The organism is Synechococcus sp. A15-62 (assembly GCF_014280075.1).
Taxonomy (GTDB): Bacteria; Cyanobacteriota; Cyanobacteriia; order PCC-6307; family Cyanobiaceae; genus Parasynechococcus.
Map to the genome: position 1 here is coordinate 2,125,954 of NZ_CP047950.1, position 56,601 is coordinate 2,182,554.

The window sequence follows — 56,601 nt, forward strand, 5'->3', positions numbered from 1 at the left end:
GAATAAAATGTAGAACTGCTCTTCAACCCCAAGAGACCATGTGTGAGTGAAGACGTTGAGTTCTGTAGATTGTGCAAAGTAATCTGTTGATTGCTTGAGAAGGTAAAGATTGGAAAGTCCAAACAGTGATGTCAGACCAGTCCGCAACGACAAATCTGGGGATGGATTGAACAGACAGATCGCGATACTCGTGATCAGCACAAAAACTGATAGTGCGGGGACTAGTCGCTTGATCCTGCGTTCATAAAACCCACTGATGAAGTCCTTAAAATCTTTGCTGGGTCTCCCGAACAAAGATGACGTGATGACATATCCAGATATCACGAAGAAAATATCAACACCAAGATATCCTCCTGGCAGGATATCTTTGTTGAAATGATTGATGATGACCGCAACCACTGCAAATGCTCTCAGACCATCAATCTCTGGTCTGTATCGACTTGTCTTTGATGCATTATTTGCATTAACGCTTCCTTGACTTGCTATCTCCCTTGTTGGCATCAATCTTAAGGGGGGGATTACATTTTACCATGAACATAAATTAGCAATAGTTGCTTTGACCGTTTTGAGATCTGTCTTGGTTTCTTCAAATGCACTGGTTGTTACTAAAGTGTCCTATTTTTTGTATTGCTGCTCTTCTACTGAGAGGCACATCTATAAACATGGAGATGTGACCAGCAGGTGCCTGGTCTGCTTCGTCAATAAGTGGGTTATTTTCTGAGTCCGTCACTGCTATCTCTGTCATCCAATGATTTTGCTCTGCCTTGAGTCATTGCGCTTCCACTAAATGAGTGAGAAGAAAAGACACTCAAAAAATCAAAAGGTGACAAAGTAGAGGAAACCTCATTGCATAACTACATACACACTGATCGTTGATGATAAATACAAGATGTACAACACTGCCCAAAAACGAGTTTGTGCATATTGCTGCAAAGAAACAAACAAAGACCATATCTCGTTAGACATTTGGAATTCAAAACCGATTAGGAAATCACTATGCCATCAAAAACAAAACCACATCACACCATCTCTTATGGAAAGGATGACATGAACCTCTTTAATGAATTGAATAGGGAGTCGCAACTAGGGTTAATTCCAATTGCGACTCTAGTCAAGGACTATGTACGCAAAGGAATCAAAGCAAGTAATCCAGCATCCAATAAAGTGATTAAGGTCAGAGCATGAACCTGAGAATCGAACCAACAAGAGAAGCAAAGGAATTACTATGGAAACTAGAACGCAAAAAAGCATTTAAAGACCAGTTTGAAAGTGCTGCTGCATTCATCGAATTTTCATTAGAAGCAGCATGGGATTTTTACGACAAGCACCCATTCAAGGAAATCAAGAAATATGATTAGTTTCAACGAATACTGCCGTCGATTAGACGAAAAGAAGGATACCGAGAAACGAATGGAAGATGCATATAAGAAAAAACAAAGAGAGCGTAAGATACGAAAATTACTAGCGTTCGATTCTCATTGGAAGAATCTCTCTTAGGTTCTACATTTCTTTAACATCCATATACAGATCTAAACTATAAAGTGTTACCCAAGTTAGTGTTCCAATGATTCTGTATATAAAAAATTCACGCCAGAAGTACTGCTACCACTAGGTTTGACCTAATTCTCCGCATCCTGTGCATCCCCTGTGCCCAGAGACGGCGCAGGGGATTTTTATGTCAATTCATCGGAAGACAACTCTTCAGAGACATCTTATTCAATCTCCCATTCATATAATTCATGTGGAGGAAAGAGTTCTTCAATTGGGATCGACAATAATGACCTTCCTGCTTCGATCTTGTCTCTAAAACTTCTGTTCTGGTTAAGTACTTTCCATGTTTGCTTTCTTTCTGCTTCATGGTGATAGTAAACGTTTTCAATATACTTGACTCCAGTGCCAGCGTTACGTGACAGTTGAAGCATGGGTACTCCACGTACTACAGCAGATGAGATTCCTGTATGGCGAAAACTGTACCAAGTAATGTTCTTAGAATTCCAGTACTCACAACAAAGTTCTTTAATCTCTTTCCAACATCTGTCCCAAGTTCCTTGACCCAATGGTTGATCTGGATGTTTGTACTTACTGAAAACTGGATAATGCAAATATTCATCTGGTACACATGGAAATCTTGAACGTGCTGGTTTAGAAGGCAAATTAGAAATCTGTCTTACCTCTTCAAATCTTTGTGCAGTAGGTGATTGAACTGTACGTTTAGTCCCTGTTTTTGTATTTTCTTTACGTATACGAATCAAATGATCCGTTAACTGATCTGAGGCAGAAAGATTTTCATTAGGTTCAATATCTCTCCACTGCAAACCACGGAGTTCACCAATACGTAGGCAACTATTAGTCATCACCAATATTGCAAGGTGAAGCATTTTTCTGTTATGTGCCTGAGATGGGGTACATGAATGTGAGGATGCCCACAACTGCACAGCATTAATCGTTTTACGATACTGTGGAATGTTCAAGTAATCCCTTCTATTCTCTCTTGAACTTTCACTTGTCAACTTGTGGAATGTTGGCAACCTGCTGATGTACCCATCCCTTTCAAGGTACGAGAAGTAACTTTTGATGGTCGACAATTCACTTAAGATAGTGTGAGTTGTTTTCGGTGGAGAGATTCCAAGAACATCATCTTTTGTTTTTTGCCTCCATAACGGGTAATTATGCAGTTTTGGGTAGTCAAGATCCTCTAATTTGGTATTACGGTTGCCGTAGAATTTCTTGAGCAGGTTGAGATGGTGGGACTTAACCCGAAATGTTTCTTTTGTAATATTCCCCTTAATGTTGTGGTCAGCGATTCTTTTGCTCTCCTCTGCAAGAAAGTCATCAATGAAATCAAATAATTTTTTAACTCTTCTTGCTTTAAGTCCCTGCTGCTGACGTACCTGCACCTCTAGGTAACGCTGCCAGGCGACTTTCTTGGCATCCTCTAGATCTCTTTTTCCAGTGGACTTACGTTCAATACCCTCGCCATCAATAGAGAGGAAGTACTGGTAGATGCTGGAGTTGGGACGGAGATATACGTACAAACTCTCATCACCACTAGGCAAGACCAACTCTTTACCCGTTACCCACTTCCCTTCTGATGGACGTGCCACTGAGAGGCAGAAATCAACTCGTGTATCAATATCACACTATTATCACAGTCAGGCAACGTGTGTAGATGGCACAGGGTCAAACCGATTGCTATCATTGGTTTGTTGAGTTATCATATTCTTCATGTCGTGTAATCGGCGTTGATGCGCACGTACTGATCCGACAGGTCACATCCCCAGGCCTGACCACAGCCGGTTCCATCCCCCAGGCTGAGGCGAATCGGAACGTGCTCTTGCCTCAGAACGTTGCTGGCTGCAGCGCGATCAAAGGCCACGGGTTGACCAGCCGCCATCAGTTGATGCGGACCAATCCAAAGAGCAACCGCATCCGGATCGAAGGACACGCCCGAGCGGCCTGCTGCCGCCACGATCCGCCCCCAGTTCGGATCCCGGCCATGGACTGCGGTCTTCACCAGGGACGAACCACAGACCGTGCGCGCCACCTGCAACGCCGCGGCCTCGTCAACCGCACCCTCCACCTGCACCTCGATCAGACAGGTCGCCCCTTCGCCATCCCGGGCAATGGCCTGGGCGAGCTGTTGCATGGCCTGGGTGAGGCCCTGTTCCAGAACGGCATGGTGCTGTTGAGCCAGCGGTGGGCCTGCCGCGAAGGCCAGCACGGTGTCGTTGGTGCTGGTGTCTCCATCAACGGTGATGGCGTTGAAGGAACGCTGCACTGCACGCTGCACCATCCCCTGCCAAACGCCGGCATCGACGCCGGCATCACAACTGAAAAAGCCGAGCATCGTGGCCATGTCGGGGTGAATCATTCCCGAGCCTTTGGCCATCCCTCCAATACACACCCGGCGCCCGTCCAGTTCCAGTTCAAGCGCCACCTGCTTGTCCACCAGATCGGTGGTGAGGATGGCGTTGGCTGCAGCATCGCCACCCGCGTCATCCAAGGCCTCCACCAAAGGAGCCAACCCAGCCAGAAGGGTGGGCATCGGAATCGGCACACCGATCACGCCGGTGGAGCAAATCAACACCGTCTCCGCATCGACGCCGATCTGATCGGCAAGCACCTGGGTGGCGCGCTGGCTGTCGACCAAACCGCGATCTCCGGTGCAGGCATTGGCCTGACCGGAGTTGATCAACACGGCACGGGCCTGGCCGCCTTGGCTGACGAGGCGATCACGGCAGAGATCAACACAGGCCGCCCGCACTACGGACGTGGTGAAGGTGCCCGCACAAACGGCCTCCTGCGGGGCCAGAACCAGCGCCAGATCAGGCTTACCCGAGGGCTTCAGGCCGGCAACGATGCCAGCCGCCTGGAACCCATGCGGTGCCGTCACACCACCCGGGATCGGTTGCCAAGAAGAAGCGATCGCCACCGCTGATCCGCCGCGAGACACTGGGTGCATCCTGCTCCGACACCATGGCGCCTGGCGAGCCGTTCTCGCAACGACGCATCGGGCTCACGGGCGGGATTGCCAGCGGCAAGAGCAGCGTGGGCCATTGGTTGGCGCAGCAAGGGCTGCCGGTGCTGGATGCGGATCAATTCGCCCGCGAGGCCCTCACGCCCGGCCGCCCAGCCACGACCAGCGTGATGCAGCGGTACGGCGCCAAAGTCCAGGCTGAAGGGGGCGCAGCCGTCGACCGGGCGGCCCTTGGTCGCATCGTGTTCCACGACGCCGCTGAGCGGCGCTGGCTCGAGCAACTGATTCACCCGATCGTGCGGGAGCGCTTTGATCAAGCACTCAGCCTGCATGCCGATACGCCGGCCGTTGTGCTGATGATTCCGCTGTTGTTCGAAGCGGGTTTGGAGTCACTTTGCAGCGAAATCTGGCTGGTCGACTGCGATGAATCCCAGCAGCTCGAGCGCTTGATCGCGCGGGACGGCCTGAGCCCTGAAGCCGCTCAAGCCCGTATTGCCGCCCAATGGCCCCTGAGCCGCAAACGCGTCTTGGCGGATCACGTGATTGCCAATCGAGGCCAACCCGGCGCCTGGAAAACCCAGGCCATGGGTCTGCTCAACGCAACGGGGGCAGCAGATCCCTGTTAGCCGTTCCGCCCGAAGTCGGCACGGAACCACTTGGTGATCACCCATTTGTGGCCCGCCTCCACCGGCAAGGCCTCATGCAGCGTGAAGGGATTGGGGGTTCCATCGGCCTGAAGGTTGTTCCAGGCCAACGCCATACCAGGTACAGGGGTGAACGACCGCCCCAGGCGGCGGAACAGCGTCTCTCCACCCCGCTCCACAGCGTTGAGATAGACCATCACCGTCCAGGTGCGTTGGCCGCCCCTGTCGGTGTGGGTGACGTATTCCTGCGTCCCCGGCGAGAACCAATCCGTGTGTTCCTTGAAGTATTCGCCGGGGTCGTAGCGCTGCCCCTGAATCGGTTCCGAGAGGCGCGGATCCACGCCGAACAAGGCCGCAAAGCGCTTATCCAGGCTCGCCGCCAGCTGGGGATTGTTCTGGCGCAAGTGACAGGTGCGACTGGTGCGGTAATCGCTGCTGCCGCGGGTCACCGTTGACGGCTGCAGTGACCCGTTGATGGCGTCGATCACCTGCTCGCATTCCTCGTGGCTGAGCAGAGCCGGCAGCTCATAGACCTGGGCCAGAGAGGTATCCAGCCGCCAGGCGCGAGGCCGGTGCTCTGGCCGGGTGAGGGGTGCCTCGAACCAGGCGAGCCAATCGGGCGATGGTGAGTCCATGGTTGTGAGCCCTCGGAACGACGAATCGAGAACTGCCGCAATCGCCTCTCGCGCAAACCCCTCGTCAAGGGCCCGTCGCATTAACCCTTCAGGATCACAGCCGCGGTCCCGGTTCTGCAGCAGCCACTCCTTCCAGGCATAAGGAATAGCTGCCGCTCCGCTCATCAACCCTTGAGCTTCTTGCTCAGAATCTGATTGGCCAGCTTGGGATCCGCCTTGCCACCGGTCTTCTTCATCAACTGTCCGACGAAGAAGCCCTGCAGCTTGGTCTTGCCTCCGCGGAAGGCCTCCACCTCATCGGGATGGGCCCCCAGCAGCTCATCGACGATGGCTTCGATCGCCGCCGGATCGCTGATCATGCCGAGGCCGCGTTCATCGACAATGGCCTTAGGTGAGCCGCCTTTCTCGAGCAGCTCAGGAAGAATCTCCTTGGCGATCTTGCCGCTGATCTTGCCGCCATCGATCAGTTGCACCATCTCGGCCAACTGCTCAGGCCGGAAGGGCAGTTCGGCATAGCTGAGGCGGTTGCTGTTCACATGGGCAGCAATATCGCCGGTGATCCAGTTCGCCGCAAGCTTGGCGTCAGCGCCAGCTCCCACCACCGCCTCGAAATAGTCGGCCATCGGCCGCTCATCGGTGAGCACCCGCGCGTCGTACTGGGAGAGACCCAGCTCATCGGCGTAGCGATGCCGCTTGGCGGCCGGCAGCTCCGGCAATTCCGTGCGCCAGGACTCCCGCTGATCCGCACTCACCTCGATCGGGCCGAGGTCGGGATCCGGGAAATAGCGGTAATCGCTGGCCCCTTCCTTGCTGCGCATGCTCTTGGTGAGCTGCTTGCTCTCATCCCAGAGGCGGGTCTCCTGAACGATCGGCTCACCGGTCTCGTAGGCCTTGATCTGACGCTTGATCTCGTACTCGCAGGCCTTTTGGATGGCCGAGAACGAGTTCATGTTCTTGATTTCCACCTTCGTGCCGAAGGGCGCATCAGGCCCCCGACGCACGGAGATGTTGACGTCGCAACGCAGGGATCCCTCCTGCATGTTGCCGTCGCTCACCCCCAGATACCGCATGATCCGGCGGATCTCCGATGCGTATTCCGCCGCTTCACGGCCGGTGCGCAGGTCGGGCTTGCTGACGATCTCGGCCAGGGCCACACCGGCCCGGTTGTAATCCACGAGCGAATGGGTGGAACCCGCCAGGCGGTCGCTGCCGGCATGCACCAACTTGCCGGCGTCCTCCTCCATGTGCAGCCTCTCGATGCCGATGGTCTTCAGGTAGGTGTCCTTGCCTTTTTCAGCAACCTCCACCTCGATCCAGCCTTCCTCGGCGATCGGCTGGTCGTACTGGGAGATCTGATAGTTCTTCGGGAGATCGGGGTAGAAGTACTGCTTGCGGTCGAACTTGCTGTGTTCGGCGATGTTGAGGTTCAGGGCCATCGCAGCCTTCACCGCATACTCGAGCACTTTCTGGTTCAGCACCGGCAGGGTGCCGGGCAGACCGCACACCACCGGGTCGATGTGGGTGTTGGGGTCATCACCAAATGTGGTGGACGCCGCCGTGAAAATTTTGCTGTCGGTTCCCAGCTGCACGTGGGTCTCGAGACCGATCACGGCCTCCCAGGCCGGTTGGGTTGCTGCGTCGGCCATGCGCCCGTGATGTGAAGCAGATCCCGGGATCCTATGGAATCAGGCTGAAGCCCTCTCCTGACAGCATGAGAAGCAAGGGCCTTTCTCGCGCATGACTGCCGCCTCTGCCTCAGCCGTCTGTGTTTTGGGCGGGGGACTGATGGGCCTAGCCGTGGCCCATCAGCTGGCCCGTCGCGGAGAGAGCGTGACCGTGATCAGTCGCCGCCGCAGCGAAGCGGCAGGGTTTGTGGCTGCAGGGATGCTGGCGCCCCATGCCGAAGGCCTAAGCGGCGCGTTGTTGAAGCTGGGCCAAGCCAGCCTCGAGCGGATCCCTCGCTGGGTGGCGCAAATTGAAGGTGACAGCGGGCTGGGCTGCGGCCTGCGCACCAGCGGCATCGTGGTGCCGTTCCGAACGGCGACCGAGCGGGACGCTTACCCCACCGCCAGCCTCGGCCAAACCTTGGACCGCACCAGGCTGGAGCGGGAAATCCCAGGCTTGGGCCCGGAGTGGAGCACCGGGCTGCTGTTCGAGCAGGACGGCCAGATCGACAACCGCAGGCAATTGATGCGGGCCTTGGAGCGCGCCTGCGTGTCCCTGGGCGTGCAGTTCATGGAAGGGGCGGAGGTGCTTGATCTGGAGCAAGATTCCGCTCAACAGCTCAGCGGCATCCATCTGCGCAGCGCCGAAGGGGAACAGCAGCAACTGAGCTGCAAGCAGGCAGTGCTCTGCAGTGGCGCCTGGAGCCAACAACTGGTGCCGCAACTGCCCGTGTTCCCGGTGAAAGGCCAGATGCTGTCGCTGCAGGGTCCGCGGGAGGCGCTCAAGCGGGTGATCTTCGGCCCTGGCACCTATCTGGTGCCACGCGAGGACGGATTGATCGTGGTGGGGGCCACCAGCGAACGGGACGCCGGATTTGCTGAAGGCCTCACGCCAGATGGCCAGAAACAACTGCAGACGGGCATCGCCAGCCTGCTGCCAACAGCAGCCAACTGGCCTCCCATGGAGCGTTGGTGGGGGTTCCGCCCCTGCACGCCGGATGAAGGCCCCTTGCTCGGGCCTGGTCCTCTGCAAGGCCTGTGGCTGGCCTGCGGCCATCACCGCAATGGCGTTCTCCTTGCCGCCATCACGGCTGAGCTCACGGCCGGCGGAATCATGAAAAAAGCCCCCAACGCAGCCGAAGAGGCGTTGTTGGGGGCATTCCGATGGGATCGATTCGAAAACTGAGTGATCAGCCTTCGACGCGCCACTCCTGATCAGAAGGAGACCAGTCGTTCAGCTCCGAGGCTTCGAACCAGAGACCGATCTCGAAAGCAGCGGTTTCGGCAGCATCGGAACCGTGGATGACGTTGCGGCCGATGTTGACGGCCAGATCGCCACGGATGGTGCCGGGCTCAGCTTCGAGGGGCTTGGTGGCACCGATCAGTTTGCGGGCACTGGCAATGACGCCATCGCCTTCCCACACCATGGCCACCACAGGGCCGGAGGTGATGAAGTCGACCAGACCGGCAAAGAAGGGACGCTCCTTGTGGACGCCGTAGTGCTGCTCCGCCAGGGCGCGGCTGGGGGTGATCTGCTTCAGGCCCACCAGCTTGAATCCCTTGCGCTCAAAGCGGCCAAGGATCTCGCCCACCAGGCCGCGCTGGACGCCGTCGGGCTTGATGGCGATGAACGTGCGTTCGGCCATGGATTGGTGTGAATAAAAAGCGCCGCCATCGTCAATGCTGGCCACCCCGCTTGGCAAGCAAAGGCCTTGGGCAGCGCTGGGAATGTCCCTAGATTCCGGCCATCCACTTCATGCAGACGCAGGTGTCAGACAGCGAACACTGGTCGATTCAGGACAGTGCTGCGCTGTACGGCCTCGACCGCTGGGGCGATCCGTATTTCTCCATCAATGGGCGCGGACACATCAGCGTTCAACCCCAGGGGGATCGCGGTGGAAGCCTGGACCTGGTGGATCTGGTGTCGGAGCTGAAAAGCCGAAACCTGGCGCTGCCGCTGCTGATTCGCTTCGACGACATCCTCGAAGACCGCTTGGAGCGGCTCCACGCCGCCTTTGAGCGCGCCATCGCGCAATACAGCTACCCCGGCCGGTACCAAGGCGTTTTCCCGGTGAAGTGCAACCAACAACGCCACGTTGTGGAGGAGTTGGTGAGCTGCGGCAAGCGCTGGAACTTCGGGCTGGAAGCAGGAAGCAAAGCGGAACTGCTGATCGCTCTCTCGCTGCTGGACGACCCCGAAGCCCTGCTGATCTGCAACGGCTACAAGGATCGGCTTTACATCGAAACCGCAATCCTGGCGCGACGTCTGGGACGGCAGCCGGTGGTGGTGATCGAACAGCCGGACGAAGTTGATCGGATCATTGAAGCCAGCAAGAGCCTGGGGGCAGCGCCCTACATCGGTGTGCGGGCCAAGCTCTCCAGCCGCAGCACAGGGCGTTGGGGCAGTTCCGTTGGCGACAAGGCCAAATTCGGACTCTCGATTCCCGAGTTGCTGGCCACAGTGGAGCGGCTGCGGGAGAACAACCTGCTCCCCGATCTGCGCCTACTGCACTTCCACATTGGCAGCCAGATCAACGACATTGCCGTGCTCAAGGACGCTCTCCAGGAGGCGGGGCAGATCTATGTGGAGCTGACCCGACTCGGGGCCCCGATGGGGTTTCTGGATGTGGGCGGTGGCCTCGGCATCGACTACGACGGCAGCCGCACCGCGTCAGCAGCATCCACGAACTACTCACTGCAGAACTACGCCAACGACGTCGTCGCGACGGTGCGGGAATGCTGCGAACCCAATGGTGTGGCCGTGCCCACGCTGGTGAGTGAAAGCGGCCGCGCCATTGCCAGCCATTTCTCCCTGCTGGTGTTCGACGTGCTGGGCAGCAGCGCACTGCCCGCATCGATTCCCAACGCCAGCGGAGACGAACCACTCACCGTTCGCAACCTGCGAGACACCCTGGCCACGATTCAGGAGTTGTCGGCGACGGCGGATGCGCAGTTGGTGCGACTGCAGGAAGCCTGGAACGATGCCCTGAAGTTCAAACAGGATGCGCTGGCCGCATTCCGGCTGGGCTACATGGGACTGCCCGACCGCGCCACAGCGGAACAACTGACGTGGGCCTGCGCTGATGCCATCGCCCGACGGCTTCCCAAGGACCAAGCCATCCCGGAGGAGCTCGCAGCCCTCAACAAGGCTCTGGCGGGAACGTATTACGCCAACTTGTCGATCTTTCGCTCAGCTCCCGACACCTGGGCCATCGACCAGCTCTTTCCGGTGGTGCCCATCCAACAGCTGGATCAACGGCCAACCCGACTGGCCAACCTCGCCGACCTAACCTGTGATTCCGATGGACGCCTGGATCGCTTCATCGGAGATGGACAACCCAAACAGCTGCTGGAGCTGCATGAGCTCAACAGCGACAACCCCTATCTGATCGGCCTGTTCCTGAGCGGTGCATATCAGGAGGTGATGGGCAATCTGCACAACCTGTTCGGCACGACCAACGCCGTGCACATTCGCCTCAGCCCCGGCGGTAGCTATCGCATTGACCACGTCGTGCGGGGTGACACCAATGCCGATGTGCTGGAAGCCATGGAGCATGAACCCAGGGCCCTGCTGGAGCGGTTGCGGGTGGCGGCGGAAGCGGCCATCAACAACGGCCAGCTCCGCATCGACGAATCACGCCGGCTGCTGGATCACCTCGAAAGCAGCCTGCGCCAAACCACTTACTTACAAGACTGAGAACAACTTCTGAGCCTTGCCAACGGCAAAGCCGAATGGCGAAAAGGCCCTTAGGTTCAGGAAAACATCGCTTGACATATGAATCGCAAGGCACTGATCGAAATTCTTCAACAGGAAGGAAACCTGAAGCATTCCTTCAGCCACGATGAGATCGAAAGCCTCGCTGGGCATCTATCCATCGAGACGGTCCAAGCAGAAACCGTCTTGATGAAAAAAGGGGAGCCCTCCTGCAGCATGGTATTCATCCTGGATGGACTTGTTCAAATCGTTGATGGCGAACGACAACTCGCCATTGAAAAACCAGGCTCAATCATTGGAGAGAGCCTTTTTTCAGACGAGGCCACACGAATTGCAGATGTTCGAACCATCGAACCGACAACTGTTGGGCGATTTTCAGTTCACAACTTTGAAGACTTCCTCAGCGAGAACCAACCACTTGCCCTGAAATACAGAGAGTACTTCCGGGCCATCAGACGCGCTCGAGAAGAGCAATTCGCCACAGAAAATTATATCGACAAACGCAAATATCTGGCATTAATTGCTCACAACAACATGAAAGAAAGCCTGATGGAGTTTTGCGCAATCCACAGCACCAAACTTGAAAATTTCCACTCATCGCCACGGGCACAACCGGAAGCATGCTTTACAAAAAGACAGGTCTTGTCTTAAGCAAAAAGGTGGCTTCGGGGCCTCTCGGTGGCGACCAAGCCGTTGGAACACTCATTTCAACGCAAAACATTTGCGGGGTGATTTTCTTCAGAGACCCGCTCTCCGCACACCCCCACCATGCCGACATTGAAGCCTTGGGGCGCCTCTGCGACGTTTATCAGATTCCGTTTGCCACCAACCCGCAAAGCGGCGAAGCCATTCTCGACTATCTCCTCTCAGGAAAGTCTGAGCAGGAATTAATCCCCAACCATGTTCTTCAGACCTATGTTCAGGGTCAGAAAAAAGTGGTTGAAGCAGGGTAAATCGACCCTCAGTTCAATCAGCTTTCATAAGCCCGAAGCGCAATCAGGCCATAGACGGGGATGGGGTCCGGCCAACCTTTCACGGCATGGTTCCCAGATCCTCCACCAGAACATCCTCGGATCGACAAGCTCAACTGGCCAAGCTCACCATCAAATCAGTCGCACCGAACAGCCAAGACATGGTGGGCCGGATGAAAAAACTGTTCCAAACCCTGCTCTCCTAACAGCGAAGCCTGTGGTCAGACGGCAGCGAGAGCTGCCGCCAGCTCAGCTTGAGCTGCATCAAGAGCACCAGGCAGGGCAGCACCATCACGACCGCCGGCCTGGGCCAGGTTCGGGCGTCCACCACCGCCACCACCGCACTGTTTGGCGATGCCGCCGATGAACTTGCCGGCCTGCAGCTTGGCGGCGATCACCTGCTTGCCGAAGGCGGCCACCAGGATCACCTTGCCCATGTCGCCGGGATCCGGCAGACCGCCGATCACCACGGCCGCACCATCCCCCAGCTGATCCGCCAGGCTCTGAGCTGCGACCTGCAAACCGGCGCCATCCACGCCGTCGAGGCGTTCCACCAGCAGTTGGAAGTCGCCCACGGCCTCAGCCTTGGCTGCCAGAGCACCGGCCTTAACCACCGCGAGTTCCGCCTGAGCCGCGGCCAGCGCCTTGCCGCTTGCCTTGAGCTCCTCCTGAAGGGCCGCCACACGGTCAACAAGCTCGGCCGGCTGGGCCTTGAAGCGATCCCCCAGCTGCTTCACCACCGCATCGCGCTCGTTCAGATAGGCGAGCACGGCAGGACCAGCGACGGCTTCAATCCGACGGATGCCGGCCGCCACACCACTTTCCGCCACGATCTTGAACAGGCCAATCTCAGCGGTGTTGGCCACGTGGGTGCCACCGCAGAGCTCCATCGACACACCGGGCACGTCGACCACCCGCACCACATCGGCGTATTTCTCACCGAACATCGCCACGGCACCGGCCGCCTTGGCCTGGTCGATCGCCATCTCCTGCACCTGCAGCGCATGGGCTTCGTTGATCCAACCGTTAATCAGGGTTTCAACCTGCTGCAACTGATCCGCCGTCACCGCCGTGGGGCAATGGAAGTCGAAGCGCAGGCGATCGAAATCCACCAGTGATCCGGCCTGGCCGATGCCTGGATCCACCACCTGCTTGAGCGCTGCCTGCAGCAGGTGGGTGGCCGTGTGATTGGCCTGGGCCCGACGCCGGCAAGCGCGGTCCACCTGAGCTTTCACGGTGTCGCCCAGGGAGAGCTCACCCCGTTCCACCCGCCCGGCATGGACGAAGACGTCGCGGCTGCGGCTCACCGACTCAATCCGAACAATCAAATCACTGCCCGCCAGCACCCCGCGATCGCCCACCTGACCGCCGCCTTCTCCATAGAACGGCGTGGTGTCGAGCACCACCTGAACCGCATCGCCCGCCTTGGCGGTGGTGGCTGGTTCACCGTTCACCACCAATGCCTGCATGCAGGAGGCGTGATCGAGGGCTTCATAGCCCTCGAAACAGGTGGCCGCCTGATCCGCCACCACCTGGTCGATCGCATCCTGCAGGGTGAGATCGATGCTCACCGCGGCCGCCTTGGCGCGCTGACGCTGCTTCTCCATTGCCGCCTCGAAGCCATCGAGGTCGACGGCCAGGCCCTGCTCCTCGGCGATTTCCTGGGTGAGCTCAAGCGGGAAGCCATAGGTGTCATACAGCTCAAAGGCCTGGGCGCCGGTGATCTGGGTGGGCTTGGAGGCCAGCACCTCCGCCAGCAACTTCTCGCCGCGCTCGAGGGTCTCAAGGAAGCGGGCTTCCTCCCGCTGGAGCTCGGCCAGGATCACTTCCTGGCGCTCAACCACGCTGGGGTGGGCCCCCTTGAGCAGGGCAATCGCCGCCTCGCCCATGGTGACGAGGAAGGGTTTGTCGATGCCCAGCAGGCGGCCATGGCGCACCACCCGGCGCAGCAGGCGCCGCAGGATGTAGCCGCGGCCGAGGTTGCTGGCGGTGACGCCATCGCAGATCAACTGCGTCACCGCACGGCTGTGGTCGCCGATCACCTTCAACGACGTCTTGCCCTTGTCGTTGAGTTGGTGGTAATCGACCCCCGCCAGATCGGCAGCCGCTTGGATCAGCGGAAAGATCAGATCGGTTTCGTAGTTGTTGGGAACCTTCTGCAGGATCTGGGCCATCCGCTCAAGGCCCATGCCGGTGTCGATGTTGCGGTTGGCCAGCGGCGTGAGGGTGCCCTCCGCGTCGCGGTTGTACTGCATGAACACCAAGTTGTAGAACTCGATGAACCGGTCGTCGTCCTCGAGATCAATGCCCTCATCCCCAAGCTCGGGTTTGAAGTCGTAATAGATCTCCGAGCAGGGGCCACAGGGGCCGGTGGGGCCCGACGCCCAGAAGTTGTCGGCCTCATCCATGCGGATGATCCGCTTGGGGTTCACCCCAACCACATCACGCCAGATCTGCTCGGCTTCGTCGTCTTCCCGAAAGACGCTCACCACCAGGTGCTTGGGATCGATGCCATAGACGCCGGTGCTGAGCTCCCAGGCCCACTCAATCGCCTGCTGCTTGAAGTAATCCCCGAACGAGAAGTTGCCGAGCATCTCGAAGAAGGTGTGATGCCGGGCCGTGCGCCCCACGTTCTCGATGTCGTTGGTGCGGATGCACTTTTGCGAGCTGGTGGCCCGAGGCGCAGGTCGCTCTTGCTGGCCGAGAAACACCGGCTTGAACGGCAGCATTCCCGCAATGGTGAGCAGCACCGTTGGGTCTTCGGGAATCAAGGAAGCGCTGGCCATCCGCTTATGGCCGCGCTCGGCGTAGAAGTTGAGGAAGGCCTCACGGATCTCCTCCCCACTGCGCGGTGCAGACGCTGCAGAAGACGACGATGCGGCGGCAACCATGACAAGGAAGGGGGATCCTGCCGTCATGATCGCCTTTGAACCGCCGGCGCCTGTGGCCGTTCCACCCAGTGATCCCGAGATTCGCCAGCGACTGCGGCTGCAGTCGATCGGCTGGGCGCTGGCTGCTGGGATCAGTGCTGGGCTGCTGAGCCTGCCCTGGAGCCTGGAAGCTGCGGTGCGTTCCGGCGGTTGCGGTCTCTTTTACGGCCTGCTGGCCTTCCACCTGCAACGGGTGGACCCTGATGACGGGCATCTGCAGGCGGGTCTGGTGGGGGCGGTCTGCGGGTTGCGCAGCCTCGGCATGCCCCTACCCCTTGACAACTGGCAGGTCGATGGCCTGGCATCATTATTACTGGAGCTACTTAAGGCCTGGCTGCCGTTGATCGGCAGTGCTCTCCTGCTCCACGGCACCCTCCGCTTCCTGCCCGCGTCGCGGCCATGAGCCTGCTGCACGCCACCTGGCTTCCCGCCATCCGCACCTCCAGCAGTTCCGGTCAACCGGCACTGCTCGTTTGGGCTGACACCTGGCGTGTGGCCACACCGGAAGGCCCGGGCCTCACCCCCGCGCTGCACCCCTTCACCCTCAGCCATGACGACCTCAGGGCCTGGCTGAGCGAACGCGACCTCTTGCCCGGCGGCTGCATCGATGCCACGGCGTGCCTCACCCTTCCGAGCCGGACGGTGAAGCCGCGCAAAAGCCGCAGCAAAAAAGAGGAACCAACGCCGGAACCACCGGGCTGGACCGGGCTGCCAATGCAGGCCGGCGAACCGATCCCCAAGCAAACCGAATGGTGGCCCTGGCAGGTGCAGGGGCTCGCTGTGGAACCATCGGCGGCCACGGAGTGGCTGTCCCGATTGCCGCTCTCCGGCACCAATCCAGACCTGGCTGACGAACTGCGCTGGTGGAGCCATCTGCAGCGCTGGGCCTTGAGCCTGGTGGCCCGGGGCCGCTGGATTCCCCAGATGGAGCTCAGCAAAGGGGAGGGCTATCCCCATCGGGCCCGTTGGGTGCCGCTGCTCAACCGGGAAGAAGACCGGCGCCGGCTGGAGGATCTGGCGGCCAGCCTGCCGCTGGTGGCCACCTGCGCCTTGCCCTGGCGGGAACCCCTGGGGCGCCGCAGCAACCGCACCACCCGGTTGCGACCGGAGGCGATGCGAGCCGCCAACCCTGTGGCCAGCTGCCGGCCCCGCAGCGGACGCCTGCGGGTGGCGACGCTGCTGGAAGACCTGGTGGACGCGCAGCTGCGCAAGGACTTTGAACCCTCCACCGATGGGCTTGATCCCCTGCTGACCCTCTGGCAGGAAGCCCTGGGGTCGGAGACCGGGGTGATCGAGATCGGCGATGAAGAGGCCGAACGCCTGGCCACCGCCAGCCATCACTGGAGGGAGGGGATCGCCGGCGGTTTTGCTGCAGCCCGCACCTGCCTTGAACTGCACACCCCACCGGATGGGGAGGATCTCTGGGAGCTGCGCTTCGGACTGCAGGCGGAAGCTGACCCCAGTCTGAAGCTCCCGGCCACCGCAGCCTGGGCCTCCGGTGCCGAGATGCTGCAACTAGGGGAGATCCAGGTGGATCAACCGGGCGAAGTGCTGCTGGAGGGCCTCGGACGAGCTCTGACGGTGTTCCCACCGATCGAACGGGGCCTGGAGAGCGCCACGCCGGACACGATGCAGCTGACCCCGGCCGAAGCCTTCGTGCTGGTGCGCACGGCTGCCCGTCAGCTGAGGGATGCCGGGGTGGGGGTGGAGCTGCCGCCCAGCCTCTCCGGTGGCCTGGCCAGCCGACTGGGCCTGTCGATAAAGGCGGAACTTCCGGAGCGCTCCCGCGGCTTCACCTTGGGCGAATGTCTGGACTGGGAGTGGGATCTGATGATCGGCGGGGTGACGCTCACCCTGCGGGAACTGGAGCGCCTGAGCGGCAAGCGCAGCCCCCTGGTGCGTCACAAGGGGGCCTGGATCGAACTGCGGCCCAACGACCTCAAGAACGCCGAACGCTTCTGTGGCGCGAAACCGGAACTGAGCCTCGATGACGCGCTGCGGCTGACGGGAACGGAAGGGGAACTGTTGATGCGGATGCCGGTGCACCGTTTCGACGCCGGCCCACGGCTGCAATCGGTGCTGGAGCAATACCACCAGCAGAAGGCCCCCGACCCCTTGCCAGCTCCCGAGGGATTCAGCGGTCAGCTGCGGCCCTATCAGGAGCGAGGTCTCGGCTGGCTCGCCTTCCTGCACCGCTTCGACCAGGGAGCTTGCCTGGCTGACGACATGGGCCTGGGAAAAACCATTCAGTTGCTGGCGTTTCTGCAGCACCTCAAAGCGGAGCAGGAACTGAAACGCCCGGTGCTGCTGGTGGCCCCCACATCGGTGCTCACCAACTGGCGACGGGAGGCGGAATCGTTCACCCCAGAGTTGAAGGTCACCGAGCATTACGGCCCGCGCCGGCCCTCCACACCCGCCGAACTCAAGAAAGCGTTGAAGGAAGTGGATCTGGTGCTCACCAGCTACGGGTTGCTGCAGCGGGACAGCGAACTGCTGGAAACCCAGGACTGGCAGGGGGTGGTGATTGACGAAGCCCAGGCAATCAAGAACCCCGGCGCCAAACAGAGCCAGGCCGCCCGGGATCTGGCCCGCCCTGGCCGCAGCAAGAGCAACCGCTTCCGCATCGCCCTCACCGGCACCCCGGTGGAGAACCGGGTGAGCGAACTGTGGGCCTTGATGGACTTCCTCAACCCCAAGGTGCTCGGGGAAGAGGACTTCTTCCGTCAGCGTTACCGGATGCCAATCGAGCGGTACGGCGACATGTCGTCCCTGCGGGACCTGAAAGGCCGCGTGGGTCCATTCATCCTGCGCCGGCTGAAAACCGACAAAACGATCATTTCCGACCTGCCGGAAAAGGTGGAACTGAGCGAATGGGTGGGGTTGAGCAAGGAGCAGAAATCCCTGTACAGCAAGACCGTGGAAGACACCCTCGATGCCATTGCACGGGCGCCGCGCGGGCAGCGCCACGGGCAGGTGCTGGCCCTGCTCACCAGGTTGAAACAGATCTGCAACCATCCCGCCCTGGCCCTGAGCGAAGGGGCCGTGGACGATGGCTTCCTGGGCCGTTCGGCCAAGCTGCAGCGGCTGGAGGAAATCCTCGATGAAGTGATCGAGGCGGGCGATCGGGCCCTGCTGTTCACCCAGTTCGCCGAATGGGGGCATCTGCTGCAGGCCTGGATGCAGCAACGCTGGAAATCAGAGGTGCCCTTCCTGCACGGCGGCACCCGCAAGAGCGAGCGCCAGGCGATGGTGGATCGCTTCCAGGAGGATCCCCGCGGTCCGCAACTGTTCCTGCTCTCGTTGAAAGCAGGTGGTGTGGGCCTTAACCTCACGCGGGCCAGCCACGTGTTCCACATCGACCGTTGGTGGAACCCGGCCGTGGAAAACCAGGCCACCGACCGGGCCTACCGGATCGGCCAGACCAACCGGGTGATGGTGCACAAATTCATCACCAGCGGCTCGGTGGAGGAAAAGATCGATCGCATGATCCGCGAAAAATCACGCCTGGCTGAGGATGTGATCGGCTCCGGCGAGGATTGGCTGGGAAGCCTCGGTGGAGATCAACTGCGCGATCTCGTCGCCTTGGAGGACACCTGACCATGACCCTCAGCAACGGCAACAACAACGGCATCACCGCCATCGGCGACGACGGCCTGGGCCAACAGCCCTGGTGGGTCGAGCAGTGGATGGAGCTGATCAACGGCTACCGCTTCAAGAAACGGCTGGAGCGGGCCTGGGGCTACGCCCGCGAAGGCCATGTGACCTCGATCCGCTTCGAAGGCCGCCGCGTGCATGCCCGCGTCCAGGGCACCGATGAAGCGCCCTACAAGGTGAAGCTGTGGCTGGACGTGCTCAACGATGAGGACTGGGGCTATGTGCTGGAAGCGCTGACCCAGAAAGCCCGCTGGTCGGCCCAGCTGCTAGCCGGGATCATGCCCTCCGACATCGAACGGGCCTTCGCCGCCAGCGGCAAGCGCCTGTTCCCGTTCAAGTTGCAGGAGGTGCGCAGCGAGTGCAGCTGCCCGGACAAGGCCAACCCCTGCAAACACATCAGCGCGGTGTATTTCCTGATGGGGGATCGCTTCAGTGAAGACCCCTTCGTGCTGTTCCAACTGCGGGGACGCAACCGGGCCCGGCTGCTGGAAGATCTGGCGGAACACCGTCGCAAGGCCCTGGCCGAGCGGGCGGCGGCGGCCAAGGAAGAGAACAAAGTCAGCAGATCTGAAGAGGCAACACCACTGCCGCCCCATGCGGCGGTGCAGGACCCGGCCCTGTGGTGGCGCTACAACCGCAGCCTCGATGGCGACCTGGTGGTGATCACCCCAGCCATGGAGGGCGACACGGGCCTCGATGCCGCCGGAGAGCTGCCGCTGGCGGAGGACCCCCGCTTCGCCGATGCGCGCAGCACCTTCCTCAGCAATCTCAAGGCCCACGGCCAGGCCAGTGCCCAGAAGGCGATGCTGCAGGCCATGGCAGCCGGCGGCTGACGCGGAGGGGGCCATGGCCAGCGAAGCCGCCTGGCTCACCACCGACAAACAAGAACTTACCGGAGTGCTGCTGGAATCGCATCAACGGGCCTTCAGCAGGCCGCTGATCGCCACCCACCAACCGGGTCACTCAAAGCGGCTGATCTGCCAGAACCTTTTCGCCTGCGGCTTTCCGGTGCTGGCCCATGGCACGGAGCAGGATCCCGAGCTCAGTTACGCCAACGCTGCGGCCCTGCAGCTGTGGGAAACCCGCTGGGATGAGCTGATCGGCATGCCCTCACGGCTCACCGCACCGGAGACCGAACGGGCGGAACGCAGCAGCGCCCTGGGCCAGGCCAAACGCCTCGATGCAGTGCAGAACTATCGCGGCATTCGCATCAGCCGCAAAGGACGGCGATTCATGATCAACAAGGCCCGGATCTGGACCCTCTGGGATGCAGAAGAACAGGTCTGCGGCCAGGCGGCCTGCTTCAGCGACTGGTGGTGGCTTTAAGGAGATTCGGTTTCAACACCATCCCTGTGGTGCCAGCCGAACCTGGTGGTAGAGACCGAATCCAAACGGACGGTTCTCATCCTTCTGGTTCTCATCCAACCGGCGCAGATTGTGATGGCGGGCGATCAACCCAGTCCGCAGATGTTCATTCTTCGGAGCCATCATCATGCTGACCCTTCGCCAATCCCCCTTCGATCTGTTCGAGCGACTCGAGCAGCAATTGGCCACCGCTGAGCGCGTTCCCAACGCCGAAATCCGCGAGACCGAAACCGGCTACACCGTGCGGCTGGAACTGCCCGGGGTGGACCGCGACTCGATCGACGTCAAGGCCACCGATCGCAACCTGGTGATCAGCGCCGAACGCCCAGCAACAGAAAGCGATGACACCAACGCACTCCTGCTGAGCGAATTCCGCAGCGGCACCTGGAGCCGCAGCTTCCGTTTCCCCCACAGCCTCGATCGCGACCAGCTCAAGGCCAGCTATCGGGACGGCGTTCTTGAAATCAACGCCGGCAAAGCTGTGGAGCACACCAGTGTTTCCGTGAAAATCGACAGCTGATCAGCCTTCAGTTGAACAAGCCCAACACAACAAGAAGAGAAGAACGGAAGCCCAATCCCTGCCCATGGCAGGGGTTTTTTGTTGCAGCCGAGGGCTGGGAGTCAGCCGCCAAGGCCCAGAAAGAAGCGACCGATGAACAGCAGGCTGAAACCACTGAGAAACACCAGGCCAAACCAGCAGAAGGCCTGGGTGAGCCGCCCGTAACGATGCTCCACCGGGACCAAGGAGCTGTTGATCGTATCCATCGCCATCCAGGCGAATAGAGGAGCGGTGAGGAAACTGCCGGTCATCGCCCCGAAGACGAAATCCTTCACACCGATCCCACCGGTCTTGGCCACCACCAGCGCCAGGACAGCGGCCAGGAAATGCACGATCACCCAGATGTCGAAGCGACGCTGCATCGGCCCCGGGGCTGAATCACCCGTGTCGTGATGACGCAGCAGACCCTGAATCGCCGCAATGCTGCGGGGATAGGCATCGAGGCAGGTGAGGGTGGTGCTGAACATGGCGGAAAAAGCCGCCGGGATGATCACCCAGGCCGCCCAACCACCCATGGCGGCGGTGTAGAGCTTGATCAGCTTCTGGGCGAAGGAGACGCCACTGCCGGCCAGCATTCCGTCACCACTGCCGTACATCGTGTAAGCGCCCAGGATCACAAAGAACATGGCCGTCACGACGGTGACGCCATAGCCGAGGTTGAAATCAAATTCGGCCTCCTTCGGCGTTGCGGTGTGCTCGGTGTCACGTGCACGGGAGAACATCCACAACGACGGCCACACGCACATCTCCACCGGTCCGGGCATCCAGCCCATCAGGGGAATCAGGAAGGCCAGGTTGGCCCAAGTCCAGGGACTGGGATCGGTGCTGACCCAGCTCGCCGCCACATCCCCGACAGGGCCCCGGATCAGCAGCGATGCGGCTGCGATCCCCGTGAGCAGGGTGAGCAGCACCACCAACAGCTTGGAGAGACGGTCGAGTGCTCGGTAGTGCCCCAGCAGCAGCACCAGGCCACTCACCACCAGCACGGCGATGGACAGTCCATAGGTGTCCAGTCCCGCCAGCAAGGGAACGTTGGTGAGCAGCAGTCCCGCCACAAAACTCACCGCCGCGATGGTGAAGGTGCCCGTCACCAGGCTCACCACCAGATACAGCGGTAGGTAAAGGGGATTACGTTTCTGGAAACCCTCCAGCAGTGACAGTCCGGTGGCTGCTGTGAAGCGGGTGCCCACGCGCAGGAACGGGTACTTGATCAGGTTGGTGAGCAGGATCAGACCCACCAGTGCAAAGCCGAATCGGGCTCCCGCCGTGGTGGACGACATCAAGTAGGATCCACCGATGCAGGCACCGGCCAAGAGGATTCCGGGTCCAATGCTGCGTCGCAGCGTCGATGACGCCATCACAAGGTTGCGGTTGATACCAGTCTCCGCCGCCTCGGCCCGCTGAATCTCCGTAAAGTCGACATCCGTCACGGTCGGTTTCATGGTCGTTGCTCCCGCTGCTCCGAAGCTGTCGCTGCAGTGCGAGGCCATCGCCGCCGACACCACCACGATTCGCTCCCTCGACTGGGACCGCAGCCGCTTCGACATCGAATTCGGCCTGCGCAACGGCACCACCTACAACGCCTTCCTGGTTCGGGGAGAACGCACCGCCCTGATCGACACCAGCCACGCCAAGTTCCGCGACACCTGGATCCCCCTGCTCAAGGAGCAGATCGATCCAACCGCGATCGATGTGTTGATCGTGAGCCACACCGAACCCGACCACTCCGGCTTGATCGGTGACCTGATCGATCTCAATCCCGAGATCGAAATCGTGGGCTCGAAGGTGGCGCTGCAGTTCCTCAAGGACCAGGTGCACCGACCGTTCAAATCCCGTGCGGTGAAGTCCGGCGAGGAGTTGGATCTCGGCACCAATCCCGAGAGCGGCATCCAGCACCGCTTCGAATTCCTCAGTGCTCCAAACCTGCACTGGCCGGACACGATCTTTTCCTTCGATCACGGCACGGGGATCCTCTACACCTGCGATGCCTTCGGCCTGCACTACTGCTCTGACGACGTCTTCGACGCCGACCCCGGTGCCATCGCCCCTGATTTCCGCTTCTATTACGACTGTCTGATGGGCCCCAATGCCCGCAGCGTGCTGCAGGCCCTGAAGCGCATGGATGGCCTGCCGAAGATCAACACCATCGCGGTGGGACACGGGCCGCTGTTGCGGCATCACCTCAGCCACTGGATCAGCGACTACCGCGAGTGGAGCGGCCAGCGCAGCAAGGGCGAAAGCTATGCCGCTGTTTGCTATCTGAGCCAGTACGGCTTCTCCGATCGGATCAGCCAGGCCATTGCCCATGGCATCGGCAAGGCGGATGCCCAGGTGCAGCTGGTGGACCTGCGGGCCACCGACCCCCAGGAACTCACCGCCCTGATCGGCGATGCCAAAGCTGTTGTGGTGCCGACCTGGCCCGCGGAACCTGAGCCAGATCTGCAGACCTCCATCGGAACCCTGCTGGCGGCCCTGCATCCCAAGCAGCTGGTGGGGGTGTACGACGCCTTCGGTGGCAATGACGAACCGATCGACGCCGTCGCCGACCAACTGCGCAGCCAGGGACAGAAGCAAGCCTTCAGCCCGCTGCGCATCAAACAGCTGCCCCAGGGCAGCGATTACCAACGCTGTGAGGAGTCCGGCACCGACCTCGGCCAGCTCCTGACCAAGGAAAAGACGATCGCAGCAATGAAGAGCCTCGATGGCGACCTCGACAAAGCCCTGGGTCGCATCAGCGGAGGCCTCTACGTGGTGACCGCCAGCCAGGGGGAGGGCGAGTCGCAACGCCGCAGCGCCATGGTGGCCAGCTGGGTGAGCCAAGCCAGCTTCACCCCCCCGGGCCTCACCATTGCCGTCGCCAAAGATCGCGCGATCGAAACCTTGATGCAGGTGGGTGACCGCTTCGTGCTGAACGTTCTACGGCAAGACAACCATCAGCAACTGATGCGCCATTTCCTCAAGCGGTTCCCCCCCGGTGCCGATCGTTTTGCTGGTGTGAACGTGCTGGAGGGAACCGCCGATGGCGGCCCGGTTCTTGCTGATGCGTTGGCATTTCTGGGCTGCCGGGTGGAGCAACGGATGGAGGGCTCCGACCACTGGATCATCTATGCCGTGGTGGAGCAGGGCAACGTGGCCGATGCCGAGGCCAGCACTGCGGTGCATCACCGCAAAGTGGGCAACCACTACTGAGCCTGCAGCTGATCCAGTGCATCCAGCAGGTTGCTCAGCATGGCGCGCACATGCTGACTCCTCCGCCATTCACGGCGGTTGAGCCACGGATCTGAGCAGCGCCGCCACCAACTCTGATCCGCTGGCTGGCAGTGGCCAACCCTTCGGTGATGGGGCGCGAGAAACACCGCTGCCGCCAAAAGATTGGTGCCGAATCCCAGCACATGCCAAGGTTCACTCCCTGCATCAGACCATCCACGCAACAACCGCACCTCCAGAGGTTCATTGGCGGGGAGCAGCTCCCAGGATCTGCCAGGCCGCAGCGAAGCCAACAGCCGTTCGATCAAGGCGTGGTGTGTTTCGTTCTTGGGGTGGGCTTGCACCCGCATTGGCACATCAGCGGGCAACGGTCGTAATGCAGCACAGACGGCGCGCCTGAAATAGGCCCGGTTCTCGATCCCTGGCGTCCAGCGCCAGCCAAACGATCGACCCAAAAGCCGCAAGCGGACGCGCCATTTGGGCACTCTCAAATAGGGCAGGCAGAGCAGCACACCCTTGGACTGCTGCCCACGGATCGCTTCGCTGTCGACAAACGCCTTCTGAAAACTGGCGCAGATGTTGAGCATCTCCTGGAGCCGCAACGGCTCCACCGGACGACCCAACGGCACCAGCGGATCCAAACGGACCAAAGCCATCGCTTGTGAACGACGCACCAACCCGAGCGACTGGATCCGGGTTTGCTGGGCCTTCTCTGAATACAAGCGTGTTTCAACCCCAATCGATTCCCCCAGCTCCACCACCTCTGACGCCTGATAGGTGCGCAGCATCTGCTGACCTTCGCGATCGTCCAGACGCGGCAGCACCAACAGACTGCACTTCAATTGATCAGGCCCGATCAACACGTTGTCCCCAGCTCTAAGACAGAGCTCTCCAAACTGGTCGGGTGGGATCTGAATGAACCGGCAGTGATGCCCATCCTGGGCCGCAAGACCCTGCAGCAAGGGCTGGAAGGCCTTGGCCGAATGACTGAGGTCGTCGCGATAGAGCGAGACGACCTCCAGTCGGGTGCCCCGGAGACCTCTCCAGCGCAGATAGGCCAGAGCCGAAAGGGTGGTGATCAGCTGGGAGGAGAGAACAACAACGCGCTGCGCCACCGGCCTGCTGCTCCCATCAACAACACGCCTACATTCAACTGGCTTCGAAGATGAGCGTGACCAGCACCGCAACCACGCGTCGCACGATCCAGCTGCCGATCGACGATGGGGTCATTGGTCTGCGCGGTCTGAGCCCCCAGCGGCACCGCTTCGAACTGGAATACGCCCTGGAGCGGGGCAGCACCGCCAACAGTGTGTTGTTTGAGGCCGGTGATGGCGCCCCGGCCGTGCTGGTCCACCCTCCAGGCATGGCCTACAGCGCGGCCTTTCTGCCGGTGCTTGCCGACGCCCTGCCCAGCAGCGACGCGCCGCTGCTGGTGGTGGTGGGCCACGTCAACCCCAACCGCGTTGCCCTGCTGAGGGAACTGGCGGAGACCTATGCCGGTCTGGAACTGATCGTCTCCAACCCGGGCGCCAAGTTGATCGAGGAGCTTTGGAGCCAACGCAAGCCGGCCCCTCCCGGTGAGACGAGCGAGCAACCACCACTGCCAGACCTGCCCCCGCTGCGGGTCATCCGCCACGAGCAACCACTTCCCCTCAGCCATCAGCGCAGCTTGATGCTGCTGCCAGCCCCAACCCCCCGCTGGCCGGGCGGGTTGCTGGCGTTCGAGGAAAGCCTGGGCCTGCTGATGAGCGACAAGTTCTTCAGTGCCCACCTCTGCACAGACAGCTGGGCCGAACGCAACCGCAGCAGCACAGAAGAAGAGCGCCGTCACTTCTATGACTGCCTGATGGCCCCCATGGCCCGTCAGGTGGATGCCCTGGTGGAACGGCTCGAAGAGCTCGACATCCGCACCATCGCACCGGGCCATGGCCCAGCGATTGAAGCCAGTTGGCGCAGCCTCCTGAATGACTACCGCCGCTGGGGCGAAGGCCAGCAGACCGCCAGCCTGACGGTGGCCCTGCTGTTTGCCAGCGCCTACGGCAACACCGCAGCCATTGCTGATGCCCTGGCCCGCGGGGTCAGCCGCACCGGCATCCGGGTGAGCAGCTTGAACTGCGAATTCACCCCCGCCGATGAACTGGTGAGCACGATCCAGCAGGCCGATGCCGTGTTGATCGGCTCACCAACCCTGGGGGGCCATGCCCCTACACCGATCGTCTCGGCCCTGGGAACCCTCTTGGCGGAAGGGGATCGCAGCAAACCCGTGGGAGTGTTCGGCAGCTTCGGCTGGAGCGGCGAGGCGGTGGATCTGCTGGAAACGAAGCTGCGGGATGGCGGCTTCAGCTTTGGCTTCGAGCCGATCCGGGTGAAGTTCAGTCCGGATGCTGCCCGGGCGAAGGAGCTAGAGGAAACCGGCACCCGTTTCGCCCGCCAGCTGCTGCAGAGTCAGAAACGGGCGCAACGGCGCAGTGCGGGGGGCTTGAGCGAAAGCCGCAGCGATCCAGCGGTGCTGGCGTTGGGCCGTGTGATCGGCTCCCTCTGCGTGCTCACCACCCGCAAAGCCGATCTGAGCGGCGCCATGGTGGCCAGCTGGGTGAGTCAGGCCAGCTTCAATCCCCCCGGCATCACCGTGGCCGTGGCCAAGGACCGTGCCGTGGAAGCGCTGCTGCACAAGGGCGATCGCTTCGCCTTGAACGTGCTGGCCGAAGGGCGCGAAACCGCCCTGATGAAGCAGTTCCTGCAACCGTTCGAACCCGGTGCCGATCGCTTTGCAGGCCTTGAGCTGGACACCAGCCCCGCCGAGCAGCCGTTGCTGCCGGATGCCCTGGCCTGGCTAGACGGCAAGGTAAGCCAGCGAATGGAATGCGGCGACCACTGGCTGATCTACGCCGAAGTGGATCACGGCGGGGTAATGGATGCTGAGGGCAGCACCGCGGTGCACCAACGCCGCAGCGGCGCCAACTACTGAGCTGGCAGCCCGATCCGGCAACCCGAACCACTCTCTAACTCATAGCGACTATGAGTTAGCCATAAGCTGGCGACGTAACCACTGCCTCGCAAGACCGTGGACCTCTCCAAGCCCTCCACCCACGCCAACCTCGAAGCCGCCTTTGGCGGCGAGAGCATGGCCAACCGCAAATACCTGTTCTTCTCAGAGGTGGCTAAACAACTGGGCCACAAAGACCTAGCCAAACTGTTTCGGGACACCGCAGCGCAGGAAACAGAACACGCCTTTGCCCACTTCCGCCTGCTGCACCCTGAGTTGGTGGTGAGCGATCCCGAGCAGCTCAGCAACGATGAAAAGCAGGCCATCCTGAGCCGCTGCCTGGAGCTGGCGATTGAAGGCGAAACCTACGAGTACACAACGATGTATCCGGAGTTCACCGCCCAGGCCCGGCAGGACCGGGACAGCGGAGCCGAAGCGGAATTCGCCGAGCAAAGCAGCGAATCCAAAGAACATGCCGGCCAATTCCGCACCGCCGCCAAGAACTTCGGCCTGCTGACCCCAATCGAACAGCATCACGCCGAAACCTATGGCGTTGCCCTCGAGGCCCTGCAAGGCAAGGGCACCGCAGGCCAAGCCGATCAACCGATCCCGGGCAAGTGGATCTGCAAGGTGTGCTCAGTGATCTACGACCCCGCTGAGGGGGATCCGGATTCCGGCATCGCCGCAGGCACCCCCTTCGAGGCAATTCCCGACGATTGGCAGTGCCCGATCTGCGGCGCCCGCAAAGCCAGCTTCGTCCCCTACCGCGAAGCCGAGTTGAAAGCGGCCTGACGCCCCGGCAGTTGAAGGGTCTCGTTGTGAAAACAGACGAGACCTTGCACGATTCCCTCAAGAGCCATCGTCTCCATGCCCCCTGATCTCATTGTTCTGACAGCGAGCAATGGCGAGAACCTCAAGCTGGCGGAACGCTTCGTGCAGGCCGCTGCGGCTCAAAACGCCAGCGCCGAACTGATCGACCTCACGCAGCTCGACCTGCCTTTGTTCACGCCGCGCGTGAAGGCAGCAGGACCAGGTCCTGACCTGGCGGGCGTTCACGACCAGCTGCACCGAGCACCACGCTGGGTGATCTACGCCCCGGAATACAACGGCTCGATTCCGCCGTCGCTCACCAATGCCATTGCCTGGCTCTCGGTGACGGACGACGACTTCCGATCCCTGTTCAACGGGCGGCCGATTGCCATGGCCACCTTCTCCGGCGGTGGAGGCATGGAACTGCTGGTGTCGCTGCGCATCCAGCTCACCCACCTCGGGGCTCAGGTGGTGGGACGGCAACTGCTGAGCAATCACGCCAAACCCGCTCAGGACGACAGCATCAGCGACCTGGTGCAGCGACTTCTGCAGATGTCACCGCTCGAGCTCTGACCCTGGCGTAAAGCAAACCGGAAAAGATCTGGTGCAAGCGCGAGACACCAGATCTTGTGCCCTGAAATGACGGAGTCACTTACAAACAATCCCTAGAGCGATGGGATTCATGAACGGCCAAGAGGCCTCGGTTCGGTACCGCGGCTTTCTTTTGATGCCTCAAACTAACCGGAGCTGGCTGGTGAGGCCGGAACGTAGCCCGATGCGGTTGCTGCCATTCCGTACACCAACTTGCTCACTCGCTGACGTCAAAGCCTTGCTGGACTGGCGTCTCGGCCAGGAAGAATCTGAAATTGGCGTGGCCTGAACTCAGGCCGCTGCTGGTGGTGGGGTGGGATCGCCAACCGGTTGAAAAGGAATCACCAAGGTGGCCCAGTGATCGGGCCGCTCCGGGCGGCTGCGACGGGAACGGCGGGTACCGAAGGGAACCCGAATCACATTGGTTCCTTCAATTGACAAGGTGTGGCCGCGATTGAAGGCCGATTCCAGACCATCCGGAAGTTGAGGAAGGGCAGGCCCTTCAATGCTGCTGAGTGCAGATTTCTTGTTGTTGTCCCGATCCATGGTGTCCCCCGACAGACGAATCAGTTGTCGAACAGTTTGACCGAACTCGCAAGGGCGATGAACGGAATCAAACCAATTTTTCCGTTTTCAGTGAAAATTTACACGGTCTGAACCCCTTACACCAGGGCTTCAAGCCGCCACTGCCACCGCCTCCACCGAAGGACAGGTGCACACCAGGTTGCGATCACCAAAGGCGTTGTCAATCCGAGCCACAGAGGGCCAGATCTTGCTCTCCTGCTGTCCCTCCATCGGGAAGGCGGCCTGCTGACGGCTGTAGGGACGGTCCCATTGATCCGCTGTGACGGCAGCCAGGGTGTGCGGAGCACGCTTGAGCGGGTTGTCCTGAGGATCGCTGGAGCCGGTTTCAATGGCGCGAATCTCCTCGCGGATCGCCACCAGGGCATCGGCAAAACGATCCAGCTCCGCCAGACTTTCGCTTTCGGTGGGCTCCACCATCACCGTTCCCGCCACCGGCCAGCTGACGGTGGGCGCATGGAAGCCGTAGTCCATCAAACGCTTGGCGATGTCATCCACATCGATCCCCGCATCCCGTTTGAGCGGGCGCAGGTCGAGGATGCATTCATGAGCCACACACCCGGTACTGCCTCGAAACAGCACGGGGTACGAAGCGTCGAGCCGATGGGCGAGGTAGTTGGCCGACAACAGCGCCACGGCACTGGCCTGCCGCAGGGCCTCCGCCCCCATCATCCGCAGGTACATCCAGCTGATCGGCAGGATGCTGGCACTGCCGAGCGCTGCTGCGGACACAGGGCCGATGGCCGATGCGGCACCTGCCTGCAAGGGATGCCCCGGCAGAAAGGGCTCCAGATGCGCCGCCACACCAATCGGCCCCACTCCAGGACCACCACCCCCATGGGGAATGCAGAAGGTCTTGTGCAGGTTGAGGTGGCAGACATCGGCACCGAAGGCACCGGGACGGCACAGCCCCACCTGGGCATTGAGGTTGGCCCCATCGAGGTACACCTGACCGCCGTGCTGATGCACCACCGAGCAGATCTCACGGATGCCGGTCTCGAACACGCCGTGGGTGGAGGGATAGGTGACCATCAGCGCTGCCAACCTGTCGGCGTGCTGGGCAGCCTTGGCCGCAAGATCCTGCTGATCGATGTTGCCCTCGTCATCGCAGGCCACGGCGACCACCTTGAGGCCGGCCATCACGGCACTGGCGGGATTGGTGCCATGGGCGCTGGTGGGGATCAAACAGATGTCGCGATCGGCCTCACCGCGGGAGCGATGCCAGGCGCGAATCACCAGCAGCCCTGCGTATTCCCCCTGGGAACCGGCATTGGGCTGCAACGACACGGCGGCAAATCCCGTCAGGGCAGCCAGCCATTGCTCCAGATCATTAGCCAGACGGCGATAGCCCTGGGCCTGATCAGCTGGGGCAAAGGGATGCAACGCCGCGAACGCAGGCCAGCTCACAGGCTGCAGCTCAGCGGCGGCATTGAGCTTCATGGTGCAGCTGCCCAACGGAATCATCCCGTGCACAAGCGACAGATCACGGCTCACCAACCGCTGGATGTAGCGCATCAGCTCTGATTCGCTGCGGTACTGGTGAAAGACCGGCTGGCTCAGCCAGGGTTGGCTGCGCGACGGCAGGGAGAGGGAAGGGGGCTGCTCAGCCTCAAGCTCCGGCAGCTCCTGGCCGCAGGCCTCAGCCAACAGTGCGAGGAGGGCTTGCAGCTCCCGTTGATCCGAGAGCTCATCCAGGCTGATGCCGAATCCGGTGGCGTCCGCCGTCGCTGCGCCATCGGGCAGGACCCGCAGATTGAAACCTGCCGCTGCGGCAGCGCGGTGCACAGCCGGTGCCGACGCACAGCGCACGGTGACGGTGTCGAAGCGATCGGCGACCTCCAGCGGATAGCCAAGGGCTCGCAGGCCCTGCTCCAGCTGGCAGCGCAGGCCAACAATGCGCTGGGCGATGGCCTGCAAACCATCGGGCCCATGATGCACCGCATAAAACGAGGCCATCACAGCTAGCAGCACCTGGGCCGTGCAGATGTTGCTGGTGGCCTTGTCGCGACGGATGTGCTGCTCACGGGTTTGCAGCGCCAAGCGCAGGGCCGAGCGACCTTCTGCATCTTTGGATTGCCCCACCAAACGGCCGGGGATCTGGCGCTTGTAGGCCTCAACCGTGGCGAAGAAGGCGGCATGGGGGCCACCGAATCCCATCGGCACCCCCAGGCGTTGGGCGCTGCCCACGGCAATGTCGGCCCCCAGGGATCCCACGGGCGCCATCAGGGTCTGCGCCAGGGGATCGATGGCCACAGTGGCCAAGGCACCGGCGGCATGGGCCGCGTCGATCACGGCTGATGGATCCCAGAGGCATCCATCGGCGCCGGGCAACTGCAACAGCACTCCGAACACGGACGCGTCGATCGACGCTGTGGCCGGGTCGATCCGCTCAAGGCTGATGCCAAGGGGTTCGGCGCGGGTCTGCAGCACCGCCCAGGTTTGTGGCAGCACATTCGCGTCCACCAAAAACCGGGTCGCCTCAGGGCGACGGCACACCCCAAAGCTGAGGCTCATGGCCTCCGCAGCTGCGGTGGCTTCATCCAGCAGCGACGCGTTGGCGATCGGCAAGCCCGTGAGCTCACTGATCAGGGTTTGAAAGTTGAGCAGGGCCTCCAAGCGACCCTGGGCGATTTCCGCCTGGTAGGGGGTGTATGCGGTGTACCAGGCCGGATTCTCAAAAACGTGGCGCTGGATCAGGGCCGGGGTTGCTGTGCCGTAGTAACCCAGCCCGATCAAAGAACGGCGCAGCGTGTTGGTCTCGCTCAACTGCTTCAGCTGCCGCAGGGCCTCCGCCTCGCCACATCCCTCGGGCAAAGCTTCGACCGGCGGTGCTGGGTCGAGGATGTCGGCGGGCACGACATCAGCGATGAACTCCTGCAGATCGCTGTAGCCCAGGGCATTGAGCATGCGGAGCTGTTCCGTCTCACTCGGGCCGATGTGCCGCTGCGCAAAAGGAGAAGTCAACGTCGAATGCAGCAGTCCGTCGGGCGATCGTAAGAGCGAAGCCCCGGCGCTGATGTCGGTCAGCGTTGATGTCAGCCAGCGTTGACCTTGGCGCCGTAGGCCTCGGCGGTCATCAGGCTGTCGAGCTCGGAGGGATCCGACGGACGCAGCACCAGCAGCCAGCCCTCACCGTGGGGGTCGTTCTGCAGTTCCTCCGGACTGGCCAGCACCGCTTCATTGCGCTGCACCACCTCACCGGCAATCGGTGCATACATGTCTTCCACAGCCTTCACCGACTCCACCGAGCCAAAGCTGGTGCCCTTCGCCAGGCTGGCGCCCACATCCGGCAGATCCACAAAAACGATGTCGCCTAGCTGATCCACGGCGAAAGAACTGATGCCCACCCGCACCAGCTCACCATCGGCATTGGCGTACTCGTGGCTGTCAGCGAAGCGAAAAGAGTCGGGGAACGCGAACGCCATCGACGCAGTTTCAGGTGGTCCCAGTCTGCGGGAGATTGATCAGTCCTGCCGCATTGAGGTCACACAACGCACGGGACAGGGCCAAGCGGATGTGGGCGCGATGGGTGCCGCCCTGCACATAGAGGTTGAACGGTTCCCGCAGCGGCGCATCGGCCGAAAATTCACTGGTGGAGCCGTCGATGAAGGTTCCACCAGCCATCACCAGATCAGAGGCATAGCCAGGCATCGAGGCAGGCACTGGATCGAGGTAGGCCCCGATCGGCGACATCGCCTGGAAGGCACGGCACACGACTTTGAGAGCGTCCGGACTGCCCAGCCGCACCGCCTGGATCAAATCGCTGCGCACCGCACCTGGCAGCGGGTTCACGGGGAAGCCCAGCCGCTCAAACACCCCCGCCACCAGATCGGCGCCAATCAAGGCCTCCGAAACCATCTGCGGCGCGAGGAACAGCCCCTGCAGCACCAGCCGCTGCAGGTCAAATCCCGTTCCGCCCTCACTGCCGATCCCCGGCGCCGTTAGCCGGCAGCAGGACTGCTCCACCAGATCGGCCCGTCCTGCGATGTAGCCGCCAGTGGGGGCAATGGTGCCGCCGAGGTTCTTGATCAACGATCCAGCGATCAGATCCGCCCCAACCGCCGTCGGCTCCTGCTCCTGCACCAATTCGCCATAGCAGTTGTCGACAAAGACAACGCAGTCGGGCTGGCGGGCATGGATGCGCTCACACAGCCCGGCAATCTGCTCAACCGTGACCGACGGACGCCAGCTGTAGCCACAGCTGCGCTGGATCAACACCAACCGGCAGGGGTGCTCCAGGGCTTGGCTCAACGCCGCCTCATCGACCGCCCCATCGGGCTGCAGATCGATTTCGTCGTAGGCAACCCCGAATTCCGCCAGGGAACCCTGGCCCTTGCCGCGCAGACCGATCACCTCCTCAAGGGTGTCGTAGGGACGGCCCGTGATTGAAAGCAAACGATCACCGGGCCGCAACACCCCGAACAGCGCAGCGGCGATGGCATGGGTGCCGCTGACGAATTGCAGGCGCACCGCGGCGGCTTCAGCCCCCAGCACCCGGGCAAAGACCCGATCCACCACCTCACGGCCCTGATCCCCGTGGCCATAACCGGTGAGCGACGCGAAATGCTGGGTTCCAACGCGCTCGGCCGCCAAGGCCTCCAACACGCGCTGCAAGCGTTGCCCCACCGCCGCCGTCCTCGCTGCAGCCAGGTCGGCCTGATCCCGCGCCACCGCGTCGATCAGTTCCTCTGCAAACGCACTGATCACCACTTGCCTGACGGATGTCATGCCTTCCTAAACCCTGACCAAAGCCAGGATTCACAACCCGACCGAACCTCTGCTGTTTGCCAACTCCTTTAGATTTCTGTCACTAACGGCACCATCCGCTCCCTGGTTTTCCTGTCTGAGCGGCTTTGTCAATCCAAGGAGAATCCGCTTGGTTTCCTCGCAAACAGCTGACACCCGCGAGCTTCGGCAACGGGCCGCGGTGATGGCACCGCGCGACCCCCTGCCGGCGCGTCAGCGCAAATTCAAGACGGGAACCACCAGCTTCATGGTGGTGATGCACGTGCTTGCAACCGTGGCTCTGCTCCCGCGCTTCTGGAGCTGGCAGGGCGTTGTGGCCTTCGGCGTTCTCTATTGGATGACGGTTCTGGGCGTCACCCTGGGCCTGCACCGTCTGGTGGCACACCGCAGCATGGTGGTCCCGGTGTGGGTTGAGCGCATCCTGGTGCTGATGGGCACCCTCGCCTGCCAGAGCGGCCCGATCGAATGGGTGGGTCTGCATCGCCATCACCACCGTTTTTCAGATCAGCCCACGGATCACCATGACGCTGGCCGTGGCCTGTGGTGGGCCCACAGCGAATGGATGCTGCATGACATCCCTGCCCTGAAGGAACTCGACCGCTACGCCGGCGACCTTCAGTGCGACCCCTTCTATCGCTGGCTCGACCGCTGGTTCCTGTTGCTGCAAATCCCCCTGGGCCTGGGGCTCTACTGGTTCGGTGAAGCCGCCCAGGTGCATGGCGGTGGCATTGGCCTGGTGCTTTGGGCCATTCCTCTGCGCCTCGTGGTCGTGTACCACGTGACCTGGCTGGTGAACTCCGCCACCCACGCCTTCGGCTACCGCAATTTCGATTGCCCCGACCTGTCCCGCAATTGCTGGTGGGTGGCGCTGCTCTCCTTCGGTGAGGGCTGGCACAACAACCACCACGCTCATCCGGCCAGTGCTCGCCACGGTTTGCGCTGGTTTGAGTTTGATCTCACCTGGCAACATGTGCGCCTGCTCAAGCGGCTTGGACTGGCCAGCCGGATCCGCACAGCTCGTTATGTGCCCTGAGCCTCCTGAGGCTCAAAACCATCTTCAACAACAGGCCACGTCGTAACGTGGTCGATCGCACCCGTCTCCATCCTTCCTACCGGTCCCATGCCTAAGCGTGTACAAGTCGTTCTGAATGAGGACGTCCTCAGCCTCGGCAAGGACGGAGACCTGGTGGAAGTGGCTCCCGGTTACGCCCGTAACTTCCTGCTGCCCTTCGGCAAAGCTGTGCCCCTCACCCCTGCGGTGATGAAGCAGGTGGAGCACCGCCGGGCCAAGGAAGCTGAGCGTCAGGCCGCCCTGAAGCAAGAAGCCGTCGACTTCAAGACTGCCCTCTCCACCATTGGGCGCTTCACCGTGAAGAAGCAAACCGGTGAAGACAACGTGCTGTTTGGCACCGTCACCAACGGTGACGTGGCAGAAGCCATCGAAACCGCCACCAAGAAGGAGATCGACCGCCGCGACATCGTGGTGCCTGAGATCCACCGCACCGGCAAGTTCACCGTGACGGTGAAGCTGCACAGCGAAGTCACCGCTGAGATCAACCTGGAAGTGGTCGGCTACTGATCGCTGTCAATTGACACTCAAACGGCTCATTCGAGCCAGAGTGTGATCCCTTCGCTTCACGCCCTGCCGCCATGGTGAGCGTCCCCCTGCCAGAGAACAACGATGGGGGACGCCGTGGTTTTGGCCAGGGCCGACGCGACGATGAGCCCAATTTCGAGGCTCTGCCAGATTCGCTTCCGCCCCAGAACCTGGAGGCGGAGGAAGCGGTGCTGGGCGGCATCCTGCTGGATCCCGATGCAATCGGGCGTGTGGCCGATGTGCTGCAGCCGGAAGCGTTTTATCTGAACGCCCACCGGGAGATCTTCCGCACCGCCCTAATGCTTCACGGCCAGGGCAAGCCGACGGATCTCACCGCCATGAGCGCCTGGCTGGCCGACACCGGCGCCCTCGAGAAGGTGGGCGGCAACAACCGACTGGTGGAGCTGGTGGAGCGGGTGCCGTCCACCGCCTCGATCGAGCAGGTGGCCCGGCTGGTGATGGACAAGTTCCTGCGCCGCCAGCTGATCCGCTCCGGCAATGAAGTGATCCAGCTGGGCTTTGATCAGAGCCTGCCGATGGAGCAGGTGCTGGATCAGGCGGAGCAGAAGATCTTTGCCATCAGCCAGGAGAAACCCTCCAAAGGGCTCACCCCCACCGCCGAAATCCTCACCCAGACCTTTGAGGAGATCGAAAGCCGCTCGCTGGGCACCTCGGTGGCCGGCATCCCGGTGAATTTCTACGACCTGGATGCGATGACCCAGGGCCTGCAGCGCAGCGACCTGATCATCGTGGCGGGCCGGCCGGCCATGGGCAAAACCTCGATCGCGCTGAACCTGGCCAAGAACGTGGCCCAGCTGCACGACATGCCGGTGTGCCTGTTCTCCCTAGAGATGAGCAAGGAGCAGCTCACCTACCGCCTGCTCTCGATGGAGGTGGGCATCGAAGCGGGCCGGCTGCGCACCGGCCGGCTGCAGCAGGAGGAATGGCCGCTGCTGGGCCAGGGCATCAACAGCCTGGGGCAACTGCCGATCTTCATCGACGACAAACCCAACTCCGGCGTGCTGGAGATGCGCTCGCTCTGCCGGCGGCTGATGGCGGAACAGGGCAAGGAGCTGGGGCTGGTGATGATCGACTACCTGCAGCTGATGGAAGGCTCGGGCTCCGACAACCGGGTGCAGGAGCTGTCGCGCATCACCCGGGGCCTGAAACAGATGGCGCGGGAACTGAACGTGCCGGTGATTGCCCTCTCCCAGCTGAGCCGGGGTGTGGAGGCACGCACCAACAAGCGACCGATGCTGAGCGACCTGCGGGAATCGGGCTCAATCGAGCAGGACGCCGACCTGGTGCTGATGATCTACCGCGACGAGTATTACAACCCGGAAACCCCCGACCGCGGCATCACCGAAGTGATCGTGACCAAGCACCGCAACGGTCCGGTGGGCACAGTGAAGCTGCTGTTCGAGCCGCAGTTCACCCGCTTCCGCAACCTGGCGGCCTGATTCTTTCGGGACGCTTGAAACACCAGGGCATGGAACGCAACATCAGACCCGACAACACGCGGCAGGGATCAACCCATCGGCCCCGGTGAAGCTCCTCGATGCAAGCTTCGAGAGTTGCGCAGACCTGCAGGAGCTGTTCCAACCGCTCTCTCCAGACCTGGTTGCCCTGCAACTGAGCTCCGGCCTGCTCAAGGGACGGGTGCAGGCCTGGGGGTTTGACGGCTTTCGGTTAAACCTGCTGAGCACCAATCAAAACCTGTTCCTCAGCGGCGCGCGGCGCCGCGAACCCTGCACCCTGGCCATTCCCCTGGATCCATCAAAGTGCGACGGGGCCTACCAAGCCCAGGGCATCTCTATGCCGTGGGCGGGCCTGATGGGATACAACCGCGGCTTGATCGATTTCGATCTCAAAGTTCCCGCTGGAGCAAGGTTGGCAACAGTGGTGATCAACAAGGCGGCCTGGCTCGACCGCCATGGGCCAACGGGCGGTCCACTCCTGATGAAACGCTGGGAGACAACCAATCAACTCGAAGTTCAACCTCCTCTGCTTGAGCAGCTTCAACGCCACCTGATGGCTCTGATGCATGGCCAAGCCGATGCTGCACAGACAGAGACATCGGATCAGCTGATACCAACCCTGATCCGTTGCTTTGAAGATCCAACAGCAGAAACGCTCCCCATCGCCAAACGGGAAACGCAGCACCAGGCGGCCATCGACGTGCTGCACTGGTGCGACAAGAACCCCAAAACACCACTAAAGATTGAGGAGATCAGCAGCGAGATTTTTCAATCACGAACATCGCTGTTCCAAGGGGCCAAAGAACACTTCCAACTCACACCCCTCGAACTGCAACGCTCGATCCGCTTGGATCGGGTGCGGCAGTTGCTGATCAACCCCAAGCAGCGCCAGCACCAAGACCTCAATGGTGGGAAGGTCTCGTGTCTCACCGGTCGCGAGCCGATTGGCGATGCGCTTCAGCTGGTCGGTCGCTTGGCCTGGCTTCAGCCGCAGTGCATCAACGCCTGCTGAGAAGAGGCGCCCATCCGCGGCCCAGGTCTACAACTGGAGCAGCCAACTTTGGTAAAGCTCCTCGTTCAGCTCCACCTTCTCAGGAAATTCTCAGATCCTTTCGCGCATTATGAGCTGTCCATCCATCACCTGAGGGGCCGAAAAGTACGCAGTTGCTGCGCTTAAAGCTTTGGGCAGGCTCGATCCCAAAACTTTAAAAAATATTGGCGTCGTGCTCACGAAGCGGCCCAGCAGTGCCGTAAGGGTTGAGGTCAGTCTTTCCGAAAATCCAAACCTAAAAGTCTTGAATCCAACAATGACCTTTACACCTGAGAACTGGAACACACCTCAGGAAACAAAGCTAAAAGGGTGCACATCTCCAGATGCTTCATTAACTTTCAGAGCCAAAGCCAACGCTCAAGGCGGCTTCAAGGGAACCGAACAAGACGAAGTAACCGTGCTCTTCAAGCAACAGAGAATTTGCAGTTTTGAGCCCAAAGACTCCTTATCAAGGCCGAAACACGAGCCAAGTCAGAGCAATTCATTCAGCGAATCAAGCCTGATCAAATTCCAATCACCATTTTTTATGATTCTAAGGGCATTCCTTCATCCTTTTTTCTTCGCTCTTGGCATGGCGAAGGCACTCCACAACACCATTTCACCTCAACATCAAAGCAAAGAGGCCGGCATACAAACAGCGCAAATCGATAACGCTGAAAATAAATTCGCGACAAACACTTTTATCCATGCCGATCCTTTGAAAACCATTTCCATGCCAATCATTGAACAAGAAACATCAGTAAATAAAGGGATCAACGAGACCATTCTCTTGGGCACTGCCCTGGCGACTGATTACTGAGAGACAACGTCTTTGAAACCGTGGATGCCGAGCCAACGAGCCTTAAAAACTCTCGGGTGCCGATAATGAAGCCATGAGCTTCAGCGCCGCCCCCACCGAATCCTTCGACGTGATCGTGGTTGGCGGCGGCCATGCCGGTTGTGAAGCAGCGATCACCGCCGCCCGGCTGGGCCTGAACACCGCCCTGTTCAGCCTCAATCTTGATCGCATCGCTTGGCAGCCCTGCAACCCGGCCGTCGGCGGCCCCGCCAAAAGCCAGCTCGTCCATGAAGTGGATGCCCTCGGTGGCGTGATCGGGCGGCTGGCTGATGCCACCGCCATCCAGAAGCGCATCCTCAACGCCAGCCGCGGCCCGGCGGTGTGGGCCCTGCGCGCCCAAACCGACAAACGCCTTTATTCCCGCCAGATGCTGCAGCTGCTGCAGCACACCCCAAACCTCGCCCTACGCGAAGCAATGGTGACCGGCCTGGAAACCAGCGGTGAAGGCGGCCAGCAACGCATCAGCGGCATCCGCACCTATTTCGGCAGCGTCTATGGCGCTGACGCGGTGATCCTCACCGCCGGCACTTTCCTGGGGGGCCGTATCTGGGTGGGGCATCAATCAATGGCCGCTGGCCGCGCCGGAGAGCAGGCCGCCGAAGGGCTCACCGAAGCGCTGCAGCAGCTCGGCTTCCAGACCGACCGGCTCAAAACCGGCACCCCCGCCCGGGTGGACCGGCGCAGCATCGCCCTCGATCAGCTGGAAGAGCAGCCCAGCGATGCAGCCGATCGTTTCTTCTCCTTTGACCCAGCCGCCTGGGTGAGCGGTGAGCAGATGAGCTGCCACATCACCCGCACCACCGCAGAAACCCATCAGCTGATCCGCGACAACCTGCACCTCACTGCCATCTACGGCGGGGTGATCGACAGCAAGGGCCCGCGCTACTGCCCCTCCATCGAAGACAAGATCGTTCGCTTCGCGGACAAGGACAGCCACCAGATCTTCCTCGAGCCGGAGGGGCGCGACACCCCGGAGATCTATGTACAGGGCTTCTCCACCGGCCTACCGGAACCGATCCAGCTGCAACTGCTGCGCAGCCTGCCGGGCCTGGAGCAAGCCGTGATGCTGCGGCCGGCATATTCCGTGGATTACGACTATCTGCCCGCCACCCAACTCAAACCCTCCCTGGAAACCAAGCGGGTGCGCGGCCTGTTCAGCGCCGGCCAGCTCAATGGCACCACGGGCTATGAGGAAGCCGCGGCCCAGGGCCTGGTGGCCGGCGTCAACGCCGCCCGGCTGATCGGCGGCCAGGAGCCGGTGCACTTCCCGCGTGAGGGCAGCTACATCGGCACGATGATCGACGATCTGGTGAGCAAAGACCTGCGCGAGCCCTACCGGGTGCTCACCAGCCGCAGCGAATACCGCCTGATCCTCCGCGGTGACAACGCCGACCGCCGCCTCACACCATTGGGCCGTGAGCTGGGCCTGATCGACGACCGCCGCTGGCAGCTGTTCGAAGACAAGCTCCAGGCGATGGAGGGTGAAAAGCAGCGGCTGGAAAGCGTGCGGCTCAAGGTGAGCGATCCGGTGGCCCCAACGGTGGAAGAGGAAACCGGTGCAGCAATCAAAGGCTCGATCACCCTGGCCGACCTGCTGCGCCGGCCCGGTATGCACGCCGCCGATCTTGTCCGCCATGGCCTGGCCGATGCCGATCTGCCGCTGCCCGTGCGCGAAGGCGCTGAAATCGACATCAAATACAACGGCTACCTGCAACGGCAGCAGCAACAGATCGATCAGGTGAAGCGCCAGAGCCAGCGCAAGCTGCCAGCCGATCTCAACTACGCCGGCATCGGCACGCTTTCCAATGAAGCCCGCGAAAAGCTCACGGCCATTCAACCCAGCACCCTTGGGCAAGCCAGCCGCATCCCCGGCGTCAGCAAAGCCGACATCACCGCCCTGTTGATGTGGCTGGAACTGCAGCAAAGGGAACGCCAACCCCTCGCCCCCAGCGCAGAAGCTCGATAGCGTTGGACTTCTGAAATCTCTGCAGTGCCAGCCCGGGTTCCCACCTCACGTGCCTACTGGAACCTGCGGACTGAGCAGGTGATGGACAACGTGTTCGACCGTGGGACGGTCACCACCCCAACCCAGCCGAACGTTGTGCCGGTGGATGTGGATGTGCACGAACCAACAACCCAACCAACCGAACCAACCAAGCGCCGCTCCCCCTCCACCTGGCTGCTGCCGCTGATCAGTGGTGTCGCCGTTGCCGGCGTGATCTGCAGCGCCTGGCTGGTGAGCAGCCTTCAGCGCTCCCGCCTGGAGCTGGAACGGAAGCAAAACGCCGCCCTAATCGAGCAGTTGCGCGAGCAAGTGGCTGCACAAGAGAGCCGCGCAGAAGAGACGGCAACGCCCGAAGACGCTTCCCTGGCGATCCAAAGCCTCGAACCGCTGACCGTGCCGATCCAACAACCCTTGACGGTTGAGCCCCTGGGCAGCGATCAGGCGTTGGCGCCGATGCCACCCGTCCCCCAACTCACTGGTGTGGTGAAGGGCCCCGGTGGCTCCAGTTCCGCGATTTTTCAACTTGGGCAGGGATCGGTGTCCGCCGGCATCGGTGAAGCGATCGGCAGCAGCGGCTGGGTGCTCACGGACGTCACCGACAGCGGTGTCGTGATCAGCCGCAACGGCCAACGCCAAACCCTCTCGGTGGGAGGACTGTTCTGAACCCCGCCCCCCGCCTTCACCCCTCACCGCACCAGCTCTGGCAAGCCCCCACCGATGCCGTGCTCTCAGCGGAGGGGCCCCGGCAACTGCCCGGCCCCTGGCGGCTGATGCTGCTGGGTGATGGCAGCCCGACCCGCCACCTGCGCCTGCTCACCGGTTCGCCCGTTGCCGTGGATCTGATCGCCATGGAGGCGGACCAGACGGACCATCCCGGTGCACCGGAGGAGGTGAAGGAGTTGATGGCACCGCTGCTGCGCCGCCAGGTGTGGCTCACCTGCGGCGGAACCCCGCTGGCTTGGGCAGAAAGCTGGTGGAACCAAGCCGAAGCGGATTGGCACCTGCGGGACCGCAACCAGCCGATCTGGAAAAGCCTCACCGAAGGGCGTTCCGAGCTGTTCCGTGAGGTGGATGGCTTGGCACTGGTGGAGGGAGACTGGCTCGATCAGACCTTTGGCCATCGCGGCCCCTACTGGAGCCGCCATTACCGCTTCTTCCGCCAGGGCAAGGCCCTCACCGTGATTCGCGAAGTGTTCAGCCCGCAACTCGAAACCTGGCTCGGGCCCACGCTGCGCCAGGAGTTTCAACAAAATTCATGAACAAACCTGCGAGTTTGTTGGGATTTGCTCTTGACAACTTGCCATTGGTTGTGCTCTCAGGAAGATGTGGGCACTTCGGTTCACCGTGTCATGGCTGCCACCACCTCCTGGCTCAGCCTCACCGACCTCGGTCGGATCTACGGCATTTCGGCGATTCACTGCGGCAAGACCCTCGAACATCAAGGCTGGCGTGACAGGAGGGGGCGCCCCACCCAGAGCGCCCTCAACGCCAATGCCGCCATGCAGACCGGCCCCCACGGCCAGGGTCGCACCGTTCTCTGGAACCGCAAGGTCTGCAGCCAGCTGCTGGAACAGAAGGGCTATGAGCCAATGAGCCGCAGCCTGCAGGTGGAGCAGTGGACCCAACTGCTGGAAGCGCTGCAGGTGGGATCCCCATCGATCACCGCCACAGCTGACCAGATGGCGGAAGAGATGCCCGGAGAGCTGCTCGACGATGTGAACCACCAGCTCGCTGCACGGGGATGCCGCTACCGGGTCAGCCCACGCTCACTGCACCCCAGCCGTTAGTCGGTCCGGCGGCGGCTGGAGCGCGGCAAAGCCCGGCGGGAACCCGCTGGATTGGGGGCGGCTTCGGGCTCCGGACGGGCTGCCGGCTGGGCCGAGCGTGACCAGCGCTGCACCCGGAAGCTGTCGTCCTCCGGCCACTCCCCAGGATCAGCGTTGAACTCCTGAGCCACAGGCGGCGTTGATGAGGGCGCTGGAGCCTGCGCTGCTGTTCCGCGGCGGCCACGGCGGGAGATGGCCTCGAGGGGGCGACGGGCGGAACGCATCGAACGCGCAGGCTCTGGCCGGCCACGGCCAGCCTCTTGCCAGGGCTCCTGCCAGTCGTCTTCCTCTTCCAGCAGCCACTCAACTTTTTCGCCGACCCAGCGGCCCACCGAATCGAGATCCAAACCGGAGCGCCGCCCTCCGGGCCGTTGTCCTGGTCGCCGACCGGACACCCCATCAACAAGCTGACGGCCGGTTTCCAAAAACTGGTCGAGACGGCGATCCCGCTGATCACGGAAACGGTCCAACCGATCGAAGCGCTCCTCCATTCCCTGACGTTACCGACGGCGTCGACGCAACCACTGTTCCCGCCGCAATCCCAGCAACACAATCACCACACCGCCGCACTCCAGAGACAGCCAGAACACCTCCATCTAGCCCTCCGCCTCCACATAACTGAGCACGCAGCTTGCATCCCAGCGGCCATGGAAATGCTCGACGCAACAGGCCCGGCAGGCGGCATTGCGTGTGCGCCTTCGGCAGGGGGTGCGACGGCCGCAACGGGGACAGACCGCCAGCCAGCGGGGCGGCCGGGGCGGCACCGGATAGCTGTGGCGGATGCTCACCTGAAACCTGCTCTGGGTTGCATTAATGGCGGCCATCCGGTCCCGGAACAGCGGACCATGGCTTTCGCGGCGACGCTGCACCAGATCCACCCAAGCGTGGATCATCTCGTGGCAAAGCGTGCTTTCCGTGGCGATCTGGGGCAACGGCTCGAGCACCGGCCGCGACAACACAATTTCGCTGCCGCGGCCCTCACCAACCCCGGGGCCACGGCGGTAGAACCCCGCCGTGCGGCTCATCCGCCCATCGCTCCAGCGCACCGCCGTCAGCGGCTGGCCCCCATCCACCAGCGCACCGCCGAAATGCTCCCGGTTGAGGCGGTGAAACAACGGCAGCAGCGGCTGCAAAGGCACAGAACGGGGGGAGGAGATCCGAATCAGCGCCATCTTGCCGTGGTCAGTCAGACTCGGCCCTGCTTTGAGAGCTGGAGATGGAACTGGGACTGGTGCGTGAGATCGGCAGCAAAGCTCTGCTGGCCGGGGGTCTCACCCTGCTGGGGTACTGGATCTACAACGCCGTGAAGTTGGTGCTCGACGCCCGCGGCATCAACCCCCTGATCAAGCAGTTCTTCACCCAGGTGGCTGCCGGCCGCATTGATGGTGCCTACCTGCTCACCACTAAGGCCTACCGCCAGCACGTGAGCCGCCAGCAGTTCATCCGCTTCCTGGCGGGCCTCAAGCTGAACAAGTTCCGCAACCTCAAGTCCGGCCGCCCCCGCGTGCAGGAAGGCAACTTGATCCTCACCGTGAAGTTGAAGTCCGAAGGAGACGAAGAACTGCCCCTCGACTTCACCTTCACCAAGGTGGACGACAACTGGCGCATTGCCCGCATCAACCAGGTCAATGGCTGATCCGCACGAGCGGGCCGCGGAACTGCGGCACCTGCTCAACCGTGCCGGCCACGCTTATTACGTTCTCGATGCACCCGTAATGGAGGACGCGGTCTACGACCGCCTCTATCGCGAGCTGCTCGAGCTGGAACAGAACGATCCGGGCCTACAACGGCCCGACAGCCCCACCCAGCGGGTGGGCGGAGCTCCGGCGGAAGGATTCACCAGCGTTGAGCACCGCGTTGGCATGCTCAGCCTCGACAACGCCTTCAACCGCGACGACCTGCAGGCCTGGCACGAGCGGCTGCTCAAGGTGCTGGACCGTCCCAATGACACCCGCCTGCCTCTGGTGGGGGAATTGAAAATTGACGGCAACGCCTTGGCTCTGAGCTACCGCAACGGGGTATTGGAGCGGGCCGCCACCCGGGGCGATGGCAGCCGTGGTGAAGAAATCACCGCCAACGTGCGCACGATCAGCTCGATTCCGCTGCGGCTGCAGATCGAGAACCCACCGGAATGGGTGGAAGTGCGAGGCGAAGCCTTCATCCCCGATGCCACCTTCGCGGCGATCAATGCCGAACGGGAGCAACGGGGCGAAGCGCTGTTCGCCAACCCCCGCAACGCCTGCGCCGGCACCCTGCGCCAACTGGATCCGAAGGTGGTGGCCGCCCGCCGGCTCGACTTCTTCGCCTACACCCTGCACCTGCCGGGTGACGCCCAACCCCCCGGCCAATGGGCAGCTCTTGAGTGGCTGAACTCGGCCGGTTTCCGCGTGAACCCGAACCGGGAGCTCTGCGGAGACCTGGCCGCCATCCAGCGCTTCTGCGACCACTGGGAGCAAGGTCGCCATGACCTCCCCTATGCCACCGACGGCGTGGTAGTGAAGCTGGACGATCTGCAGCTGCAGGACGAAGCCGGCTTCACCCAGAAGGCCCCGCGCTGGGCCATCGCCCTCAAATACCCCGCCGAAGAAGCCCCCACCCGTCTGCTCCGCGTTGGTGCTCAGGTGGGCCGCACCGGTGCCATCACCCCCGTGGCCGAATTCGAAGCGGTGGCCCTGGCCGGCACGAGCGTCAGCCGCGCCACCCTCCACAACGCCGATCGGATCGCAGAACTGGATCTGCACCTGGGCGACACCATCGTGGTGCGCAAAGCCGGCGAGATCATTCCCGAAGTGGTGCGGGTGCTGCCGGAGCTCAGGCCCAGCGACGCCACTCCGGTGCAACTGCCGCAGCAGTGCCCCGAATGCGGCTCCAACCTGGTGCGGGAGGGCGATGAAGCCGCCACCCGTTGTGTGAACAGCAGCTGCCCGGCAATCCTGAGAGGTGGTCTTCGGCACTGGGTGAGCAAGGGCGCCCTGGATGTGGATGGGCTCGGCAGCAAGTTGATCGAACAGCTGGTAGACCGCGGCCTGGTGGGTTCGCTGGCGGATCTCTACCGCCTGGATGCGGCCCTGCTCGCCAGCCTGGATCGGATGGGCGACAAGTCGGCAACCAACCTGGTGGAGGCCCTGGAGGCCTCCAAACAACAGCCGTGGCACCGCCAGCTCTACGGCCTCGGCATCCGCCACATCGGCGAGGTCAACGCCAAAGCGCTCGCGGCCGCTTTCTTCAGCATGAGCAGCCTGGTGGCAGCAGCGCTGGAGGCCCCGGAGCAGATCGCCGAACTGCATGGCATCGGCCCGGAGATCAGCGCCAGCCTTGGCCAATGGCTGCGCACCCCCGCCAACCAACAGCTGCTGCAGGACTTGCGCAGCATCGGCCTCTCCCTGGAGGCGAGTGACTCCGAGCAGGAGGCCGCCAGCCAAGCCGGAGCTGATGGCGACGGCGTGCTGCAGGGCAAAACCCTGGTACTCACGGGCACACTCCCCAACCTCAGCCGCAGCGAGGCCAAAGCGCTGATCGAAGCGGCGGGCGGCAAGGTGACCGGCAGCGTCAGCAAGAAGACCGACTACCTGGTGGCGGGCGAAGCCGCCGGCAGCAAACTGACCAAAGCCGAAAGCCTCGGGGTAACGGTGCTCAGTGAAGACGATCTCACCGCCCTGCTGCAGCCATGAGTCGATCCACCCCTGCCCTGCACCGCTGGATCAAAACCGACTGCGGCCGGGCCAAGTTGGCTGAGCTGCAGCAGCGCAAAAGCCCAATTGCTCGCGCACGCCTGGCCTGGTTCATCCTGATCGCTGCCCTGCGGGACTGGCATCTGCCCAATCCCGATCAGAGCGACGTCTCCACATCCTGAAGCGCCCGCCGGGCCGCCCGGCTCACCAGCCAGACCACGGCCAATGTGGCGAGCACTCCCACCAGCCGCAGCGCCCAGGTTCCGGCATCGGCCTCACCCCCCAGCACCTCACCGAACCGGGCCACATCGCCGGCCAAGGCCCCCAAGCCGCAGAACAGCACCGTGCCGGGGAGGATGCCGATCAAGCCGATGCTGTAGTCCCGCAGGCGCACCTCACTGAGGCCGTAGGCCAGGTTGAGCAGCGAAAAGGGGAAGGCGGGCGAGAGGCGCGTCAACAACACCAACTTCAGGCCCTCCTTGCTCACGGCCCGCTCCACCGCCTGCAGCTTGGGGAACTGCTCCAACCGGCGCCGGGCCCAGTCGCGCAGCACCGAACGCCCCAGCAGAAACACCACCAACGCCCCGAGGCAGGCCCCAACAAACACCAGGCCACTGCCAAGCCAAGTGCCATAGAGCACCCCGGCCAGCATCGACGCCCAAACCCCCGGCAGCAACAGCGTCACCCAGAGGGCATAAAGCGGTATGAACAGCAGCGCCCCAGCGGGGGAGCGCAGCAGCTCCAACACATCCGGCAGCCAGTGCTGAACCAAGGAGATCAAGCGGACTCACCCACGCATGGCCTGGAGCATTGCACTAACTTGATGCTGAGGTGTAGAAGCGCAGGGCAAAGAGCCAGAAGGCCCGTGCCGCGGCAAAAAACAAAGCCGCCAGAGCCAAGCCCGCCAGCAGCATTGGTGCGGTGGCCTCACCCAACAGCACCTGAGCCGGAACCGTGGTGAGAAACGCCACCGGCAGCACCAGGGTGAACAACAGGCGCAAAGCAGGCGGATAGGCGTTGAGGGGATAACGGCCGGAGGCCAGCAGAGCCCGCAACACCTCAGTGGCATTCCAGGTTTTGACGAACCAGATGCTTGTGGCAGCAATCAGGAACCAGAGCGAATAAAGAATCAAGCCACCAGCCAGCAGCATCACCAACACGGTGACAAGAGAAGACAGGCTGAACACCACACCGGCCTGATGGCTGCCCCAGGCCAGAAGCCCAAGCCCCAGAGCGATCTCCGGCAGCCCCGCCGGCGACAGCGTGCGCAACGACAACCAGAACTGGCTGTCGATCGGTTTGAGCAGCACGAAATCCAAGGTGCCCTCACGCACATGGGTGACGATCGCGCCGAGGTTCGGACGCAACCAGGTGGTGGCCATGCCATCGAACACCGTGTAAAGCCCCTGCACCATCAGAGCCTGGGCCCAGCTCCAGCCCCCCAACGTCTGATCCGGGCCATAGAACAACGAAAGCAGGAACAGGCTGCCGCTAAGGCTCATCGCCACCGCCAACAGCTCGATCAACACGTTGGCCTGATACTCCAGCTGCACGGCCACGGCCGTGCCCCAGAAGCGACGCAAGGTTCGCCAGTAGCGCCCCATCAGGCCCCCATGGCGCTGTAGCGCCGCACGCCGGCCCGCCAGAGCAGCAGCACCAGCGGCAACAGCAGAGCGATCCAAGCCAGTTGCGCGCCAAAGCCCGCCAACAGATCCACCGGCTGACCCGCCAGCACCCTGGCCGGGAAGTCGATCAGATAAGGGAAAGGCGTCCACTGGGCCAAGGCCCGCACCAGCGGCGGAAAGGCCGTGAGCGGTGCCAGCAGACCGGACAGGAACAGGAAGGGAATGAACTGGAGCCGCTCCAGGGCACTGGCCTTCTCACTCCAGAAGCAGAGGGCCGCAATCAAACTCTGGAACAGGAAAGCAATGGCGAAGGCCAGCCAAGTGGCCAGCCAGGCCAGCAGGAAGCCCCCCAACGACGGCAACCAGAAGGCCTGGGGCCGCACCGCAAAAAACACCGCTGCAATCAGGGCCGCAAAGGGCAGACGGGTGAGCTGCTCGCCGAGGTGGGCCGCCACGTAACGCCAGAGAGGATGCAGCGGTTGCAGCAGGTAAGGAGAGAGCCGACCCAGCAGGGCGTCTTCCTCGAAGGCATAGACCACCCACACCACCGAAAACTGGCGCACCAAAAAGGCGCTGAGGAAATAGCGATCCAGGGCCACGCCATCCAGCCCCAGCCCCGAGCGCGCGTCACTGCCGCTCCAGACGCTGAGCATGATGAACGGCAACACACCGGACAAAGCCCAGAGGGCGATCTCGGCGCGGTACTCGAGCATGTGGGCGTACTGGGAGCCCAGCAGCACCCGAATAATCCGCCGGTTCAGCCCGAAGATCCGCATCAGACCCGCCCCTGCCGGAACAGCCCACCGATCAGCTCCTCGATCGGTGGATCGGTCACATCCAGATCGCGCACGGGGAAGCGATCCAGCAGTTGCGCCACCACGGCGGTGAGCTGGTCGCGGGGCACCAACAGCCGCACATCACAGCCCTCCAACTGCTCTAGACGCCCCAACCCCTCCAGGGCATCCGCATCAACGGGCGACTCCAACTCGAGCCGCACCTCCCGCTCCGGCGCCAATTGATCGGCCAGCAACTCGAGGGGCCCGTCGTGGAACAAGCGCCCTTGGTGGATCAGCAACACCCGGGGACACAACGCCGTGATGTCAGCCATGTAGTGGCTGGTGAGTAGCACCGTTGCCCCCGTGCGGCGGTTGTACTCCGCCAGAAACTGCCGCACCCGGGCCTGAGCATTCACATCCAGCCCCAGGGTCGGTTCATCGAGGAACAGCACCTCCGGCTCGTGCAGCAGCGCCGCCAGCAATTCGGCCTTCATCCGCTGGCCCAGGGAAAGCTTGCGCACCGGCCGGGTGAGCTCCTCCCCCAGCTCCAGCAGATCAGACAGCTCGTTGACTCGCCGCCGGGCCACAGCATCGGGGATGCCGTACACCGCCGCATTCACCCGCAGTGAATCCATCGGCGGCAGGTCCCAGAGCAACTGCTGCTTCTGCCCCATCACCAGGGTGATCCGGCGCAGGAACTCCGCCTGACGGCGCTGGGGTCGGTGCCCCGCCACCTGCACCTCCCCGGAACTGGGGTGGATCAGCCCGCAGAGCATCTTCAAAGTAGTGGTCTTGCCAGCCCCGTTAGCGCCGAGAAAGCCCACAATTTCTCCGGGTTCAATCCGGAAGGAAACGTCCTGCACTGCCATCACATCCCGGGTGCGGCGGCGAATGAAGTGGCGCAGGGTGCCGGCCAGCCCGGGTTGCTTCTCGGCAACCCGGTAAATCTTGCTCAGCCCCTCAACTGTGATCAACGCGAAGGGCCGTTGTGGCTGAAAACACCCTCCAAGGCTAAAAGCCCAGCGGCAGCAAAAAAGGGGCAGCATTGGATCGCCCATGCACTTTTCGCTTCCGATGCCCTCAAATTCGGATGCCTTGTTCAGCTATCAAGCTGTACTGCTGGGCACGGCAGGCTTGGTGGTCTTCTGGCTCGTTCTCAGCTTTATCGAGAAGCGGCGTAACCGGCTTGGATCGCTGATCTCCCGATCAGCCATCAAGCACCCCCTGATGCTGGGCCTTGCGTCAGCCCTCTACCTGGGCTGGATCACGCAACTCCTGGAGCAGCGTTTCAACCTGCCTTCACTTTCCAGTGAACGTTTATCAACCACACTGATCATCATTTCGGGTGGCTGGGCACTCGACCGCTTGGGCCACGCGTTTTTTCGCTCACGCACGTTCGAGAACTGGCTCGAGCTAGACGATCCAAAAGATGAGGCAATGCTCATCAGCCTGCTCGACAGGTTGTTCACCATTGCAGCGATTGTGGCAGTCGCCGCAGGGCTGATGGTGACCTTTGGTATTTCCACCACAGCCGTGGCAACTCTCCTTGGAGGCGCCGGCATTGGAATTGGCTTCAGCACGCAACAGATCTCCCAGAACTTCCTAACGGGATTCATGCTCTATTTCAATCGCCCCTTCAAAGAAGGCGATTGGATTAGTACCGATGGCCTGGAAGGAACCGTCGAAGAAATCGGCTGGTATCACACCAAAATTCGTACTTTTGAGCGTCGACCGCTTTACATCCCCAATTCGGTTTTCGCGACAAAACCGATTGAAAATCCCGGGCAAATGTACAACCGTCGCATCAAGGCAAGCATCAGCCTGCGCTACCAAGACATTCCTCTCATTGATGAGATCACCACATCAATTCGCGCGATGCTTGAACACCATCCCGCCATCGACCAGAACCAAATCATCCTGGTGAACTTCAACCAATGGGATTCATCATCCGTCAATTTGATGATCTATTGCTTCACGAAGACCACGGTCTGGAAGGACTGGCTTGATATTCAACAAGGCGTGTTTTTGCAAATCGCCGAAATTGTGCAAAGCGCCGGAGCCGATTTCGCCTTCCCGAGCACCACGCTTTATGCCGGATCAGGTGGCGATGCTCAAGATCCAATCCGGATGCTCAAGCCCTCCTGAGCAATCTATCGATCGCAAATCACCACCTGGCGGATCAATTGAGATCCGCCAGGCGCTTGCGGGCCAAATCCGCTTGGGCCTGCTTCTCATCCAGGTTGGCCTGGCATTCCGCCACCACCTCCGGCGGGGCCTTGTCAGCGAAGTTGGGATTTCCAAGCCGGCCCGCCAGGCCCTTGATTTCCTTCTCCGCCTTGGCGATGTCTTTCTCCAGGCGCCCCTTGAGCGCATCGAGATCCACAAGGCCTTCGATCGGCAGCAGCACCTGCAGCTCACCGCTCACCCCCGCCAGGGCCTTGGCCACCGGAGCCGCATCAGCTTCCTCCGGCGCCATCACGGCCACCGACTCGGCCCGCGTCAACGCTGTGATGTCGGCCGTGCCCTTGGTCAGTACAGCCGCCAGTTCGCCGCGGCCGGTGACGAAACGCACCGGCACCGATTGGGAGGGCTTGAGTCCCGCCACAGCACGCAGGTTGCGCACCACACGGATGGCGCCGATCAGCTCAGCAAAGGAGGCTTCAAGGTCATCGTTGAGGGCCGCTTCATCCACAGCCGGCCAAGGCTGCAGGGCCAGGAAGGTGGTCTCCGGCTCGCTGGTGACGCTGTGCCAGAGCTCCTCGGTGAGGTGGGGCATCAGCGGATGCAGCATCAGATGCATCTGGCTGATCACCTTGGCCAGCACCTGCTTGGCCACCCGCTGATCAGCCAGGGCCTCGGCTGAGGAGTTCTCACCGGGATTAAGCCTTCGCTTGCTCAGCTCCAGATACCAGTCGCAGACGTCGTTCCAGGCGAACTCATAGAGGCCCTTGGCCGCTTCACCGAGGCCATAGCTGCTGTAGCGCTCGGCCGTCTCCCGGTTCACCCGGGCCAGACGAGAGAGGATCCAGCGATCGGCCAGCTGCAGGGCTGCGGGATCGGGATCCCCGAGTTGGGCCGGCGTTTCGCCGCCCAGGTTCATCAAGGCGAAGCGGGTGGCGTTCCAGAGCTTGTTGGCGAAGTTGCGCGAGGCCTCCACCGTGGCGGAGATGTCCTTCTTGCGGTCGTAGTCCAGGCGGATGTCCTGACCCGCACCGGCCACCTCCCGCACCAGGGCGAAACGCAGGGCATCGGTGCCGTAGCGGTCGATCAGCAGCAGCGGATCGATGCCGTTTCCGGCACTTTTGCTCATCTTGCGGTTCTGCTCATCCCGCACCAGGCCGTGGATGTAGACGTCCTGGAAGGGCATCTCGCCGGTGAAGGCGCCGGCCATCATCGTCATCCGGGCCACCCAGAAAAAGATGATGTCGAAGCCCGTCACCAGGGTGCTGGTGGGGTACCAGCGCTGCAGGTCAGCGCTGTCTGCATCGGGCCAACCCAGGGTGGAGAAGGGCCAGAGGCCACTGGAGAACCAGGTGTCGAGCACGTCTTCGTCCTGCTCGATCTCCGCCGCCGCGCCGTACTCCGCCTTGGCCTTCGCCAGGGCTTCAGCTTCGTTGCGGGCCACCACGTAGGGCGTGGTGTCGGTGTACTTGCCACCGGTCTCGCTGATCACGAACCAGGCGGGGATCCGATGGCCCCACCAGAGCTGGCGGCTGATGCACCAGTCGCGGATGTCGGTGAGCCAGTCGCGGTAGACCTTCTCCCAACGCTCGGGGATGAAGCGGGGATCCTGCTTCTCGAGGGCCTCACGGCAGCGGGCCGCCAGGGGCTCGGTTTTGACAAACCACTGGGTGGAGAGCAGCGGCTCCACCGGCACCTTGCCGCGATCGGAATAGGGAACGCTGTGGCGGTAGTCCTCCACCTTCACCAGCAGTCCCAGCTCCTCCAGGCCAGCCACCACGGCCTTGCGGGCCTCGAAGCGATCAAGCCCCTCGAACTGGCCGGCCTCCTTGTTCATCGTGCCGTTCTTGCGCATCACCGTGATCTGGGGCAGACCGTGGCGCTGGCCGATGGCGAAATCGTTGGGGTCGTGGGCCGGCGTCACCTTGACGCAGCCGGTGCCGAAATCCTTCTCCACGTGATCGTCGGCCACGATCGGAATCTCCCGCCCCACGAACGGCAATGTGAGGGTCTGGCCCACCAGGTGGGCGTAGCGCTCGTCGGTGGGATTCACCGCAACCGCCGTGTCGCCCAACATCGTTTCGGGCCGGGTGGTGGCCACCTCCAGGTGGCCGTCGCCGCTGCTGAGTGGATAGCGGAAATGCCAGAGGTGGCCGTCCACCTCCTTCATCTCCACCTCCAGATCACTTACCGCCGAACCAGAGGCAGGGCACCAGTTCACCAGGTATTCACCGCGGTAGATCAGCCCCTGCTCATGAAGCCGCACGAAGGCCTCCTTCACCGCCTCACTCAGGCCCTCATCAAGGGTGAAGCGCTGGCGTTTCCAATCCACGGAATACCCCAGGCGGCGCAGCTGGCCGACGATGCGGCCACCGCTTTCGGCCTTCCACTGCCATGCCCGCTCCAGGAACGCCTCACGGCCGAGGTCGTGACGGGTCTTGCCCTCTTCCTTGAGCTGCTTCTCGAGGATCGTCTGCACCGCGATCGAGGCATGATCGGTGCCGGGCAGGCAGAGCACGTTTTTCCCCGCCAGGCGCTGGTAGCGCACGATTGTGTCGATCAGGGCCGTGTTGAAGGCATGGCCCATGTGCAGGCTGCCGGTGACATTCGGCGGCGGGATCACCACTGAAAACGGTTCACCGGGGGCCTTCGGGTCGGGATGGAAGGCTCCCTGGTCGTCCCAGGCCTGCTGCCAGCGGGCCTCCGTGCCAACCGGGTCGTAGGTCTTGGCCAGTTCGGGCACGGAAAGCTCAGCGGTTCAGCCGGCCATGCTCGCAAAGCCCTGTCCACTCCGGCCAATCTCACTAGCGTCAGCCCAATGAATTGACGGCATGGGTGCAATCCGGATCAAGCATCTGGCCCTTGGGATTGCGCTGACCGGCTTCTGCGCAGGCTGCAGCGCCTGGAGACCACCGGTGGTGGTGAAGGTGGTGCGCACGATCAACAACGCGGAAACCATCTCCAGCAGGGACTACGAACGGCTGCGGGAGGTGACCGAAGAAGCCATCGATCACATCAGAAGCGTGGATCCCCACATCCGCCCGCAACTGACCCTGTCTGCCCGGAAAAACTTCGTTGATGAAATCGCCGATCAGACCCGCAGCGGTTTTGGCCCGGATCTGCTGATCACCGACAGCGACACAGCACTTGAGCTGTACAGGCGCAACTTGGTGGATCCAATGGAGCTTTCACCCGAAGATCGCGCCGACACACCGAGCTATCTGTTCGACCTCGTCACTGCCAAAGACGGACAACTGGTGGGCCGCCCGGTGAACCAATTCGTGCAGCTGGCCTGCTTCAACAAGGAACGCTTGAGCTCCCCTCCTCAGACCCTGGAGGAGATGGCACAAGAAAGCGAAGGCAGCACCTTCGGCATGGCGCTGCAGTTGAAGGATCTGTTCTGGAGCGCTGAATCCTTTGACGCTGGCGAAGCGATGGAAGCCGCCCTCGCCCAGCTCCCGCCAGATGCCGAACGGCAAGCCAACGTGACCAGCTGGTTGCACTGGTTGAAAAACGCCAGCTATCAGCAGAACATCCGCTTCCTCAATGATCAGCGCAGCCTGCGCGACGCCTTGGTGGCTGGAGAGCTGGATTGGATCACCTGCTGGAGCAGCAGCCTGCGGGAGTTGAGAGAACAAATGGACGGGAAGCTTGCCCTCGCTCCGCTCCCCAAAGGACCGTCCACCAAGCTCAAAGCCGCCACCAAGCTTCAGGCTTGGTCCCTCGGTCGCAACTCCAGCCCAAAACAACGGGAGAAGGCCCTGGTGATGATTGATTTCATCACCAAACCCTGGGCACAAAAGACCTATGCCCTGGCCGGACGCAATTCACTGCCGGTGAATCGGAAAGCCGCAAAAATCGTGGCCGCAAAAATCCCAGGAGGAACTGAAGCCCTGGTGACGTACGCAGAGCAGTCGCTGAAGGAAAACGCCGCGAAGGGGCAATCGAAAGCGCGGGTGTTCCGCGATCCGGAGCGTTACGACACCATCTCGAACGCTCTGCTCGACACCATCTACGACGTCAGTTCCCCTGAAAAAGCCAGCCAAACCATCCTCAAGAGCTTGCGGGAGAGCGGCTCATGATCACGGAGATCACGTCTGAAGCCACCACCTGGCTGGGCTATCTGCAGCGCGGTTCCGTGCTCATCCAGGTGGGTTTGTTCGTTGCCGCCATCAGCAGCGAATCCCGGGTCAAGCGAAAACTCAGCAGCCCCCTGATTGCCAGCCTCACCCACCTGATCGTGCCGGCGGCGCTTTTCCTCAGCGCCAGCGTGTTGACCTTGGCCGGCATCACAGCGGGCTTTCTGCAGTACCTGGCGCTGCTCTGGGTGCTGTGGCGCTGCGTGGAACCCACCAAGCAGCTGATCCACGGACGCTTCCCCAAGGTGCCCGTGGAAGAAATCGATAAATCCTTCTTTCGGCCTGTGCTTCTGGTGGTGTCGATCCTCACCTTTTCCCAGATGCTGGGAAGCAGGGAATCGCTGTCGCTGATTTCCCTCGGTGACGTATTCGGGGTGACACTCACCATTGGCAAATTGTTCACCGCCCTGGTGATCGTTTATTTGGTGACTGCCCTGGCCAGCCGCCCAGCGGCCTTCGCGGCCTGGCTTGGGGGCAGCTTCTTCGGCATCAAACCCCAAGGCCGAAGAGCGCTGGAAGTGATTCTTCGCTACTCGGTGATCGGAATCGGCGTGATGGGGGTGGCGTTTTACATCGGCATCAACGGAACCGCCCTGGTGGCCGTGGCCGGGGGGCTCTCCGTGGGCATCGGCTTCGGAATCAAAGAAATCATCTCCAACTTCATCAGCAGCATTTGGCTTCTATTTGAGGGCTCCGTTCGCCCTGGCGAAATCCTGATGATCAACGGCGACCCCTGCACCGTGCGCAAGCTGGGGCTGCGCGCCACGCAGTTGCGCCGCGGCCGCGATGGGGCCGAACTTTTGATCCCCAACCAGAACTTCTTCACCCAGGAGGCGGAGTCGTACACCGCGGGAGAGACCTCCCGCCGGGATGTAGTTGCGGTGGGAGCGGCTTACCACCACGAACCCAGTCAGGTGATCGCAGTTCTGGAGGAGGTGGCCCGTCAACACGAAAAGGTGTTGCAGCACCCACCTCCGGCTGCCTTCACCGTGGATTTCGCCGATTCCTCGATCAACTACAAGCTGCTCTTCTGGGTGCGCAATCCCCTTGAAGCGTTTGGTGTGGGGAGCGATCTGCGTCAAGCCATCTGGACAGCTTTCGACGAGAACGGCATCGGCATTCCCTTCCCACAGCGCCAGGTGTATCCAATGGAATGGCCTCCCTCAAAGGAGCAAACCCACCGGCTCGGCAGCCCCAGCAATCAGCTTCAGGCCGAAGCAGACAGCGATCCAGCCAACGATTCAACTGGCGAGACGCCGTAGGTAGTCCTCCTGGCGTCCGGCGTTGATCCAACCAGTGGCGATCAACTTGCTGGAGCTTTCATTCACGCGTCCGCGGTGAATGTGGGACGGACCAGCCGGAAAGATCACCAACTTGCCCCGCTCCGCCGGTTCGTGGTGGTCCTGCCAGTGGAACTCGGTGCCGGCCTCATCAACGTCGTTGCAATAAAGAATCCAGGCCAGCACCCGGTGCACCGGTTCGGTGGCCTCATCGCTGATGGTCCAATCGCAGTGCCATCGCTTGAACCCTTCCCCCGGGGCGTAGTGCTGGAGGTTGAAGATCGGATTCACAAACAGGCTCTGTTGCGGGCAGCACTGCCGGAACAGAGGCCGCTCCTGCAGATAGCGCTCCAAGCCGGCGGTCACCCCGCGAAGGATCAGTTGCGAGAGGGCGAAGGATTCGGGTTCCGAGCGATCAATCGCAACCAAGCTGATGTCGGTGCTCTGCTTCGCCGGTTCCCCCTCACCCTCGGGGCCGAAGGCCACACCAGGCCGCTGCAAATCCACCCGGCGCTCGAAGAATTCACGCACTGCATCGGCCACCGAGGCGTACCCGGGATTGCTGTAGCGCCCGATCAGGTTCATGTCGCAGCCTCCA

The 56,601-nt window shown here is 61.8% G+C and carries 53 protein-coding genes (2 of these 53 cut by a window edge); 31 read left to right on the top strand and 22 right to left on the bottom strand.

The window, feature by feature from the left end:
• Positions 1 to 501 carry the start of an acyltransferase family protein gene (locus tag SynA1562_RS12935; protein WP_222929799.1) on the bottom strand. The gene continues 1,533 nt to the left of window position 1, outside the view, so the window shows 501 of its 2,034 coding nt (coding positions 1-501); its start codon is at positions 499 to 501; its stop codon lies beyond the left edge, outside the window.
• A 680-nt stretch (positions 502 to 1,181) separates the two neighbouring features.
• Here SynA1562_RS12935 and SynA1562_RS12100 point away from each other — a divergent pair.
• Positions 1,182 to 1,358, top strand: a complete 177-nt coding sequence (locus tag SynA1562_RS12100) for a hypothetical protein (protein WP_186494048.1) — start codon at positions 1,182 to 1,184, stop codon at positions 1,356 to 1,358.
• 354 nt (positions 1,359 to 1,712) lie between these two features.
• Here SynA1562_RS12100 and SynA1562_RS12105 read toward each other — a convergent pair whose 3' ends face one another.
• Complete coding sequence (locus SynA1562_RS12105; protein WP_186494049.1) at positions 1,713 to 3,104, bottom strand: phage integrase SAM-like domain-containing protein; 1,392 nt, start codon at positions 3,102 to 3,104, stop codon at positions 1,713 to 1,715.
• A 119-nt stretch (positions 3,105 to 3,223) separates the two neighbouring features.
• Complete coding sequence (gene argJ, locus SynA1562_RS12110) at positions 3,224 to 4,462, bottom strand: bifunctional glutamate N-acetyltransferase/amino-acid acetyltransferase ArgJ (protein ID WP_186494050.1); 1,239 nt, start codon at positions 4,460 to 4,462, stop codon at positions 3,224 to 3,226.
• A gap of 14 nt (positions 4,463 to 4,476) precedes the next feature.
• On the opposite strand from argJ, the gene coaE reads away from it, so the two are divergent.
• Positions 4,477 to 5,103 (top strand): dephospho-CoA kinase, encoded by a 627-nt coding sequence (coaE, locus tag SynA1562_RS12115; protein ID WP_186494051.1) that lies wholly within the window; start codon positions 4,477 to 4,479, stop codon positions 5,101 to 5,103.
• Here the strand turns inward: coaE and SynA1562_RS12120 are convergent.
• Both SynA1562_RS12120 and gatB read right to left on the bottom strand, forming a co-directional pair.
• Positions 5,100 to 5,921, bottom strand: a complete 822-nt coding sequence (locus tag SynA1562_RS12120) for a 2OG-Fe(II) oxygenase (protein ID WP_186494052.1) — start codon at positions 5,919 to 5,921, stop codon at positions 5,100 to 5,102. The two genes, coaE and SynA1562_RS12120, sit on opposite strands and share 4 nt — an antisense overlap.
• Positions 5,921 to 7,402, bottom strand: coding sequence for an Asp-tRNA(Asn)/Glu-tRNA(Gln) amidotransferase subunit GatB (gene gatB, locus SynA1562_RS12125; protein ID WP_186494053.1), 1,482 nt, complete (start codon positions 7,400 to 7,402; stop codon positions 5,921 to 5,923). The genes SynA1562_RS12120 and gatB overlap by 1 nt, the downstream gene beginning before the upstream one ends.
• A gap of 91 nt (positions 7,403 to 7,493) precedes the next feature.
• Here gatB and thiO point away from each other — a divergent pair, with 91 nt between their 5' ends.
• Positions 7,494 to 8,606 (top strand): glycine oxidase ThiO, encoded by a 1,113-nt coding sequence (gene thiO, locus SynA1562_RS12130; protein ID WP_186494054.1) that lies wholly within the window; start codon positions 7,494 to 7,496, stop codon positions 8,604 to 8,606.
• Positions 8,607 to 8,610: 4 nt separating this feature from the next.
• Here the strand turns inward: thiO and ndk are convergent, their stop codons facing one another.
• Complete coding sequence (gene ndk, locus SynA1562_RS12135; RefSeq protein ID WP_025362563.1) at positions 8,611 to 9,066, bottom strand: nucleoside-diphosphate kinase; 456 nt, start codon at positions 9,064 to 9,066, stop codon at positions 8,611 to 8,613.
• Positions 9,067 to 9,176: 110 nt separating this feature from the next.
• On the opposite strand from ndk, the gene speA reads away from it, so the two are divergent.
• The 3 genes from speA to SynA1562_RS12150 all read left to right on the top strand — a co-directional run bounded on the left by speA (position 9,177) and on the right by SynA1562_RS12150 (position 12,088).
• Entirely contained in the window at positions 9,177 to 11,117 is a 1,941-nt protein-coding gene (gene speA, locus SynA1562_RS12140) for a biosynthetic arginine decarboxylase (protein WP_186494055.1), read from the top strand.
• Between the two features lie 78 nt (positions 11,118 to 11,195).
• Positions 11,196 to 11,786, top strand: a complete 591-nt coding sequence (locus SynA1562_RS12940) for a cyclic nucleotide-binding domain-containing protein (protein WP_222929800.1) — start codon at positions 11,196 to 11,198, stop codon at positions 11,784 to 11,786.
• Positions 11,756 to 12,088, top strand: a complete 333-nt coding sequence (locus SynA1562_RS12150) for a methylglyoxal synthase (RefSeq protein ID WP_222929801.1) — start codon at positions 11,756 to 11,758, stop codon at positions 12,086 to 12,088. Before SynA1562_RS12940 ends, SynA1562_RS12150 begins: the two co-directional genes overlap by 31 nt.
• 239 nt (positions 12,089 to 12,327) lie before the next feature.
• On the opposite strand, the gene alaS is transcribed toward SynA1562_RS12150, so the two are convergent.
• On the bottom strand, positions 12,328 to 14,997 hold the full coding sequence (gene alaS, locus SynA1562_RS12155; RefSeq protein ID WP_186495437.1) for an alanine--tRNA ligase: 2,670 nt from the start codon (positions 14,995 to 14,997) through the stop codon (positions 12,328 to 12,330).
• Positions 14,998 to 15,022: 25 nt separating this feature from the next.
• Between alaS and SynA1562_RS12160 the strand changes: the two genes are divergently transcribed.
• The 5 genes from SynA1562_RS12160 to SynA1562_RS12180 all read left to right on the top strand — a co-directional run bounded on the left by SynA1562_RS12160 (position 15,023) and on the right by SynA1562_RS12180 (position 20,575).
• Positions 15,023 to 15,439: a hypothetical protein gene (locus tag SynA1562_RS12160; RefSeq protein ID WP_186494056.1), complete on the top strand. Its 417-nt coding sequence runs from the start codon at positions 15,023 to 15,025 to the stop codon at positions 15,437 to 15,439.
• Positions 15,436 to 18,633 (top strand): DEAD/DEAH box helicase, encoded by a 3,198-nt coding sequence (locus SynA1562_RS12165; protein WP_186494057.1) that lies wholly within the window; start codon positions 15,436 to 15,438, stop codon positions 18,631 to 18,633. The genes SynA1562_RS12160 and SynA1562_RS12165 overlap by 4 nt, the downstream gene beginning before the upstream one ends.
• 2 nt (positions 18,634 to 18,635) lie before the next feature.
• Positions 18,636 to 19,523 carry an SWIM zinc finger family protein gene (locus tag SynA1562_RS12170; protein WP_186494058.1) on the top strand — a complete coding sequence of 296 codons (888 nt, stop codon included), beginning with the start codon at positions 18,636 to 18,638 and terminating at the stop codon, positions 19,521 to 19,523.
• A 13-nt stretch (positions 19,524 to 19,536) separates the two neighbouring features.
• Entirely contained in the window at positions 19,537 to 20,016 is a 480-nt protein-coding gene (locus SynA1562_RS12175) for an MEKHLA domain-containing protein (protein WP_186494059.1), read from the top strand.
• 166 nt (positions 20,017 to 20,182) lie between these two features.
• Entirely contained in the window at positions 20,183 to 20,575 is a 393-nt protein-coding gene (locus SynA1562_RS12180) for an Hsp20/alpha crystallin family protein (protein ID WP_186494060.1), read from the top strand.
• Between the two features lie 101 nt (positions 20,576 to 20,676).
• Here SynA1562_RS12180 and SynA1562_RS12185 read toward each other — a convergent pair whose 3' ends face one another.
• On the bottom strand, positions 20,677 to 21,972 hold the full coding sequence (locus SynA1562_RS12185) for an NRAMP family divalent metal transporter (protein ID WP_186495438.1): 1,296 nt from the start codon (positions 21,970 to 21,972) through the stop codon (positions 20,677 to 20,679).
• Between the two features lie 82 nt (positions 21,973 to 22,054).
• Here SynA1562_RS12185 and SynA1562_RS12190 point away from each other — a divergent pair, with 82 nt between their 5' ends.
• Positions 22,055 to 23,803: a diflavin flavoprotein gene (locus SynA1562_RS12190; RefSeq protein WP_186494061.1), complete on the top strand. Its 1,749-nt coding sequence runs from the start codon at positions 22,055 to 22,057 to the stop codon at positions 23,801 to 23,803.
• On the opposite strand, the gene SynA1562_RS12195 is transcribed toward SynA1562_RS12190, so the two are convergent.
• A complete protein-coding gene (locus SynA1562_RS12195; RefSeq protein WP_186494062.1) occupies positions 23,797 to 24,936 on the bottom strand; it encodes a hypothetical protein in 1,140 nt (379 codons plus the stop codon). The two genes, SynA1562_RS12190 and SynA1562_RS12195, sit on opposite strands and share 7 nt — an antisense overlap.
• A 50-nt stretch (positions 24,937 to 24,986) precedes the next feature.
• On the opposite strand from SynA1562_RS12195, the gene SynA1562_RS12200 reads away from it, so the two are divergent.
• From SynA1562_RS12200 to SynA1562_RS13125, 4 genes are all read left to right on the top strand, one after another.
• A complete protein-coding gene (locus tag SynA1562_RS12200) occupies positions 24,987 to 26,789 on the top strand; it encodes a diflavin flavoprotein (protein WP_186494063.1) in 1,803 nt (600 codons plus the stop codon).
• A gap of 96 nt (positions 26,790 to 26,885) precedes the next feature.
• Entirely contained in the window at positions 26,886 to 27,599 is a 714-nt protein-coding gene (locus SynA1562_RS13135) for a rubrerythrin family protein (RefSeq protein WP_186494064.1), read from the top strand.
• A gap of 75 nt (positions 27,600 to 27,674) precedes the next feature.
• Positions 27,675 to 28,190, top strand: coding sequence for an NADPH-dependent FMN reductase (locus tag SynA1562_RS12210; protein ID WP_186494065.1), 516 nt, complete (start codon positions 27,675 to 27,677; stop codon positions 28,188 to 28,190).
• Between the two features lie 100 nt (positions 28,191 to 28,290).
• A complete protein-coding gene (locus tag SynA1562_RS13125; protein ID WP_255445668.1) occupies positions 28,291 to 28,497 on the top strand; it encodes a hypothetical protein in 207 nt (68 codons plus the stop codon).
• A gap of 2 nt (positions 28,498 to 28,499) precedes the next feature.
• Here the strand turns inward: SynA1562_RS13125 and SynA1562_RS12215 are convergent, their stop codons facing one another.
• The 4 genes from SynA1562_RS12215 to SynA1562_RS12230 all read right to left on the bottom strand — a co-directional run bounded on the left by SynA1562_RS12215 (position 28,500) and on the right by SynA1562_RS12230 (position 33,518).
• Positions 28,500 to 28,754 carry a hypothetical protein gene (locus SynA1562_RS12215; RefSeq protein WP_186494066.1) on the bottom strand — a complete coding sequence of 85 codons (255 nt, stop codon included), beginning with the start codon at positions 28,752 to 28,754 and terminating at the stop codon, positions 28,500 to 28,502.
• A gap of 129 nt (positions 28,755 to 28,883) precedes the next feature.
• The gene (gene gcvP, locus SynA1562_RS12220; protein ID WP_186494067.1) at positions 28,884 to 31,754 is read right to left on the bottom strand and encodes an aminomethyl-transferring glycine dehydrogenase; all 2,871 of its coding nucleotides are present in this window, start codon (positions 31,752 to 31,754) and stop codon (positions 28,884 to 28,886) included.
• Positions 31,755 to 31,825: 71 nt separating this feature from the next.
• Complete coding sequence (gene gcvH, locus SynA1562_RS12225; RefSeq protein WP_186494068.1) at positions 31,826 to 32,215, bottom strand: glycine cleavage system protein GcvH; 390 nt, start codon at positions 32,213 to 32,215, stop codon at positions 31,826 to 31,828.
• Positions 32,216 to 32,225: 10 nt separating this feature from the next.
• Positions 32,226 to 33,518 (bottom strand): methionine gamma-lyase family protein, encoded by a 1,293-nt coding sequence (locus SynA1562_RS12230; protein WP_186494069.1) that lies wholly within the window; start codon positions 33,516 to 33,518, stop codon positions 32,226 to 32,228.
• Between the two features lie 202 nt (positions 33,519 to 33,720).
• Here SynA1562_RS12230 and SynA1562_RS12235 point away from each other — a divergent pair, with 202 nt between their 5' ends.
• From SynA1562_RS12235 to SynA1562_RS12275, 9 genes are all read left to right on the top strand, one after another.
• Positions 33,721 to 34,569 carry an acyl-CoA desaturase gene (locus tag SynA1562_RS12235; protein ID WP_370593288.1) on the top strand — a complete coding sequence of 283 codons (849 nt, stop codon included), beginning with the start codon at positions 33,721 to 33,723 and terminating at the stop codon, positions 34,567 to 34,569.
• A gap of 87 nt (positions 34,570 to 34,656) precedes the next feature.
• Positions 34,657 to 35,115 carry a 50S ribosomal protein L9 gene (gene rplI / locus SynA1562_RS12240; protein ID WP_186494071.1) on the top strand — a complete coding sequence of 153 codons (459 nt, stop codon included), beginning with the start codon at positions 34,657 to 34,659 and terminating at the stop codon, positions 35,113 to 35,115.
• A gap of 71 nt (positions 35,116 to 35,186) precedes the next feature.
• Positions 35,187 to 36,593, top strand: coding sequence for a replicative DNA helicase (gene dnaB / locus SynA1562_RS12245; RefSeq protein ID WP_115160937.1), 1,407 nt, complete (start codon positions 35,187 to 35,189; stop codon positions 36,591 to 36,593).
• A gap of 85 nt (positions 36,594 to 36,678) precedes the next feature.
• Complete coding sequence (locus SynA1562_RS12250) at positions 36,679 to 37,623, top strand: helix-turn-helix transcriptional regulator (RefSeq protein WP_186494072.1); 945 nt, start codon at positions 36,679 to 36,681, stop codon at positions 37,621 to 37,623.
• Positions 37,624 to 37,792: 169 nt separating this feature from the next.
• Positions 37,793 to 38,461 (top strand): hypothetical protein, encoded by a 669-nt coding sequence (locus SynA1562_RS12255; RefSeq protein WP_186494073.1) that lies wholly within the window; start codon positions 37,793 to 37,795, stop codon positions 38,459 to 38,461.
• A 73-nt stretch (positions 38,462 to 38,534) separates the two neighbouring features.
• Positions 38,535 to 40,466, top strand: coding sequence for a tRNA uridine-5-carboxymethylaminomethyl(34) synthesis enzyme MnmG (gene mnmG, locus SynA1562_RS12260; protein ID WP_186494074.1), 1,932 nt, complete (start codon positions 38,535 to 38,537; stop codon positions 40,464 to 40,466).
• Positions 40,467 to 40,490: 24 nt separating this feature from the next.
• Complete coding sequence (locus SynA1562_RS12265) at positions 40,491 to 41,168, top strand: pilus assembly protein PilZ (RefSeq protein WP_255445669.1); 678 nt, start codon at positions 40,491 to 40,493, stop codon at positions 41,166 to 41,168.
• Positions 41,165 to 41,764, top strand: a complete 600-nt coding sequence (locus SynA1562_RS12270; RefSeq protein ID WP_186495440.1) for a chorismate lyase — start codon at positions 41,165 to 41,167, stop codon at positions 41,762 to 41,764. The genes SynA1562_RS12265 and SynA1562_RS12270 overlap by 4 nt, the downstream gene beginning before the upstream one ends.
• A gap of 90 nt (positions 41,765 to 41,854) precedes the next feature.
• Positions 41,855 to 42,292: a hypothetical protein gene (locus SynA1562_RS12275; protein ID WP_186494075.1), complete on the top strand. Its 438-nt coding sequence runs from the start codon at positions 41,855 to 41,857 to the stop codon at positions 42,290 to 42,292.
• Here SynA1562_RS12275 and SynA1562_RS12280 read toward each other — a convergent pair.
• Both SynA1562_RS12280 and SynA1562_RS12285 read right to left on the bottom strand, forming a co-directional pair.
• Complete coding sequence (locus SynA1562_RS12280) at positions 42,289 to 42,822, bottom strand: hypothetical protein (RefSeq protein WP_186494076.1); 534 nt, start codon at positions 42,820 to 42,822, stop codon at positions 42,289 to 42,291. The two genes, SynA1562_RS12275 and SynA1562_RS12280, sit on opposite strands and share 4 nt — an antisense overlap.
• Before the next feature lie 105 nt (positions 42,823 to 42,927).
• Positions 42,928 to 43,503, bottom strand: a complete 576-nt coding sequence (locus SynA1562_RS12285) for a SprT family zinc-dependent metalloprotease (protein ID WP_186494077.1) — start codon at positions 43,501 to 43,503, stop codon at positions 42,928 to 42,930.
• Positions 43,504 to 43,547: 44 nt separating this feature from the next.
• Here SynA1562_RS12285 and SynA1562_RS12290 point away from each other — a divergent pair, with 44 nt between their 5' ends.
• The 3 genes from SynA1562_RS12290 to SynA1562_RS12300 are packed head-to-tail and all read left to right on the top strand — an operon-like array spanning position 43,548 to position 46,184.
• A complete protein-coding gene (locus SynA1562_RS12290; protein WP_011365474.1) occupies positions 43,548 to 43,967 on the top strand; it encodes a hypothetical protein in 420 nt (139 codons plus the stop codon).
• Positions 43,960 to 46,002 (top strand): NAD-dependent DNA ligase LigA, encoded by a 2,043-nt coding sequence (gene ligA, locus SynA1562_RS12295; RefSeq protein WP_186494078.1) that lies wholly within the window; start codon positions 43,960 to 43,962, stop codon positions 46,000 to 46,002. Before SynA1562_RS12290 ends, ligA begins: the two co-directional genes overlap by 8 nt.
• Complete coding sequence (locus SynA1562_RS12300; RefSeq protein ID WP_186494079.1) at positions 45,999 to 46,184, top strand: hypothetical protein; 186 nt, start codon at positions 45,999 to 46,001, stop codon at positions 46,182 to 46,184. The genes ligA and SynA1562_RS12300 overlap by 4 nt, the downstream gene beginning before the upstream one ends.
• Here the strand turns inward: SynA1562_RS12300 and SynA1562_RS12305 are convergent.
• The 4 genes from SynA1562_RS12305 to SynA1562_RS12320 are packed head-to-tail and all read right to left on the bottom strand — an operon-like array spanning position 46,160 to position 49,377.
• Positions 46,160 to 46,783: a TVP38/TMEM64 family protein gene (locus SynA1562_RS12305; RefSeq protein WP_186494080.1), complete on the bottom strand. Its 624-nt coding sequence runs from the start codon at positions 46,781 to 46,783 to the stop codon at positions 46,160 to 46,162. The two genes, SynA1562_RS12300 and SynA1562_RS12305, sit on opposite strands and share 25 nt — an antisense overlap.
• 34 nt (positions 46,784 to 46,817) lie before the next feature.
• Positions 46,818 to 47,606 carry an ABC transporter permease gene (locus SynA1562_RS12310; RefSeq protein WP_186495441.1) on the bottom strand — a complete coding sequence of 263 codons (789 nt, stop codon included), beginning with the start codon at positions 47,604 to 47,606 and terminating at the stop codon, positions 46,818 to 46,820.
• Positions 47,606 to 48,403, bottom strand: coding sequence for an ABC-2 family transporter protein (locus SynA1562_RS12315; protein ID WP_186494081.1), 798 nt, complete (start codon positions 48,401 to 48,403; stop codon positions 47,606 to 47,608). Before SynA1562_RS12315 ends, SynA1562_RS12310 begins: the two co-directional genes overlap by 1 nt.
• Entirely contained in the window at positions 48,403 to 49,377 is a 975-nt protein-coding gene (locus SynA1562_RS12320; RefSeq protein ID WP_186494082.1) for an ATP-binding cassette domain-containing protein, read from the bottom strand. The genes SynA1562_RS12315 and SynA1562_RS12320 overlap by 1 nt, the downstream gene beginning before the upstream one ends.
• Positions 49,378 to 49,459: 82 nt before the next feature.
• On the opposite strand from SynA1562_RS12320, the gene SynA1562_RS12325 reads away from it, so the two are divergent.
• Positions 49,460 to 50,548, top strand: a complete 1,089-nt coding sequence (locus SynA1562_RS12325) for a mechanosensitive ion channel family protein (RefSeq protein WP_186494083.1) — start codon at positions 49,460 to 49,462, stop codon at positions 50,546 to 50,548.
• Positions 50,549 to 50,582: 34 nt separating this feature from the next.
• Here SynA1562_RS12325 and SynA1562_RS12330 read toward each other — a convergent pair whose 3' ends face one another.
• Positions 50,583 to 53,327: a valine--tRNA ligase gene (locus tag SynA1562_RS12330; RefSeq protein ID WP_186494084.1), complete on the bottom strand. Its 2,745-nt coding sequence runs from the start codon at positions 53,325 to 53,327 to the stop codon at positions 50,583 to 50,585.
• Between the two features lie 88 nt (positions 53,328 to 53,415).
• Between SynA1562_RS12330 and SynA1562_RS12335 the strand changes: the two genes are divergently transcribed.
• A complete protein-coding gene (locus tag SynA1562_RS12335; protein ID WP_186494085.1) occupies positions 53,416 to 54,666 on the top strand; it encodes an extracellular solute-binding protein in 1,251 nt (416 codons plus the stop codon).
• Positions 54,663 to 55,985, top strand: coding sequence for a mechanosensitive ion channel family protein (locus SynA1562_RS12340; protein WP_186494086.1), 1,323 nt, complete (start codon positions 54,663 to 54,665; stop codon positions 55,983 to 55,985). Before SynA1562_RS12335 ends, SynA1562_RS12340 begins: the two co-directional genes overlap by 4 nt.
• Here the strand turns inward: SynA1562_RS12340 and SynA1562_RS12345 are convergent.
• Complete coding sequence (locus SynA1562_RS12345; protein WP_186494087.1) at positions 55,965 to 56,588, bottom strand: 2OG-Fe(II) oxygenase; 624 nt, start codon at positions 56,586 to 56,588, stop codon at positions 55,965 to 55,967. The two genes, SynA1562_RS12340 and SynA1562_RS12345, sit on opposite strands and share 21 nt — an antisense overlap.
• Positions 56,585 to 56,601: the 3' portion of a hypothetical protein gene (locus SynA1562_RS12350; RefSeq protein WP_011365485.1), read on the bottom strand. The gene runs 433 nt beyond the window's last position; 17 of the gene's 450 nt are visible here — the last part of the coding sequence; its start codon lies off the right edge, out of view — the gene reads right to left on this strand; its stop codon occupies positions 56,585 to 56,587. The genes SynA1562_RS12345 and SynA1562_RS12350 overlap by 4 nt, the downstream gene beginning before the upstream one ends.

Excerpts from the sequence above, each read along its gene's own strand:
- SynA1562_RS12345 (WP_186494087.1), bottom strand. The coding sequence starts at position 56,588 with ATGAACCTGATCGGGCGCTACAGCAATCCCGGGTACGCCTCGGTGGCC.
- SynA1562_RS12215 (WP_186494066.1), bottom strand. The coding sequence starts at position 28,754 with ATGGATCGGGACAACAACAAGAAATCTGCACTCAGCAGCATTGAAGGG.
- mnmG (WP_186494074.1), top strand. The coding sequence starts at position 38,535 with ATGAGCTTCAGCGCCGCCCCCACCGAATCCTTCGACGTGATCGTGGTT.
- rplI (WP_186494071.1), top strand. The coding sequence starts at position 34,657 with ATGCCTAAGCGTGTACAAGTCGTTCTGAATGAGGACGTCCTCAGCCTC.
- gatB (WP_186494053.1), bottom strand. The coding sequence starts at position 7,402 with ATGGCCGACGCAGCAACCCAACCGGCCTGGGAGGCCGTGATCGGTCTC.
- SynA1562_RS12160 (WP_186494056.1), top strand. The coding sequence starts at position 15,023 with ATGATCGCCTTTGAACCGCCGGCGCCTGTGGCCGTTCCACCCAGTGAT.
- SynA1562_RS12165 (WP_186494057.1), top strand. The coding sequence starts at position 15,436 with ATGAGCCTGCTGCACGCCACCTGGCTTCCCGCCATCCGCACCTCCAGC.
- SynA1562_RS12175 (WP_186494059.1), top strand. The coding sequence starts at position 19,537 with ATGGCCAGCGAAGCCGCCTGGCTCACCACCGACAAACAAGAACTTACC.
- SynA1562_RS12940 (WP_222929800.1), top strand. The coding sequence starts at position 11,196 with ATGAATCGCAAGGCACTGATCGAAATTCTTCAACAGGAAGGAAACCTG.
- ndk (WP_025362563.1), bottom strand. The coding sequence starts at position 9,066 with ATGGCCGAACGCACGTTCATCGCCATCAAGCCCGACGGCGTCCAGCGC.
- SynA1562_RS12180 (WP_186494060.1), top strand. The coding sequence starts at position 20,183 with ATGCTGACCCTTCGCCAATCCCCCTTCGATCTGTTCGAGCGACTCGAG.
- coaE (WP_186494051.1), top strand. The coding sequence starts at position 4,477 with ATGGCGCCTGGCGAGCCGTTCTCGCAACGACGCATCGGGCTCACGGGC.
- SynA1562_RS12300 (WP_186494079.1), top strand. The coding sequence starts at position 45,999 with ATGAGTCGATCCACCCCTGCCCTGCACCGCTGGATCAAAACCGACTGC.
- argJ (WP_186494050.1), bottom strand. The coding sequence starts at position 4,462 with ATGCACCCAGTGTCTCGCGGCGGATCAGCGGTGGCGATCGCTTCTTCT.
- SynA1562_RS12200 (WP_186494063.1), top strand. The coding sequence starts at position 24,987 with ATGAGCGTGACCAGCACCGCAACCACGCGTCGCACGATCCAGCTGCCG.
- SynA1562_RS12150 (WP_222929801.1), top strand. The coding sequence starts at position 11,756 with ATGCTTTACAAAAAGACAGGTCTTGTCTTAAGCAAAAAGGTGGCTTCG.
- SynA1562_RS12290 (WP_011365474.1), top strand. The coding sequence starts at position 43,548 with ATGGAACTGGGACTGGTGCGTGAGATCGGCAGCAAAGCTCTGCTGGCC.
- SynA1562_RS12285 (WP_186494077.1), bottom strand. The coding sequence starts at position 43,503 with ATGGCGCTGATTCGGATCTCCTCCCCCCGTTCTGTGCCTTTGCAGCCG.
- SynA1562_RS12190 (WP_186494061.1), top strand. The coding sequence starts at position 22,055 with ATGGTCGTTGCTCCCGCTGCTCCGAAGCTGTCGCTGCAGTGCGAGGCC.
- SynA1562_RS12340 (WP_186494086.1), top strand. The coding sequence starts at position 54,663 with ATGATCACGGAGATCACGTCTGAAGCCACCACCTGGCTGGGCTATCTG.
- SynA1562_RS12170 (WP_186494058.1), top strand. The coding sequence starts at position 18,636 with ATGACCCTCAGCAACGGCAACAACAACGGCATCACCGCCATCGGCGAC.
- speA (WP_186494055.1), top strand. The coding sequence starts at position 9,177 with ATGCAGACGCAGGTGTCAGACAGCGAACACTGGTCGATTCAGGACAGT.
- SynA1562_RS12210 (WP_186494065.1), top strand. The coding sequence starts at position 27,675 with ATGCCCCCTGATCTCATTGTTCTGACAGCGAGCAATGGCGAGAACCTC.
- SynA1562_RS13125 (WP_255445668.1), top strand. The coding sequence starts at position 28,291 with ATGGGATTCATGAACGGCCAAGAGGCCTCGGTTCGGTACCGCGGCTTT.
- SynA1562_RS12280 (WP_186494076.1), bottom strand. The coding sequence starts at position 42,822 with ATGGAGGAGCGCTTCGATCGGTTGGACCGTTTCCGTGATCAGCGGGAT.
- gcvH (WP_186494068.1), bottom strand. The coding sequence starts at position 32,215 with ATGGCGTTCGCGTTCCCCGACTCTTTTCGCTTCGCTGACAGCCACGAG.
- ligA (WP_186494078.1), top strand. The coding sequence starts at position 43,960 with ATGGCTGATCCGCACGAGCGGGCCGCGGAACTGCGGCACCTGCTCAAC.
- SynA1562_RS12100 (WP_186494048.1), top strand. The coding sequence starts at position 1,182 with ATGAACCTGAGAATCGAACCAACAAGAGAAGCAAAGGAATTACTATGG.
- SynA1562_RS12230 (WP_186494069.1), bottom strand. The coding sequence starts at position 33,518 with ATGACATCCGTCAGGCAAGTGGTGATCAGTGCGTTTGCAGAGGAACTG.
- SynA1562_RS12325 (WP_186494083.1), top strand. The coding sequence starts at position 49,460 with ATGCACTTTTCGCTTCCGATGCCCTCAAATTCGGATGCCTTGTTCAGC.
- SynA1562_RS12120 (WP_186494052.1), bottom strand. The coding sequence starts at position 5,921 with ATGAGCGGAGCGGCAGCTATTCCTTATGCCTGGAAGGAGTGGCTGCTG.
- SynA1562_RS12235 (WP_370593288.1), top strand. The coding sequence starts at position 33,721 with ATGGCACCGCGCGACCCCCTGCCGGCGCGTCAGCGCAAATTCAAGACG.
- SynA1562_RS12185 (WP_186495438.1), bottom strand. The coding sequence starts at position 21,972 with ATGGCGTCATCGACGCTGCGACGCAGCATTGGACCCGGAATCCTCTTG.
- SynA1562_RS12310 (WP_186495441.1), bottom strand. The coding sequence starts at position 47,606 with ATGGGGCGCTACTGGCGAACCTTGCGTCGCTTCTGGGGCACGGCCGTG.
- dnaB (WP_115160937.1), top strand. The coding sequence starts at position 35,187 with ATGGTGAGCGTCCCCCTGCCAGAGAACAACGATGGGGGACGCCGTGGT.
- alaS (WP_186495437.1), bottom strand. The coding sequence starts at position 14,997 with ATGGTTGCCGCCGCATCGTCGTCTTCTGCAGCGTCTGCACCGCGCAGT.
- thiO (WP_186494054.1), top strand. The coding sequence starts at position 7,494 with ATGACTGCCGCCTCTGCCTCAGCCGTCTGTGTTTTGGGCGGGGGACTG.
- SynA1562_RS12275 (WP_186494075.1), top strand. The coding sequence starts at position 41,855 with ATGGCTGCCACCACCTCCTGGCTCAGCCTCACCGACCTCGGTCGGATC.
- SynA1562_RS12335 (WP_186494085.1), top strand. The coding sequence starts at position 53,416 with ATGGGTGCAATCCGGATCAAGCATCTGGCCCTTGGGATTGCGCTGACC.
- SynA1562_RS12315 (WP_186494081.1), bottom strand. The coding sequence starts at position 48,403 with ATGCGGATCTTCGGGCTGAACCGGCGGATTATTCGGGTGCTGCTGGGC.